This window comes from Reichenbachiella ulvae (assembly GCF_025833875.1).
Taxonomy (GTDB): Bacteria; Bacteroidota; Bacteroidia; order Cytophagales; family Cyclobacteriaceae; genus Reichenbachiella; species Reichenbachiella ulvae.
In genome coordinates this window covers 3,979,331-4,037,001 of the sequence record NZ_JAOYOD010000001.1, presented here as the reverse complement: position 1 = coordinate 4,037,001, position 57,671 = coordinate 3,979,331, and the positions used below count along the sequence as shown (strand labels likewise).

53 protein-coding genes (2 of these 53 running past the window's edge) are annotated in these 57,671 nt (G+C 44.1%); 24 read left to right on the top strand and 29 right to left on the bottom strand.

Annotation, left to right across the window (positions count from 1 at the left end):
* Together N7U62_RS16365 and N7U62_RS16360 are read right to left on the bottom strand one after the other, a co-directional pair.
* Positions 1-457, bottom strand: the beginning of a protein-coding gene (locus tag N7U62_RS16365; RefSeq protein WP_264139096.1) for an AsmA family protein. It extends 2,168 nt beyond the left edge of the window; the window shows 457 of its 2,625 coding nt (coding positions 1-457); the start codon lies at positions 455-457; the stop codon falls past the left edge of the window.
* 148 nt (positions 458-605) lie between these two features.
* The gene (locus N7U62_RS16360) at positions 606-1,043 is read right to left on the bottom strand and encodes a hypothetical protein (RefSeq protein ID WP_264139095.1); all 438 of its coding nucleotides are present in this window, start codon (positions 1,041-1,043) and stop codon (positions 606-608) included.
* Between the two features lie 159 nt (positions 1,044-1,202).
* On the opposite strand from N7U62_RS16360, the gene carB reads away from it, so the two are divergent.
* The 3 genes from carB (at position 1,203) to N7U62_RS16345 (ending at position 4,756) form a co-directional block, all read left to right on the top strand.
* A complete protein-coding gene (gene carB, locus N7U62_RS16355) occupies positions 1,203-4,016 on the top strand; it encodes a carbamoyl-phosphate synthase large subunit (RefSeq protein ID WP_264139094.1) in 2,814 nt (937 codons plus the stop codon).
* Between the two features lie 14 nt (positions 4,017-4,030).
* Entirely contained in the window at positions 4,031-4,291 is a 261-nt protein-coding gene (locus N7U62_RS16350) for a DUF4834 family protein (protein WP_264139093.1), read from the top strand.
* An 84-nt stretch (positions 4,292-4,375) separates the two neighbouring features.
* The gene (locus tag N7U62_RS16345) at positions 4,376-4,756 is read left to right on the top strand and encodes a hypothetical protein (RefSeq protein ID WP_264139092.1); all 381 of its coding nucleotides are present in this window, start codon (positions 4,376-4,378) and stop codon (positions 4,754-4,756) included.
* Positions 4,757-4,923: 167 nt separating this feature from the next.
* On the opposite strand, the gene msrB is transcribed toward N7U62_RS16345, so the two are convergent.
* On the bottom strand, positions 4,924-5,385 hold the full coding sequence (gene msrB / locus N7U62_RS16340) for a peptide-methionine (R)-S-oxide reductase MsrB (protein WP_264139091.1): 462 nt from the start codon (positions 5,383-5,385) through the stop codon (positions 4,924-4,926).
* A gap of 174 nt (positions 5,386-5,559) precedes the next feature.
* On the opposite strand from msrB, the gene N7U62_RS16335 reads away from it, so the two are divergent.
* On the top strand, positions 5,560-6,087 hold the full coding sequence (locus N7U62_RS16335) for a sigma-70 family RNA polymerase sigma factor (protein WP_264139090.1): 528 nt from the start codon (positions 5,560-5,562) through the stop codon (positions 6,085-6,087).
* A 478-nt stretch (positions 6,088-6,565) separates the two neighbouring features.
* Here N7U62_RS16335 and N7U62_RS16330 read toward each other — a convergent pair whose 3' ends face one another.
* The 10 genes from N7U62_RS16330 to N7U62_RS16285 all read right to left on the bottom strand — a co-directional run bounded on the left by N7U62_RS16330 (position 6,566) and on the right by N7U62_RS16285 (position 16,922).
* Entirely contained in the window at positions 6,566-7,654 is a 1,089-nt protein-coding gene (locus tag N7U62_RS16330) for a carcinine hydrolase/isopenicillin-N N-acyltransferase family protein (RefSeq protein ID WP_264139089.1), read from the bottom strand.
* A gap of 11 nt (positions 7,655-7,665) precedes the next feature.
* Entirely contained in the window at positions 7,666-9,084 is a 1,419-nt protein-coding gene (locus N7U62_RS16325; RefSeq protein ID WP_264139088.1) for a right-handed parallel beta-helix repeat-containing protein, read from the bottom strand.
* 81 nt (positions 9,085-9,165) lie between these two features.
* Positions 9,166-9,501, bottom strand: a complete 336-nt coding sequence (locus tag N7U62_RS16320) for a helix-turn-helix domain-containing protein (RefSeq protein WP_264139087.1) — start codon at positions 9,499-9,501, stop codon at positions 9,166-9,168.
* Positions 9,502-9,879: 378 nt separating this feature from the next.
* Positions 9,880-10,413: an NADPH-dependent FMN reductase gene (locus N7U62_RS16315; protein ID WP_264139086.1), complete on the bottom strand. Its 534-nt coding sequence runs from the start codon at positions 10,411-10,413 to the stop codon at positions 9,880-9,882.
* 37 nt (positions 10,414-10,450) lie between these two features.
* Positions 10,451-11,035: a precorrin-2 dehydrogenase/sirohydrochlorin ferrochelatase family protein gene (locus N7U62_RS16310; RefSeq protein ID WP_264139085.1), complete on the bottom strand. Its 585-nt coding sequence runs from the start codon at positions 11,033-11,035 to the stop codon at positions 10,451-10,453.
* A gap of 3 nt (positions 11,036-11,038) precedes the next feature.
* A complete protein-coding gene (gene cobA / locus N7U62_RS16305; RefSeq protein WP_264139084.1) occupies positions 11,039-11,806 on the bottom strand; it encodes a uroporphyrinogen-III C-methyltransferase in 768 nt (255 codons plus the stop codon).
* Positions 11,807-12,114: 308 nt separating this feature from the next.
* The gene (locus N7U62_RS16300) at positions 12,115-14,235 is read right to left on the bottom strand and encodes a ferredoxin-like domain-containing protein (protein ID WP_264139083.1); all 2,121 of its coding nucleotides are present in this window, start codon (positions 14,233-14,235) and stop codon (positions 12,115-12,117) included.
* Positions 14,236-14,658: 423 nt separating this feature from the next.
* A complete protein-coding gene (locus N7U62_RS16295) occupies positions 14,659-15,036 on the bottom strand; it encodes a GxxExxY protein (RefSeq protein ID WP_264139081.1) in 378 nt (125 codons plus the stop codon).
* A 75-nt stretch (positions 15,037-15,111) separates the two neighbouring features.
* Entirely contained in the window at positions 15,112-15,876 is a 765-nt protein-coding gene (locus N7U62_RS16290) for a LytR/AlgR family response regulator transcription factor (protein ID WP_264139080.1), read from the bottom strand.
* Positions 15,876-16,922, bottom strand: a complete 1,047-nt coding sequence (locus N7U62_RS16285; protein ID WP_264139079.1) for a sensor histidine kinase — start codon at positions 16,920-16,922, stop codon at positions 15,876-15,878. Before N7U62_RS16285 ends, N7U62_RS16290 begins: the two co-directional genes overlap by 1 nt.
* Before the next feature lie 276 nt (positions 16,923-17,198).
* Between N7U62_RS16285 and N7U62_RS16280 the strand changes: the two genes are divergently transcribed.
* Entirely contained in the window at positions 17,199-19,607 is a 2,409-nt protein-coding gene (locus N7U62_RS16280; protein ID WP_264139078.1) for a TonB-dependent receptor, read from the top strand.
* Between the two features lie 18 nt (positions 19,608-19,625).
* Entirely contained in the window at positions 19,626-20,357 is a 732-nt protein-coding gene (locus N7U62_RS16275) for an SDR family oxidoreductase (RefSeq protein WP_264139077.1), read from the top strand.
* On the opposite strand, the gene N7U62_RS16270 is transcribed toward N7U62_RS16275, so the two are convergent.
* Complete coding sequence (locus tag N7U62_RS16270; protein WP_264139076.1) at positions 20,350-21,000, bottom strand: DUF6962 family protein; 651 nt, start codon at positions 20,998-21,000, stop codon at positions 20,350-20,352. The genes N7U62_RS16275 and N7U62_RS16270 overlap by 8 nt on opposite strands.
* A gap of 154 nt (positions 21,001-21,154) precedes the next feature.
* Between N7U62_RS16270 and N7U62_RS16265 the strand changes: the two genes are divergently transcribed.
* From N7U62_RS16265 to ric, 11 genes are all read left to right on the top strand, one after another.
* Positions 21,155-21,493: a DUF6984 family protein gene (locus tag N7U62_RS16265; protein ID WP_264139075.1), complete on the top strand. Its 339-nt coding sequence runs from the start codon at positions 21,155-21,157 to the stop codon at positions 21,491-21,493.
* A gap of 7 nt (positions 21,494-21,500) precedes the next feature.
* On the top strand, positions 21,501-22,142 hold the full coding sequence (locus N7U62_RS16260) for an SOS response-associated peptidase (protein WP_264139074.1): 642 nt from the start codon (positions 21,501-21,503) through the stop codon (positions 22,140-22,142).
* Between the two features lie 78 nt (positions 22,143-22,220).
* Positions 22,221-32,828 carry a lamin tail domain-containing protein gene (locus N7U62_RS16255; RefSeq protein WP_264139073.1) on the top strand — a complete coding sequence of 3,536 codons (10,608 nt, stop codon included), beginning with the start codon at positions 22,221-22,223 and terminating at the stop codon, positions 32,826-32,828.
* Between the two features lie 3 nt (positions 32,829-32,831).
* On the top strand, positions 32,832-33,974 hold the full coding sequence (locus tag N7U62_RS16250; protein ID WP_264139071.1) for a hypothetical protein: 1,143 nt from the start codon (positions 32,832-32,834) through the stop codon (positions 33,972-33,974).
* Positions 33,971-34,408, top strand: coding sequence for a GNAT family N-acetyltransferase (locus tag N7U62_RS16245; protein ID WP_264139070.1), 438 nt, complete (start codon positions 33,971-33,973; stop codon positions 34,406-34,408). Before N7U62_RS16250 ends, N7U62_RS16245 begins: the two co-directional genes overlap by 4 nt.
* A 2-nt stretch (positions 34,409-34,410) precedes the next feature.
* Positions 34,411-34,740 carry a TfoX/Sxy family protein gene (locus tag N7U62_RS16240; RefSeq protein WP_264139069.1) on the top strand — a complete coding sequence of 110 codons (330 nt, stop codon included), beginning with the start codon at positions 34,411-34,413 and terminating at the stop codon, positions 34,738-34,740.
* A gap of 71 nt (positions 34,741-34,811) precedes the next feature.
* Positions 34,812-35,786 carry a Kelch repeat-containing protein gene (locus tag N7U62_RS16235; RefSeq protein ID WP_264139068.1) on the top strand — a complete coding sequence of 325 codons (975 nt, stop codon included), beginning with the start codon at positions 34,812-34,814 and terminating at the stop codon, positions 35,784-35,786.
* A gap of 102 nt (positions 35,787-35,888) precedes the next feature.
* On the top strand, positions 35,889-37,040 hold the full coding sequence (locus tag N7U62_RS16230; RefSeq protein WP_264139067.1) for a gluzincin family metallopeptidase: 1,152 nt from the start codon (positions 35,889-35,891) through the stop codon (positions 37,038-37,040).
* Positions 37,041-37,075: 35 nt separating this feature from the next.
* Entirely contained in the window at positions 37,076-38,080 is a 1,005-nt protein-coding gene (locus N7U62_RS16225) for a M1 family aminopeptidase (RefSeq protein WP_264139066.1), read from the top strand.
* Between the two features lie 114 nt (positions 38,081-38,194).
* On the top strand, positions 38,195-38,620 hold the full coding sequence (locus tag N7U62_RS16220; protein WP_264139065.1) for an RrF2 family transcriptional regulator: 426 nt from the start codon (positions 38,195-38,197) through the stop codon (positions 38,618-38,620).
* Between the two features lie 47 nt (positions 38,621-38,667).
* Positions 38,668-39,390 carry an iron-sulfur cluster repair di-iron protein gene (gene ric / locus N7U62_RS16215; RefSeq protein ID WP_264139064.1) on the top strand — a complete coding sequence of 241 codons (723 nt, stop codon included), beginning with the start codon at positions 38,668-38,670 and terminating at the stop codon, positions 39,388-39,390.
* Between the two features lie 86 nt (positions 39,391-39,476).
* Here ric and N7U62_RS16210 read toward each other — a convergent pair whose 3' ends face one another.
* The 3 genes from N7U62_RS16210 to N7U62_RS16200 are packed head-to-tail and all read right to left on the bottom strand — an operon-like array spanning position 39,477 to position 40,562.
* Positions 39,477-39,824, bottom strand: a complete 348-nt coding sequence (locus N7U62_RS16210; protein WP_264139063.1) for a HepT-like ribonuclease domain-containing protein — start codon at positions 39,822-39,824, stop codon at positions 39,477-39,479.
* Positions 39,817-40,164 carry a nucleotidyltransferase family protein gene (locus N7U62_RS16205; RefSeq protein WP_264139062.1) on the bottom strand — a complete coding sequence of 116 codons (348 nt, stop codon included), beginning with the start codon at positions 40,162-40,164 and terminating at the stop codon, positions 39,817-39,819. Before N7U62_RS16205 ends, N7U62_RS16210 begins: the two co-directional genes overlap by 8 nt.
* 26 nt (positions 40,165-40,190) lie before the next feature.
* Positions 40,191-40,562: a DUF1801 domain-containing protein gene (locus N7U62_RS16200; RefSeq protein ID WP_264139061.1), complete on the bottom strand. Its 372-nt coding sequence runs from the start codon at positions 40,560-40,562 to the stop codon at positions 40,191-40,193.
* Between the two features lie 66 nt (positions 40,563-40,628).
* On the opposite strand from N7U62_RS16200, the gene N7U62_RS16195 reads away from it, so the two are divergent.
* The 3 genes from N7U62_RS16195 (at position 40,629) to N7U62_RS16185 (ending at position 44,072) form a co-directional block, all read left to right on the top strand.
* A complete protein-coding gene (locus tag N7U62_RS16195) occupies positions 40,629-41,285 on the top strand; it encodes an NAD(P)H-dependent oxidoreductase (RefSeq protein WP_264139060.1) in 657 nt (218 codons plus the stop codon).
* Positions 41,286-41,459: 174 nt separating this feature from the next.
* Entirely contained in the window at positions 41,460-42,455 is a 996-nt protein-coding gene (locus N7U62_RS16190; protein ID WP_264139059.1) for an aspartate-semialdehyde dehydrogenase, read from the top strand.
* 435 nt (positions 42,456-42,890) lie between these two features.
* Positions 42,891-44,072, top strand: a complete 1,182-nt coding sequence (locus N7U62_RS16185; protein WP_264139058.1) for a class I SAM-dependent methyltransferase — start codon at positions 42,891-42,893, stop codon at positions 44,070-44,072.
* 1 nt (position 44,073) lies between these two features.
* On the opposite strand, the gene N7U62_RS16180 is transcribed toward N7U62_RS16185, so the two are convergent.
* On the bottom strand, positions 44,074-44,835 hold the full coding sequence (locus N7U62_RS16180; RefSeq protein ID WP_264139057.1) for a hypothetical protein: 762 nt from the start codon (positions 44,833-44,835) through the stop codon (positions 44,074-44,076).
* A 176-nt stretch (positions 44,836-45,011) separates the two neighbouring features.
* Here N7U62_RS16180 and N7U62_RS16175 point away from each other — a divergent pair, with 176 nt between their 5' ends.
* The 3 genes from N7U62_RS16175 to N7U62_RS16165 all read left to right on the top strand — a co-directional run bounded on the left by N7U62_RS16175 (position 45,012) and on the right by N7U62_RS16165 (position 47,418).
* Entirely contained in the window at positions 45,012-46,094 is a 1,083-nt protein-coding gene (locus N7U62_RS16175) for a sensor histidine kinase (protein ID WP_264139056.1), read from the top strand.
* Positions 46,091-46,795 (top strand): LytR/AlgR family response regulator transcription factor, encoded by a 705-nt coding sequence (locus N7U62_RS16170; RefSeq protein ID WP_264139055.1) that lies wholly within the window; start codon positions 46,091-46,093, stop codon positions 46,793-46,795. The genes N7U62_RS16175 and N7U62_RS16170 overlap by 4 nt, the downstream gene beginning before the upstream one ends.
* Positions 46,796-46,872: 77 nt before the next feature.
* Entirely contained in the window at positions 46,873-47,418 is a 546-nt protein-coding gene (locus N7U62_RS16165) for a YfiT family bacillithiol transferase (RefSeq protein ID WP_264139054.1), read from the top strand.
* A 285-nt stretch (positions 47,419-47,703) separates the two neighbouring features.
* Here N7U62_RS16165 and N7U62_RS16160 read toward each other — a convergent pair whose 3' ends face one another.
* From N7U62_RS16160 to N7U62_RS16110, 11 genes are all read right to left on the bottom strand, one after another.
* Complete coding sequence (locus N7U62_RS16160; protein ID WP_264139053.1) at positions 47,704-48,534, bottom strand: peptidylprolyl isomerase; 831 nt, start codon at positions 48,532-48,534, stop codon at positions 47,704-47,706.
* Positions 48,531-49,454 carry a hydroxymethylbilane synthase gene (gene hemC, locus N7U62_RS16155; protein ID WP_264139052.1) on the bottom strand — a complete coding sequence of 308 codons (924 nt, stop codon included), beginning with the start codon at positions 49,452-49,454 and terminating at the stop codon, positions 48,531-48,533. The genes N7U62_RS16160 and hemC overlap by 4 nt, the downstream gene beginning before the upstream one ends.
* Positions 49,455-49,462: 8 nt before the next feature.
* The gene (locus tag N7U62_RS16150) at positions 49,463-50,590 is read right to left on the bottom strand and encodes a DNA polymerase III subunit (protein WP_264139051.1); all 1,128 of its coding nucleotides are present in this window, start codon (positions 50,588-50,590) and stop codon (positions 49,463-49,465) included.
* Positions 50,587-51,762, bottom strand: a complete 1,176-nt coding sequence (locus N7U62_RS16145) for a GlmU family protein (RefSeq protein WP_264139050.1) — start codon at positions 51,760-51,762, stop codon at positions 50,587-50,589. Before N7U62_RS16145 ends, N7U62_RS16150 begins: the two co-directional genes overlap by 4 nt.
* Positions 51,763-51,833: 71 nt before the next feature.
* Positions 51,834-52,079, bottom strand: a complete 246-nt coding sequence (locus N7U62_RS16140) for a type B 50S ribosomal protein L31 (RefSeq protein WP_264139049.1) — start codon at positions 52,077-52,079, stop codon at positions 51,834-51,836.
* A gap of 224 nt (positions 52,080-52,303) precedes the next feature.
* A complete protein-coding gene (locus N7U62_RS16135) occupies positions 52,304-52,921 on the bottom strand; it encodes a MarC family protein (protein ID WP_264139048.1) in 618 nt (205 codons plus the stop codon).
* Between the two features lie 95 nt (positions 52,922-53,016).
* The gene (gene thpD, locus N7U62_RS16130) at positions 53,017-53,889 is read right to left on the bottom strand and encodes an ectoine hydroxylase (RefSeq protein ID WP_264139047.1); all 873 of its coding nucleotides are present in this window, start codon (positions 53,887-53,889) and stop codon (positions 53,017-53,019) included.
* Between the two features lie 171 nt (positions 53,890-54,060).
* Entirely contained in the window at positions 54,061-54,450 is a 390-nt protein-coding gene (locus N7U62_RS16125) for an ectoine synthase (protein WP_264139046.1), read from the bottom strand.
* On the bottom strand, positions 54,447-55,712 hold the full coding sequence (ectB, locus tag N7U62_RS16120) for a diaminobutyrate--2-oxoglutarate transaminase (protein WP_264139045.1): 1,266 nt from the start codon (positions 55,710-55,712) through the stop codon (positions 54,447-54,449). Before ectB ends, N7U62_RS16125 begins: the two co-directional genes overlap by 4 nt.
* A gap of 4 nt (positions 55,713-55,716) precedes the next feature.
* The gene (gene ectA, locus N7U62_RS16115; RefSeq protein ID WP_264139044.1) at positions 55,717-56,202 is read right to left on the bottom strand and encodes a diaminobutyrate acetyltransferase; all 486 of its coding nucleotides are present in this window, start codon (positions 56,200-56,202) and stop codon (positions 55,717-55,719) included.
* Positions 56,203-56,255: 53 nt separating this feature from the next.
* A complete protein-coding gene (locus N7U62_RS16110) occupies positions 56,256-56,777 on the bottom strand; it encodes a MarR family winged helix-turn-helix transcriptional regulator (protein WP_264139043.1) in 522 nt (173 codons plus the stop codon).
* Between the two features lie 503 nt (positions 56,778-57,280).
* Here N7U62_RS16110 and N7U62_RS16105 point away from each other — a divergent pair.
* Positions 57,281-57,671, top strand: partial view of a hypothetical protein gene (locus tag N7U62_RS16105; protein ID WP_264139042.1) — the start only. The gene runs 395 nt beyond the window's last position; the window shows 391 of its 786 coding nt (coding positions 1-391); the start codon lies at positions 57,281-57,283; its stop codon lies beyond the right edge, outside the window.

The following is a 57,671-nucleotide window of genomic DNA, read 5'->3' as shown; positions in this document are numbered from 1 at the left end:
CAATGTTAAAAGAAGCGGCTTCTCCACTTTCTTCGACTACTGCTGTATCCTCGCTGCTAGGTACTATGTCGTAGTTGGCTGTGCCATCAGGAAGCACCAGTACAGTGATCGAGGGTTGATCCAAAAGGATAGAGTTTATTTTGATTTGTTCTCCATTGATCACTGACATCAGGTCGATTTCGAACCCAAACGATCCCACATGCACCAAAGTGTCCTGATCGAAAGGAGCATTGCCCACGATTCCAAAATCATCTACCGACAGGCTGAAGTTAGGAAAGCTCTTGAGCAATGAAAGAGAGAACCCTCCTTCATCATAATAGACCTGTGCGTTGATGTTTTCGGCAATGGCCTGGTCTACCGCTTTTTTGATGTCGTCTTTGAAGACGATGGGCGTGGCGATTAAAACCAAAAATATGAGGCCGATGATCGACCCGAGAATGATGAGAAGCTTTTTCATGACTGGATTGTGTTTGGTATGGTTATTCTAATTTAAGGGTAAATATTGATATGCGGTAAAGGCTTGCCTAAAGCTTTGTGAAAATATAGCGCAAGCCTACCGAAATCTAGTGTAGTTGGTTTCTAAATGGAAGTATTATGGATCTGTTTTACTTGCTCAGGATCAAAAACACATCTTCTACGAGTTGCAATTTGACTCTGTCGCTAGTGGCCTGAAGGATTTTATAGGGCATCCCGAATTCGTCTCCTTTGTTTTTGACGTTTAGGGTGTCGCCGTACATTTCCCACTGCAGGGTATGCACCAGGGTGTCTTTCCCGAAAATACAGTTTTCATAACCATAGGCGCTGATGGTGATTTTTCCATCTTTCTTGATATCAAAAACGCCATTCATGGTGTAATTGGTGTCCGGAGAGACCTGTGCGCTTTCGTCTGGGGTTGTCACCCATTGCACATCCCATTTCCCTACTATATCCACCGTTTCGCCCTTCTCTTCTGTATTTGCTTTTTTGCTTTCGCAAGCGGATAATACTGCCAGGGCACCAAGGAAAAAGAATAGACTTTGGAAAGATCTTAAAAACGTTTTCATTTCGATTGATTAATTAACAGATTTTGAGTTCGTGCAATGTAATTCAGACTTTGTTTCAAAAAAAACATATCCCCCCTCTATATCCTTTTTATTACGCCCATTTGAGCCTAGATTTGCAGAATTTTATACACCCCTTAAAAGAAATAAAGTCGACGGAAAATGCCAAAGGACAATAGCATCAAATCAGTATTAATAATTGGAAGTGGACCTATCGTAATCGGTCAGGCCTGCGAGTTTGATTATTCAGGATCTCAAGCCGCCAGGTCGCTTAGGGAAGAAGGAATCGAGGTTACCTTGATCAATTCTAACCCGGCCACCATCATGACCGACAATGTGACCGCTGACAACATATACCTAAAGCCATTGACCAAAGCCTCCATCAGGGAGATTTTAGAGAAACACGATATCGATGCGGTACTACCTACTATGGGTGGACAGACTGCTCTCAACCTCGCGATGGACTGTGACAAAGCGGGAATTTGGGAAAAATACAATGTGAAGGTCATTGGTTCTAATTTCGATGCGATCGAAACCACTGAGGACCGTGAAAAATTCCGCATGAAGATGCAGGAAATTGGTGTGGGCGTTTGTAAGGGACGTACTGCTACTTCCTTTTTGGAAGGAAAAGAAATTGCACAGGAGATTGGCTTTCCATTGATTATCCGTTCTTCTTATACACTAGGTGGTGCCGGAGGTGGTTTCGTAGAAAAGCCAGAAGATTTTGATAGGGCTTTGAACGACGGTCTGCATGCTTCGCCAATTCACGAAGTATTGATCGAGCAAAGTATCCTGGGGTGGAAAGAATACGAGCTAGAGATCATGAGAGATCACATGGGTAACTTCATCGTGATCTGTTCGATTGAGAACTTTGATCCGATGGGTGTGCATACTGGAGACTCTATCACGGTAGCTCCTGCCATGACCCTACCAGATACTGTGTATCAGGAGATGAGAAATCAGGCGATTAAGATGATTAGCTCGATTGGTCAGTTTGCAGGTGGATGTAACGTTCAGTTTGCAGTCAATCCTGAGACGGACGACATCATCGGTATCGAGATCAACCCTCGTGTATCCAGATCTTCTGCTCTAGCATCTAAGGCTACAGGTTACCCAATCGCTAAGATTGCTGCCAAGTTGGCCATCGGATACAATCTGGACGAACTAAACAACCAAATCACTAAGAATACTTCAGCCTTCTTCGAGCCATCGATCGATTATGTGATCGTAAAGGTGCCAAGATGGAACTTCGACAAGTTCAAAGGATCCGACAGACACCTGGGTCTGCAAATGAAATCTGTGGGTGAGGCCATGGGTATCGGTAGAAACTTCCAGGAAGCGCTACAGAAGGCTTGTCAGTCTCTGGAGATCAAAAGAAATGGATTGGGAGCAGATGGTCGCGAGCTGAAGAGCCACGACGAACTGTTGGAAAGTCTGGAGCACCCAAGCTGGAACCGATTGTTCCATATCTACGATGCTTTCAAGCTGGGTATCCCATACAAGACTATCCGCAAGCTGACTAAGATCGATCCATGGTTCCTCTATCAAATCGAAGAACTGATCGCACTAGAAAAAGAAATAGAGAAGTTTTCGCTGGACGAGATTCCAAAGAAGCTCCTTTTGACTGCCAAGAAGAAAGGCTATGCCGACAGACAGTTGGGTCACTTGCTGGGATGTCTAGAGAGTGAGGTCTTTGCGAAAAGAGAGGAATTAGGCATCAAAAGAACCTACAAGTTGGTAGATACATGTGCGGCAGAGTTTGAAGCCAAGACGCCATACTACTACTCGACTTTCGAAGAGGAGAACGAATCCACTCCTTCTGATAAAAAGAAAATCATCGTACTAGGTTCAGGACCTAACCGTATCGGACAAGGTATAGAGTTTGATTACTCGTGTGTACACGGGATCCTGGCGGCTAAAGAGTGTGGTTATGAGACCATCATGATCAACTGTAACCCAGAGACGGTTTCTACCGACTTTGACATTGCAGACAAGCTTTACTTCGAGCCGGTATTCTGGGAGCACCTCTACGAAATCATCCAACTGGAGAAACCAGAAGGTGTGATCGTTCAGCTGGGTGGACAGACTGCCTTGAAACTAGCCGAGAAACTGAGCAAATACGGAATCAAGATCATAGGTACGAGCTATGAAGCACTGGATCTGGCAGAAGACAGAGGATCTTTCTCTGAACTGCTGAAAAAGAATGACATTCCTTACCCAGAGTTTGGTGTGATCGAAAATGCAGACGAAGCACTAGAGTTGGCTAAAACCATTGGATTCCCGATGTTGGTTAGACCTTCATACGTACTGGGTGGTCAGGGCATGAAGATCGTCATCAACGAGGAGGAACTGGAAGAGCACGTAGTAGAGATCTTCCGCACGATCCCTGGTAACAGAGTATTGCTGGATCACTTCCTGGAAAATGCGCAAGAAGCAGAAGCCGATGCGATCTGTGATGGCGAGGATGTTCATATCATCGGTATCATGCAGCATATCGAGCCTGCAGGTATCCACTCTGGAGATTCGTTCGCCGTGTTGCCTCCATACAACCTCGGTGACCTGGTGATCAGAAAGATCGAAGATTACACCAAGAAGATTGCCAAGGCATTGAACACCGTAGGATTGATCAACATTCAGTTCGCAGTGAAAAACGACGAGGTGTACATCATCGAGGCGAACCCGAGAGCGTCTCGTACGGTTCCTTTCATCTGTAAGGCCTATGACGAGCCCTATGTGAATTATGCGACTAAGGTGATGCTGGGCGAGAAGAAGGTGAAGGATTTTAATTTCAATCCTAAGAAAAAAGGATACGCGATCAAGGAGCCTGTGTTCTCTTTCAACAAGTTCCCGAATGTGAACAAGGAGTTGGGACCAGAAATGAAGTCTACAGGTGAAGCAATCTACTTCATTGACGACTTGATGGACGATTACTTCCTAAAACTCTACAGTGAGCGAAACCTTTATCTAAGTAGATAAGTAAATATTAACCTATGTTGAAGTTTATTCTTATTTTCTTTCTGTTCTTTTGGTTGGTTTTCAAACTGGGCGGATTTTTCGTTCGCCTGTTTCTGGGAAAGGTCGCTAATGAGGCAAGACAGCAGCAAGGCGGTCAGTATCAGTACCAGCAGCAGCAAAAACAGCAGCCGAGAGATGGCAATGTCAACATCGATTATGTGCCAAAGGAGAAAGGGAAGAAAAATGACAAGACAAACTTCAAAGGCGGCGACTATGTCGATTACGAAGAGGTTTAAAATAATAATTTGAAACGACGAGAAGCGGGGAATGATCCTCGCTTTTTGTTTTTGTGACTGAATCTATTTTTCCTATTCACCCCAATGCCCAGACCTGATATACAACTGCTGGCCCTGAGGCCCGCCATCAAGAAAGCCACTACCGAAAAGAGTGGAGTAGTAGAGACCTTTCAGAATGCGGTCATCCGACCCATCATCAAGCTGCAACACGATGTGATCATCGCTATGGTAGAAAATGAAAAGACATTCGAGCTGGCTGTCTCTGGCGCTAAAACCAAAGACGAATACCGCAGTCTGGCCAATATCTGGATGCAGAAGCGTCCCAAGATCAAGAACCAGTTGATAGGTGTGGTGATGGGTATGTTTTTGGAAGAGGAGATCGAAGATTACCATCTGCACTACCACGAGTATGACAAGCGCATCATCCAGATCATCCTGACTCGTGTGGCAGACACGCTGTATTAATTGAGCAAGAAGCTGCCTCAAAAGGTTCAATTAAAGAAATTTGTCACATTGAGCTTAGTCGAAATGTACCTTTGAAAGGTGTAAATAATGTTTCGCCTTGGCTCAACATAACAGAAAAATGACTTTTGAGACAGCCTCTTACACTAAATTCTTAGCCAAGCTGTTTTCTATTCCGCCACAAAATCCAACGAAACAGAATTGATACAATAACGCAACCCCGTAGGAGGTGGGCCGTCGTTGAAGACATGGCCCAGATGACCCCCGCATTTGGCACAAGTGATCTCCGTACGCACCATCCCGTGTGAATAATCCTTCGATTCGACTACACTGCTGTCCGTCGCATATTCGAAATAGCTCGGCCATCCGCAGTGCGAATCAAATTTGGCATTGGAGTAGAAGAGGATATTGCCACAGGCGGCACAGGTATACACGCCCTTTTCTTTGTGCTCGTTGTATTCTCCTGTCCAGGGTCGCTCAGTGCCTTTTTCGCGGAGGATGTAGTATTCCAGCTCTGTGAGCTCGGCTTTCCATTCTTCTTCGCTTTTGTCAATCGTCTGGACTTTGCTATTCTGACCCTGCGTGCTGCAGGCGGTGATCAATAGGATCGCCAATATATTGAGGTACTTCATGGTTTCTTCTTCTCGTTTGACCTGAATGGGATATCAGGATATTAAAACTAAGTATCGAACGACAATGGGTTGACAATAGTTCCTAAGCAATGTGCTCTCCTATCAGAAATGTCCTAAATTGTCTGTAGCGACTTGCGTCTTTTTTCGCTTTTCTCGTCTATTCAATAAAAGCCTATGCAAACAGAGCAAATATGGGAGGAATTCAGCAGCCGGCTTTTGGCCTTTATCCGGTCGAAGGTGTCGGACGATGAGCTGGCCAGGGATATGATGCAGGAGGTGTTCATCAAAATCCATAAGCACCGGGATCAGCTGACAGATAGCAGCAAGTTGAGCAGTTGGCTGTATCAAATCACCAGAAACAGCATCACCGACTACTATCGTAAGCAACAACCCCAGCAGGTGGCGCTCAGCGATCAGGCAGAGGAATTGATCGAGCCCAATCAGAACGAGCGTTTTTTCAATTGTCTGGAACCCTTTGTGGAACGGCTCGACCCCATCTATCGCGATGCATTGCAGCAGACCGCCTATGGCACAGCTTCACAAAAGGCCTATGCTCAGGCAAATGATCTAAGCTACTCAGCTGCCAAGTCGCGCATCCAGCGCGCCAGACAGCAACTCAAAAAGCTCTTTATGGACTGCTGTGCCTACCAGTCCGATGCCTACGGCAATATCGTCGGCGCGAGGGATTGTGGTTCTTGTTGAGACCTAACGAACCTGATGGGTTCTAAAGGCAGAAGCAACTGAAAAGCTAAAACAGTTGTGTCATTTCGACTCTGGAGAAATCTAAAGCGATTCACAGATCAAAAAACACAAGTAAAACAAATATGTCATTGGTACCAAAGGGAGACCTACCATCCGGACAGGCTGGGATCTAAAGCGATTCACAGATCAAGAAACTCAGGATTAACTCAACGTTATTCTATTCAGTCCATCCATACCCCTTGCGTCTTTTTTCAATCCCTCCGTCTATAGGGTTGAAAATAGATGTTTCACTTAAAATCACAGAACCATGTCAGACGAAAGCAAATGCTGCGAAGACAACTCTTGCAACTGTACCTGCAGCTGCAATTGTTAGGCCTGCTTAGGCAGGAGTTATGCTCTAGTAAAGAGAAGGTGAATATTCACCTAATCCTCCAGAGGTTCTGAACCTTTGGAGGGTTGATTGCAAAGAGGGATTCGGCTATAATCCTTCCCTGGGGAAGGTGCCGACAGGCGGAAGGGGTTTTTTGCTCCAGGACTTATTTTTTAAATAATATACCCCAGCTACTCCCAGGCCGGTGGCCAGTAGTATGCTTCCACTGAGTCCAATGATCCACCCTCCATATTCGAACGAAGCTTTTCCTGCTGTTTCATTGGAAAACAGCTCCTTGATGCGGATGAGGTAGGGCGCTTTGACCAGCTCTTCCTTAACATCTAAGATCACCACCTCGTCGTATTGATGCCAGTGATAGAGATAGATCTTACCCTCCTTCAAATCAAAAATATTGGAATAGAGCGTGGTGTTGAATATGCCCTCTTCGTGCACCTCGTCCAATATGGATCTGAACAGGTCTACGGTCAACTCCTCCTCGCTATCGACAGCCGCCAATCGCTGCTCTGCGATGCTGTATCTGTGACAGGGGTACTCCAGCGCATTGTCAGGGTTGACTTTGTTGTAGTTGGTGGAGATCAAGAAGTGCTCATCCTTTTCTTTTTGTGTGAAGGCCAGTTCTCCGGATTCATCTACGCTGATTACGACCGCATCCCCGCTTGCATCGGCAAAGTGCAATTGATATTTGACCGAGCCGTCGATGGGGTACCAGTTGTCTTTCTTATACTCTTTCGCTATTTCTATGGCTTCTTTGACTGTAGCAGCTTTTCTCAGGATCATCACCGGTAGCCACATCATGTGCTCTTCGTAGGGCGCCTGATAGTGCAGCGGTGCTTTCAATTCCGGATGCAGATTGATAGGGCTTTTAGGTAGCGCGTTGGCATCAAAGCAGAGGCCTTTTTCGTTGATCCCTCCCTGATGCGAATAATCCTTGAACCCGAGGTAAATGCTGCCATAGTCTCCCTTGGCGCCTTGATCAGTCCATAGATAGGTCTTTGGCTTGTAGTAGTCCTCGTTGTTGCCAAATAAAACCCGATCTCCGATTGCCGCGGAAAAGATCGTACAGGATCCCGGTACTGGATCGTAGGGTTGAGGGCTCAGCGAGTAAGTGATCCCAAGACCGACGGCCAGGCAGGCACTCAGCCCCATCCACAGATAGTATTTATTTTTCTTCGCCATAAAACTCATCTTTACCTCTTCTCATAGGCTCCTACATCATAGGCAGTGCCAACAGGACGTGATTGACCCAAAATATCTACATCGATTCCATACATGGATACATCCGCTCCTGCATCGAGTGCTCTTGAACCGTCCTGCAAGGAGTAATCTTCTTTGTCTGGGTTGCTAAAGTGGAGGGATTCCAGATTCTGCGTAAATATGTTGTTGGCGCTATCCATGGCTACACCTTTTCTGGATAGCTCGGCTCCTGTCACGGCAAAGATGTTGTTGTAGAAGCGCTTGACACCTCCATCGACTCCAAAGAAGGCCAAACCATTGCGACCCGAGTTGATAAAGGTATTGTTCATCACGTTGAAATAGCCATCCTCCCAACGCACAGCATTTGCGGCATAGAATCCATCTCCTTTCTTATCAGGGCCATTGCCAGCATTCACGATCAGATTGTTGTAGATATCGTTGTTGCCGATACCATAAAACTGGATGCCATGACCTGTCCCGTTGATGATGTAATTGCCATAAAACTCGCCGGTGGTTCCATCACCGATGAACAGCCCTTCGTTGTGGGCTCCTTCATCCAGCTGACCGTAGTTGCGAATCACATTGTTGAAGACCTTGCAGTCCTTGTCGCAGTTTTTGATTTGAATTCCATCAAAGCCCACATCCTCTATGCGATTGTCATGGATTCGGATATGCTGGATCGAATGCGAATAGGTAGTCTCGCTGCAGGCGCTTTCCACTCTGCCTTCATAGAAGCCATGTCCGATGTAGAGTCCTTCGCCTCCCGTATCGTGGATGTAGCAGTGGCTTACAGATACATTTTTCATGATCCAGGCGCTGCGGGTAGGATCGGTAAATACATCACAGGCCTGATAGGGGCTGGTTTTGATACCGATACCTGCGAACCCATTGTTTTCTCCTATTCCACGGGGTTCGTATCCTGCGATCTCCACCAGCGATATGTCAAAGTCCGTGGTAAACTGCTCGAGTGTCAGAAAGAAACCTTTGGAGGTAGAAATCTGGATGCCATAGTCGGAGGCTACATCGCCATCTCCCAGCAAACGAAAGTGCTCGCTATGGGTGAATTTGACTCCAAAAGCATAGTAGGACTCAATGATGGCTTTACCGTCACAATTCCGAATGATAATAGGATCCGCCTCGGTGCCCACGATGTTGGTAAAGGTGATGTTTTGATAGTTTTCTCCCGATCCGGAAAGACCGATCACCTGACCGGGCTGAATGCCCAGCTTTTCTCCATCGATCATGCCGACACCCGGCTCGATCACAAAGTCACAATCGCTACAAGCCACATCGCTCACAGGAGGTCGCTCGATTTCCGGTTCAGGCGTAGTACCGCCAACGTCACTGCTGCAGTGGCTCAGCAAGGAAAGAACAAGAAGAGCAGCGGGAACTATTAGGTGGATGCGTTTCATTTGGTTAGTTAGTTTAGTTTATAGTAAAGCTACGGGAATACCTTGGGCAAGTCCTAAGGATATTAAAGGTGACGTAATTTATCAATCCATCTCATCTAAGAACTGTCCCAGTTTTTCGAGTTTGTCCAAAGGCATTTGACGGAGTTTTTCCAGGCTTTTCAGGGCTTTGGGGTCCTTTCGAAGTTCGAGTAAGGGATGTTCTCTATCCAGGTCTTCTCCTTGCCAGTCTAGTATGTCATTCGGAGTACAGCGCAGTGTTTTGCAAAGGTTTTCCAGATGCTTGAGATGGATGTTTTTCACATTTCCGCTGGAGAGCCGCTGGGCGATTCCGTGGCTCATGCCTAGTTTTGTCAGGTAGCTGTAGGTACGTCGTATGCCCCGCAGTTGGGCTACATGGTCAATCTTTAGTTTTAACATGCCGGTGAGGTTAGTTCTATTGCATATTACTAAGTACAGATGTAAATGTCAAATGATCGGCCTGACAATTCAATTGCATAGATGTCTGTTTCAAATGCTCGATAGGACTATTGATTTGCACAGACTTCCGATTGATAGGTTCGAATGTTCAATTACTTTGAACATATGAACAATTGAATTGCTTGTAGGTACTTTTGATTGGCAAAGATGGTTTATTCTTTTGCTTGGATGTAAGATTATCATGTACGAATGAAAAACTTAATTCTACGGATGTAAAATTGAGATGTGTGGGTGGTTCTGGGGTGTCCAAATTAAGTTGTCATCTCGACGAAGGAGACCTGCCATCCGGACAGGCTGGGATCTAAAGCGATCCACAGATCACAAAACCATCTTCTTGAGTGACTCTACGAAGTGCTTAAGCTCGGATTCTGTTTGGCTGGCAATGATGCCATCTTGCTTATTTACTTTTCCTTTCACGCCTGGTATCAGGAGTGTGCTGTCCTCTGTGAATTGGGCTTGCAGGGTTTTCATCAGCAATTGTAACTCCGCATGTCCTTTGGCACCATGGGCAGAAGCGGTGATAAGGCCGACAGGCTTGTCCGTAAAGACCGTGGTGGATACGCACCACTCGATCAGGTTCTTCAGTCCGCTCGGAATGCTGAATACATATTCCGGCGAACAGATGACCACCGCATCGCTGGTTTGAATGGATTCTCGTAGTTGTAGGATTTGCTCAGGTACATCTTTTTCTGTCAGTTCAGTTTGGAAATGTGGTAATAGGCTTAGATCATCCATGATTTCCATTTCAAAATGGAATTCTCCCAGTTGGGCAACCCTTCGGAGGATACTGAGGTTAGCTGATTCTCGGCTGGCACTTCCGCATATTGCCAGTATATTTTTCTTAGTGGTCATTTAAATAGTAGGTAAGTAGTAAGGCGATTGAAAATTCTCACCCCTTCCAATCCTTGGTGATCTCGTCGAGCTTTTTGATTTTGTAGTCAAAGTCGCCTTTGAGTTTGTCGCGGACCTTGGCCATCTGGTCGAGGATGTCGTCGATTTTTTCGGGAATCACATCGGTCAGCATTTCACGCATGCGTTTGGACAATGTGGGGGATTTTCCGTTGGTGGAGATGGCGATTTTGAGGTCGCCTTTTTTGACTACTGAGCCCAGGTAGAAGTCGCAGAGGGCGGGTTTGTCCGCCACGTTGACCAATACGTTTTGGGCGCGACAGGCTGCCTGTATCTGGCTGCTGGCCTCTGGATCGTCTATCCCTATGATCACCAGGTTCATGCCCTCCAGGTCGCTGGGTTCGAAGGCTTTTTCGACCAGGGTGATATTCGGATAGTCCTTCACGATGTCCTGCACTGCCTCGCTAAACCAGGTGGCCACCATTTTGATTTGGGTTCTGGGACTGTTCTTGAGCACCGCACCGAGTTTTTCTTCGCCCACATAGCCACCGCCTACGATCAGCAGCTTCATTTCTTCTAGTTTGAAAAATACGGGAAATAGGGTGTTGCCTCGATCTTCGCTCATGGTTTATTCCGGTTTTGGATCCATTTGTTGGATGTTCTTTTTCAGTTTTTCTTCTCCCAGTGCCACGGTCTTTCCGATTACGATAATGGCCGGGGAGGTCAGTTGATGATCCAGCACCAGCTGGGACAGGTTGCTGACCTTGCCGATCACGATCTTTTCGTCCTCACGTGAGCCATTTTGTATCACAGCTGCCGGGGTATCTTCCTGACCATGTTTCTTGAATACGTCGAGAATCTTCCCGAGTTTTTTCATTCCCATCAGGATCACGACAGTGGCGGTAGATTGTGTGGCCAGTTCGATATCAGCCGCCAGACTACCGTCGCTTTTGACAGCAGTCATCACCCAAAAGCTCTCGTTTATGCCACGTCGCGTCAGGGGAATCTGATTCAGGGCCGGAACGGATATGGCACTGGTCACGCCGGGTACGATCTCCACATCTACGCCATGGGCCTCTGCAAACTGCAGTTCCTCATGCCCCCTGCCAAAGACATAAGGGTCACCCCCTTTGAGTCGGACGACATGGCCGTGTTTTTTGGCTTCTGATACGATGGTCTCGTTGATTTTATCTTGTTGGTAGACATGGCAGCCTGCTCTTTTGCCCACGAAGGTTTTGATGGCTTCTGGTTTGCAGTAGTCGAGTAGCTCTTCGTTGGCCAGTGCATCGTAGAGCACGACATCTGCCTCCTCCAGTGCCCTGATGCCCTTGAGTGTGATAAGCTCTGGATCTCCCGGTCCGGCTCCCACTAGTGTCAGTTTTGCTTTTTTGGTCATTGATTTGATTTCTTAAATCCCCCTGACCCCCTTTATGAAAGGGGGAATCACTTTTTAGCTGGTGCGTAACTTCTTTGGTCGGATGTTATTCCTATTTTGTTTCTATTCTAATTTTGCAACACAGAAATCTAAAATGAATAAGGCCCGGCCCCTTAACCCTTAAGCAGAATATTAATATACGAAAGAATAATCCCCTCCTGGGAGGGGCAGGGGTGGGTTTCCATCCCAAATAAAAAAGAAACGCCCTTCTGCAATTTCCTGAAAAAGGGTCACAGAAGGGCGTATTCCAACCTTAAATTTTACAATACTTATACAGTTTCAGTTTCTTGCTCCTGTACTTCTTTCACTTTGCCAAGGAACTGGTCTGCGTCCTCGATGAACTTCTCAGCCCACTCTTTGCTTGGCTCGTTTTGCTTGATTCTCAACACAAAATCGGTGAAAGATGATCCTACTACGCTTTCGAAATCACCCTCGAACTCCTCGTCGAAGCTCTTCATGATGCCTGCTTGCGTATTTACAGTCACGCCTTTGTCTACCAACAGGGCCTTAGCTCCGTTGATGAAAACACTGTAAGCGTGGTAGATAGAATCTGCATAGTTGCCTAGCTCATGTGCTTGTTTGGCCCACTGTGCTTTCTCCTCTGCTTCGAACATCAGCGTAGAGAACAAGTCGATGATCACGCCAGCACATTCACCCACTTCTGTTTCTACTTTGAATTGCTCGTCTTTACCCCAGTCGATGTAGTCCGAATCGGTTACATTTTCAGTATCCGCTAAGAATTTCAACAGTTGGTAAAAATAATCCTTGCCCTGTCTTTTGAAGTAAGTAGCATAGTACTCGCCTTCTTCCGCATTTTCGTCATAGTCGTTGAACAAAACTCTCAATACGTCAGGCGCTTTTTTGCTAGGCACTTTGATCACTTTCTCAGCGATGAAACCGTCACCATCTTTGTCCAATCCACCTCCGAGTAGCACCTGCACAGCTGGCAATACTTTTTTAGTGGCTTTGTTTCTCAAAGACGACCCGTGGAATCCAATAGAAGCAATCGCATGGTGACCACAAGAGTTAGGACATCCACTGATTTTGATTTTGATGTCATTGTTTTTGATCAGCTCTGGGTACTCGCGCTCGATCACTCCTTCGAGCTCTAATGCTACGCGCGTACTGTTAGAGATCCCGAGGTTACAAGTATCGGTACCCGCACAAGCGATGATGTCTGCCGTGCTGTCGAATCCTGGGTTCGCCAGATTCAGGTCATCCAGTTCAGTGAAGAGCGACTTCAAGCTGTCTTCTTTCACATATCTCAAGACATATCCCTGATTGACCGTCACACGAACGTCATCTGCAGCATACTTGCTGATGATGTCGGCAAACTTATGCGCCTTTTGTGAGCTGATGTCACCATTAGGAACCTTCACCTCTACATAGTAGTATCCTTCCTGCTTCTGTGGGTGAACGTTGGTTTCTTTCCACAATTCAAATTGCTCAGGATTGATCAAGGCCTTGTCAGAAAAACCAATGGTTGTTGGCAGAACAGGACCAGCAACTGCACTGGTATCGATTTTATAGCTTTTAGTGCTTAGGGCATTCCACTCTTCTTTTACCAGTCGCATTACTTCTTCCAGACCGATATCGGCTAGCAAGAATTTGAAACGCGCTTTTACTCTTCTTTTTCTTTCGCCATAGCGATCGAAAACTCTCAAAAGGGCTTCAGTGAATGGGATGATCTGATCTTCTTCGAGGAAGTCATATGCTTTGACTGCAGGAGCAGGTTGTGCACCCAGACCCCCTCCGATCATTACCTTGAATCCTCTGATTTCTTTTCCACCTTCAGTTTTCACTTTAGGAATGAACCCAATGTCGTGAATGAAAGAGATACCTGTGTCTTTGTCACTTGACGAGAAGGAGATCTTGAATTTACGTCCCATTTCCTGACACACAGGGTTTCTCAAGAAGTACTCAAACACTGCATGAGCGTATGGAGATACATCAAATGGTTCGTTAGGATCGATACCTGCTACAGGAGAGGCGGTCACGTTTCTTACCGTATTACCACAGGCTTCTCTTAGCGTGATGTCGTCTTGCTCTAGCTTAGCCCACAATTCTGGCGTGCGATCCAGACTCACATAGTGGATTTGGATATCCTGTCTAGTGGTAGCGTGTAGGTTGCCCCCACCGTATTCGGTAGAGATGTCAGCGATTCTTCTCAGCTGCTTTACGCTCATTTTACCATATGGTATCTTGATTCTGACCATTTGGTTGCCCGGCTGGCGCTGACCGTAAACTCCTCTGGCAAGTCGTAAGCTTCTAAACTTGTCAGGGTCAATGTCTCCATTGTTGAACTTCTCGATCCGAGCGGCCAGATCGATGATGTCCTTCTCTACTACTGGATTGTCCAGATTTTCTAATTCTGTTCTAAAACTTTGCATGGCGTGCTTCGTGTTTTAATCTAAAAAAAGCCTCTCCTGGCGTGGAGAGGCTTTTAATGTTTTATTTTGGTATTGAATAAATGGTCTTGTTCCAAACATTAATATATATCCCCACTGGTACTGCAGTCAGTACAGCAACAACACGGCTGACAACAACCGATCATTTTTGAAATATATAATGTGTTAATTTTCATTGTCTTAACTTTTGAGTACATGCATAACGCATATATCCTAAAAGGGGTTCAAAGATAGATTGCTTTTTATATAAATGTCTCCATTATTGGAACTATTAGTGGACAATTACCTGTTTTTTATCAAATTCTCAATGAAGTGTTAAAATATTAATGAAATTCAAAACTAATGAAACTTGGTTTTTCTCGCTGAGACGCAAAGTCGCCAAGCTGATAATAAATATTCACCGATTTATAGTTTGTTGACGATTCTTGTTATCCCATTCTTGATTAAGGCTTCATTAAAGTTGATCAATAGGCCCAGCTTTAAATCTGTTACTTTCAAGTAGGTCAATAGCTGCTTTTTATGCACAGGAGCTATGAGTTCCACCGACTTGATTTCAATAATCACTTTGTTCTCAATGATAAGATCTGCTCTAAACCCGACATCCATTTTGATGTCTTTCCAGAAAACGGGGATTCCTTTTTGCCTTTCCGTTTTTAATCCTTTTTCTCTCAGTTCGTAAGTCAGTATTTCTTCATAAACTGATTCGAATAATCCTGCCCCTAGTTGCGTGTGTATTTGATAGCAGGTATCTACAATTAAAGAGGCAATTTGGTTTTCGGTCATGGTAGGTTCTTAGGTTTAGGAAACCTAAAAATAAACAATTGTACGCAATGCGTCTTGGCGTCTTTGCGAGGGCATTTACCCCAACCACTGCTTGAAAGCACTGGCCCTTTCGCTACTGACGATGATGGGCTCTTCTAATTCGAGCTTGGGTTCGATGAGCAGTTTGCTCTTGCCGTATTTGTGGATCGAATCGATGCAGTGATAGCAAAGGATGAACTGGCGATTGACCCGGTAGAACTTTTCGGGATCGAGCTCTTTCATGATGTCTTCTAGCGTCAGGTCGATCACATAGCGCTTCCCAGATTGGCTGATCAAATACACCAAACCATTGAGTGCCTGAAAGGCGGCAATATTCTCCGTCTCTACCGACATCATTTTTTCACCCATTTTCACCAAAAAACGGGATTTGTATTTGGCACTGCCAATTTGAATGCATTTCATCAGCTCCTGGATATTGGGCTCAGATACAGGGGCCAGTGAGGAGCGAAGGTTCTGATATTTGTCCAGACTGCGGACCAATTCTTTCTGATTAATCGGCTTGAGGAGGTAGTCGATACTGTTGACACGAAAGGCCTTGAGCATGTATTCGTCAAAGGCTGTGGTAAAGATCACTGGGGATTGCACCTTTACTTTTTCGAAGATATCGAAACTGATCCCATCGCTCAATTGGATATCCATGAAGATCAGGTCAGGCCAGTTGCTGATGCCTTTCATCCAGTTGACGCTTTCTTCCACACCATCGATCACTTCTACGATTTCGATGGTTTCGTCTACTTCTTCCAGCATTTTCTGTAGGCGTCTAAATGCTGGCGCCTCGTCTTCTACTATCAGTACTTTCACTATACGGCAGATTTTAGATGTTCCACTTCAGATATCAATTCGATCAAAGGTACTTGTACGATGAAGTCTTTTTCTGTTTTGACCACATTGATGGCTCGCTGCCCGAGGAGTTGGTAGCGCTTTTTGATGTTTTCCAGCCCTGTCTTGGTGGATATCTCCAGCGAGTGTTTGGTCTGGAGGTTGTTTCTAATTTCGAGCAGGTTGTTTTCGTCCACTTTCACCTCCACCCTCAGCGGAGAACCTTTCGTGATGGCATTGTGTTTAATGGCATTTTCTAATAGCATCTGAAGTGTCAGAGGGGCAATGTAGAGATGTCTTTTGGTCTTGGGAATATTAAAGCTGACTTCAAAGTTTTCAGGAAAGCGCTTCTTCAGCAGGAAGACGTAGGATTGGCAAAATTCCATTTCCTCACAGAGTGGAACCAATTCTCGCTCCTTGTTGTGAAGGATGTAGCGATAAACATCCGAAAGCGTCTGGGTAAAATCGATCGCAGTATTTTGGTCTTCCGTGATCAAGGTGGTCAGTGTGTTTAGACTGTTGAAGAGAAAATGTGGGCTCATTTGATTTTGAAGCACACCGTATTGTGTGCGAATCTGCTGGCTCTTCAATTCTTCGTTTTGGATCAGTGAGTCCTTCCACTTCCCAAAGAAATAAGCTCCCTCGTAGATCGAGGTGACTATAATAGCCACGATAAAATTGACATGAGCGTACCGGAAAAAGTAAGCTGGATTCTTGAGGTCATCCAAAGAACAAAGCCCCAATACCATACCAATCAGATTGGATCCAAACACCAAAAGCAAGGAGGCTAATACAGATGTGACTATGAGCCTTCGGGGGGTTTTCTGAATAGAGGTGTACCTTTTTCTCATCCTCAGCATGATGAAAAGGACACCATTCCAAAGGATAGCGGTGAAGGTGAAAGAAATCAAAACCTGCTGCCAAATGGGCATTTGCGCATGCTCATGTTGCTTGATGAAGAAATTCACAATCAAGGCCACCACCAATATGCCAAACCAGCGCAGATATATTTCTTTGATTTTCAACATGTACAAGAATACGACGAATCCCTATCAAAAGTAAAGAATCCAAACTGAAGCCGGAAAAATCAAAAGTGAAGCAGTCGATATGGGAGATGAATTCACTGGAATTTTCGCATTCCAGCTCACCTCAATAATTCTGCGGTTCAGGTCAAAATTTTTTCGTTTCATCCATTTCTATTTATTAAGCCTTTTGATTCTTATCTTCTTTGAGCCAGACTTAGTTGAAACTCAGAACTTATTGCACCAAAACAAATGAGATTCACGAAACCAAATGCTAATCAAATGAAAAAGGTAGTTACGCTGCTGCTCGGTATCATCGCCGCAATGCTTAGCCTGCATGTACAGGCCCAAACCCAAACTGTAAAAGGGCAAATCATAGATGTACAATCCGAATACCCACTGATCGGGGCATCTATTCAGTTGATAGGCTCTGATCCATTGATCGGTACCATTACAGACATCGAAGGAAACTTTAAGCTGAATAATATCCCCATAGGCCGACAGAGCTTTGCTGTCACCTATGTGGGATATAAAAGCATCACACTGCCCAATGTGCTGGTAACGATGGGAAAGGAAGTCGTACTCCAGATCAAACTAGAAGAGTCAGTCGAAAAGCTCGATGAAGTAGTAGTCACTGCCGGAGCGGACAAGGACCTTCCCATCAATGAACTGGCTAAGGTGAGTGCGAGAACTTTCAGTCTGGAAGAAGTCACCCGCTTTTCGGGCGGTAGAAATGACGTGGCACGACTGGCTACCTCTTTTGCAGGGGTCAGTGCGCCGAATGATTCCAGAAATGATATCGTCGTACGGGGCAATTCACCGACAGGACTGCTTTGGAGGTTGAATGGCCTGCCCATAGCCACTACCAATCACTTTGCCACACTGGGCACAACTGGCGGTCCTGTCAATGCCCTCAACACCAACATGCTACGAACGTCAGATTTCCTTACGGGTGCATTCCCTGCTGAGTATGGCAATGCGAATGCAGCGGTTTTTGATGTCAATTTTAGAAATGGAAATGCGGACAATTATGAATTCACTGCGCAGATGAGTGTGTTTTCAGGAGTGGAAGCCATGGCCGAAGGACCGATCAGTCGTAAGAATGGTTCTTCCTTTCTGATTTCTTATCGCTATGGTTTGGCTCAGTTTGCTGCTACTGGTACTAGTGCCATACCCGTCTATCAAGATCTTTCTTTCAAATTAAATCTCGGAGATAGCCCTTTGGGGCGATTCGAGATTTTTGGAATGGGTGGCTTGAGCAGTATCGATTTTCATGGGGATGAGATCGACGAGGATGATCTGTTTGCCAATCCTAATGAGGACGCCTTTATTGATAATGATCTGGGTATGTTAGGTGTGACACATACGGGACGATTGAGCAAGACGGCTTATATCAAATCGGCCATTGGGGTGTCTACCTATAGCAATCAATACTTTCAGGACAATCTGATTCGCAATGCTGCAGGACAGCAGATCGATGCCTACCGATCTGTCAACAATGAAAACCGGGAAAGTAGGGTATCCCTTACTTCTCAGCTCAACAAGAAATTCAATGCACGTTGGTCATTGCGAGCAGGATTTTTGACTGAGTTGTATTTGCCTAACTTCTTTACCGAGAGTAGAGACAACCAGCCAGAGGTCCCAGACAATGATGGAGACGGTATTCCTGATTATTTCTTGCTCTATCGTGATTTTGAAGAAAGCTATTCAGTCAGTCAGGTCTTTGCGCAGGCTGAGTACAAAGTGAGCGATCGATTGAGTACTACTTTTGGTCTCCACAGCCAATATCACGACTATACCGAGTCCACAGTATTAGAACCGAGAGCGGCGATCAGCTATGAGTTGCTCAATCAGCAGCGCATCAGCTTTGCCTATGGACTGCATGCTCAGGCAATTCCTAGTCCAGTACTGTTTTTGGAGGAGGAGCAGGCAGATGGCAGCTATCGACGCACCAACGATCAACTGGATTTCATGAAGAGTCATCATTTTGTCCTTGGCTATGACCGGCAGCTCGGTACCGACTGGAGACTGAAAACGGAACTCTACTATCAGTACCTCTACGACGTACCTGTCGAGTCTACCCCTAGCAGTTATTCCGTGCTGAACGAAGGAGCGGATTTCGTATTCGAAAACAAAGGCTCGCTGGTCAATGAAGGCACAGGTAGCAACTATGGACTGGAATTGACTTTGGAGAAATTTTTCAGTCATGGTTATTATTTGCTCCTGACTACTTCGATCTATGATTCTGAGTACAAAGGCAGTGATGATGTTACTCGCAGCACCGCTTTCAACAATCACTTTGTCTTCAATACTTTATTTGGGAAGGAGTGGAAATTTGGGAGCCAGAGTCAGCATGCCTGGACCTTTGACACTAAGTTGACCACTGCTGGAGGCCAGCGCTACACGGCCATCGATCTGGATGCCACCAGACAAAACAATGGGGAAGAAGTGCGCTTTGACAATCAGGCATTCGAAGAGCAGCTGGGCAACTATTTTCGCTGGGATGTGAAATTTGGCGTCCGCCTCAACAGTGCTAAGCGTGATATTTCGCATCAGTTCTTCATCGATTTGCTGAATGTCACCAATCGCAAAAATGAATTTGTGAAGCGATACAATGAGGTGACGGATGATATCAATCTGGTAGAGCAAACAGGCTTCTTTCCAGACGTGATGTACAGGATCAATTTTTAGAATTCAGTAACTACAATCATGAAACTAAAGAGAAACAAAATATTGATTACTGGAGGTAGTAAGGGAATCGGCAAGGAGATGGCCTTGCGTTTCCTTGCCCTTGGCAATCAAGTGATCATCACCGGAAGAAACACTTATGCGCTACGCTCCTTACAGGAGGCTTACCCTCAACTCATCATCTATCAGTGTGATCTGAACAAAAGTGAGGAAATCAATGGTCTTCTGGATTTCGTAAAGGCCGACCATCCAGACCTGAACATACTGATCAACAATGCCGGAGTGCAGTTCAACTATGATCTATCCGAAAAGAACAAGGTGATGCACTGGGTGTATGAGGAGATGTCTACCAACCTGATCGCGCCGATCAATCTGGCAACTGGCTTGATTGAAGTATTGGAGAAGAATGAGAATTCGGCCATTGTCAATGTATCCTCTGCTTTGGCCTTTGTTCCCAAACAATCTGCTCCGATCTATTCGGCCAGCAAAGCGGGCCTGCATAACTTCACTCAGGTGTTGCGCTATCAGCTGGAGGGTCGAATCAAGGTTTTCGAACTGATACCTCCTTTGGTCGATACTGGCATGACGAATGGTCGGGGTAGCGGAAAAATATCTCCCAAAGAACTGGTTTCAGCTTTTGTTTACGCTTTTCAGCAGGACCAATTCGAGATCAACGTTGGAAAGGTAAAGGTGCTGCGATGGCTCCACCGGCTGTATCCGAGTGGAGCAGAGCGGATGATGCGTTTTAAGTAGTAGCCTGCAGCTTGAGCTCTGAATGCTTCACGCCTTTGTACATGAGTGCCAAAGTGCAGATCATAAAAACATGACTGATATCGTCTCTGTTGAACCAAAGGTGCAAGTCGATCTGGCCCAGTCTGAACGGTAGCGTCAAGATCATCAGGCCGATTCCATAAAGGAAAAGCAGGTAATGCCCCTGACCTCTTTTGACATGATGAATCGATGAAATGCCTAAGATGATCAGCAGTCCTGAGGCGGTTTGGATCATGACCCAGGTGAAATGCAAATCGATGGCCATGAGTACTAAAACCACGATTGCTTTGAAGCGAATGATTCTTTTCAGCAGACCTTCTTTGTCAGGGTGCTGGGTGGCCACTGCCATCTCGATGCTGGCGATGGCAAATACTGCAGCTAGCCATCCTGGAACTTTGCCCATCATGCCCAAATAGTTGTATAGCAAATGAGAGAAACCTCCGAAAAGGGTAGAAAGGGCGAAAAGCCAGTAAAAATTGATCCAATGTTTTTTGAATTCACTTACCTCTTCATCTTTCAATCGAAAAAACAAAGCAAATGAAAAGAGGCACATTACCATATTGAGCAAAAAACCCATCGGTTCCAACAGCTGCATTCCCCACAGCTCAAATGATATTTTGGTCATGAATTAAAGAATGTTAAAAAATGCAAAATATGTAATAATGACTAAGAATAAATAGCTTTGAGCCTGTTTTCTTGGTCTGGGTTTCAACTTTGATGGCTGAAGCTTAACGAAGCAGACCAAAGATTTATTTTTTGATCAAAGAAAAAGACGATTTATGGCTGCACTGCGAGCGATACGAGAGGAAGAAAAAAACATGGTGAGGGCGATGCTGCAGCATATTGGAGCCGATGAGGCGCAATATCCGATCAGTAGTCAGGTGAGTGAGTACGGCGATCCACATATGGGTAGTATCAATTTTGATAATGATCGCCCGGATCTGTATGACGGTGACTTGGTGCAGTGTGAGTACAGCGACGAAGATGGTGAAAATGTGGTGCTATCACTGACCAAAGATGCCGAAGGCAAGCTGCTGGATCTGGACTTTTGGAAGTCCAATTTTACTCCACTAGTAAAGTACCCTACTCCGGAGGTGGTGAGCTACAAACAAAAATAGTCGGCCCATGTGCTATCATACCAAACAGACGCAGGAAGAAAACAAGGTCAAGCGCCGCTTTGCCGCGACCATGATGTACCCCGAACAGGCGGGGCTGCTGACCTCTTCGCACTGGAATGGCTATGATTTTCCACGTACTCCGGTCATTACCAATGAGGCACCTTCTCAAATTCAGTTTTATCACTGGGGCCTGATACCCACCTGGGCCAATGACGAGAGCATCCGCCAGTCCACCCTCAATGCCAAAATTGAGACGCTGGACGATAAACCTTCTTTTCAGACACACGAGACGCACCGATGCCTGGTGCTGGCCGATGGGTTTTACGAATGGCAGTGGCTGGATGCCAAGGGAAAGAAAAAACAAAAATATGAGGTGGGGCTAAAGGAAGGCGGCTTGTTTGCCTTTGCGGGGCTGTGGTCTGCCTGGACCGATCCGGCCAGTGGGCAGGTGCTCCATAGCTACTCGATAGTGACTACCGAGGCGCAGCGGGTGATGCGCGAGATTCACAATTCCAAACTGCGCATGCCTGTGATCCTGCAACCCGAGCAGGAAAAGGCCTGGCTGGCAGGCGATGACAAAGACAAATACATAGATACAGAAGTAGAGCTGGTGGGTAAAACAGAGAACCTGCAGTTGGGGTTGTTTTAATCCCTCTCTAGAAGGTTTTTTTGGCTACTATCGTATCTTTTTCTATATTTAGGAAAGCAGCGCAAATGATGACCAGCCATGAAATATCTATGCCTAGCTCTGCTCCTTTCCATTTCTCTTCCTTCTTATTCACAATTTCAAGACGATTTTTCGGACGGTGATTTCACCCAAAATCCTGCATGGTCTGGTGATGAAGCCTATTTTGAAGTAGAATCGGGACAACTCAATTCTAATGGACCAGACGAGACTTCATCCCTATATCTATCCACTCCAATAGAAGTTTATGATTATACTCAATGGGAGTTTTTGGTGGACCTGCGATTGTCTCCTTCTGGCAGCAATCGGGCACGCGTCTATCTCATGTCAGATCAAGCCAGTCTAGAAGAGAGTTTGAATGGCTATTTTATCCAGATTGGACAGTCTGGGGACGATGAAATTGATTTTTATAGGCAAGATGGAGGTTCTACCTCTCTTTTGTTTTCCGGGAGTACCTTGTTCACTGGGGATGTATTGGTTCGAATTCGAGTGAAGAGGGATGTGGTGGGTGCCTGGCAAGTTTTTGCGGACCCAGCTGGTGGTTCGAATTTCAATTCGGAAGGAGAACCATTTTTGGATGATACCTATTCAGCGGGGGAATATTTGGGAGTGGTGGTAGAGCATACCAAGACACAGAAATACAATTACTATTTCGATGATTTCAGCGTAGAGGCTTATGACCCTCCTTTCGCATTGTCTCTGGTGAAGGTTGAGAGCAATAATACTCTGAGGCTTTCCTTTACATCTGAACTGGATCTAGCAAGCGCTGAAACTTCGTCTAATTATGATTTGTCCAATGGTTTCGGAATGCCCAGTTCAGCTGAGATTGATCCAGAGCATGCAAATCAGGTACTTTTGACGTTTGCTGATGACTTCACCCGCAATGATTACATGTTGGGATTAAACAACATACAAAATTCAAATCTGGACGAATCACTTACTGACATTCAATGGGATTTTGAAATTAATGGAGCTACTGCATTTCGCGAGATAGTGATCAACGAGATTTATGCGGATTACAATCCAACTTCTCTCGGTTTACCAGATGAGGAATATGTTGAGTTGTACAACCTTTCGGATTACCCAATCAAGCTCGGAGACTTTAGTTTGAATGAGGAGGCCCTGGATGATTTTGTACTGGCTTCCAAGTCCTATGTGATTGTCACCGATGATTCTAACATCTCGGAGTTTGAAGGTTTTGGGGATATGGTGACCCTTTCCAGTTTTCCTTCTTTGCTCAATGGAGGCATGGAATTGCTGCTGAAAGATAATTTGGGGAATTTGGTTGATTCCGTCACCTACTCGGATTCATGGTATGGAGAAGAAAGCAAAAGCGATGGTGGTTTTGCCCTAGAACAGATTAATCCTGAACGGGATTGTAACTATGCTGGAAACTGGTTGGCTTCATCTGATGAAAGGGGTGGAACTCCAGGAGAAGAAAACTCCGTCTACGATAGCAGTCCGGATATAGAATCGCCTGCTGTTTTGCTTCTAGAAGTAGTGGATGCCACTCACCTCCAATTGACTTTTGATGAGCCGATGGATGTTGGCTCTTTACAGTCAGCTACCTACAACCTGAGTCCTGGTTTGGAAGTTTCGGTTCAGGCTGCCTCTGGCATGAAAGTTCAATTGGAATTGGCAAACTCTTTAGTCAGTGATACTCATTATTCTTTGACAATTAATGGTGCAACTGATTGTGCTGGTAATGCTTTGACAGAGGAGATACCATCTTTTTATTATGATGTGAATGCTCCGGTTTTGGTGGGGTTGGTGGTTTTGTCAGATACGGAATTGCAATTGACCTTTGATGAGGGACTGTTGGAAACAGTTGCCGAAGAAGTGAATAACTATGCCATTGGGGAAAACATTGCAACCTCAGCTACACTCAATGCTGATGATTCTACTGAGTTACTATTGACTTTTGAGGAGGCATTTATCGATGATGTGGAGAGTATACTTTCCATTGGTAACCTGGAAGATTTGTATGGGAACACAATGAGTTCCGAAATTCAGCAGGCTTTTACTTATAATGAGCCATTTGCTGTTGATACCTTGATTCAGGAGTCTTCCTTGTCCTTACTTCTCCGTTTTAATCAAGATCTGGAAGCTAATTCAGCAACGCAAATAGGGAACTTTTCTCTAGATAATGGTTATGGTCAACCCATCGAAGCGACTCTTCAAAATGAAAATGAGGTCATTTTAACTTTCGGTGCAAGATTCAATACCAATGATTATCAGCTCACACTAAATGACATCCAGAATGCAGATTTGGATGAAGCTCTGGTAAATGCTGAAATCGAAATAACTATAGAATCTGCTACTGCTTATCGCGAGATAGTCATTAACGAGATCTATGCGGATTACAATCCAACTTCTGTAGGTTTACCAGATGAGGAATATGTCGAGTTGTACAATCTTTCGGATTACCCAATCAAACTCGAAGGCTTTAGATTGAATGAGGAGGCTCTGGATGATTTTGTACTGGCCTCCAAGTCCTATGTGATTGTCACCGATGATTCTAACTTCTCGGAGTTTGAAAGTTTTGGGGATGTGGTGACTATTTCCAGCTTTCCTTCTTTGCTCAATGGAGGCATGGAGCTTTTGCTGAAAGATAATTTGGGGAATTTGGTTGATTCCGTCACCTATTCGGATTCATGGTATGCAGAGGAAAGTAAAAGCGATGGAGGTTTTTCGCTAGAGCAGATCAATCCGGAACGCGAGTGCAATTATGCCGGCAATTGGTTGGCTTCATCAGATGAAAAGGGTGGGACGCCTGGACAGGAAAATTCCGTCTACGATAACAGTCCAGATATAGAATCGCCTGATGTTATGCTTTTTGAAGTAGTAGATTCCACTCACCTCCAATTGACTTTTGATGAGCCGATGGATCTTCTCTCGTTGCAGTCGGCTACTTACGATTTGAACCCAGATCTGGAAGTGTCTCTTCAAGCATCGACCAAGTTTAACGTTCAACTGGAATTGGCCAATCCATTGGTCAGTGGTACAACTTATGCCCTGTTGATAGATGCTGTGACCGATTGTGCTGGCAATGCGCTGGATACAGACGAGGGCTTGTCTTTTTACTACGATGTTACCGCTCCAGTTTTACAAGAACTGGCGATTCTATCAGATACGGAATTGCAATTGACTTTTGATGAAGGTCTGTTGGAATCAGCCGCTGAAGATGAGAGTAACTACACTATTGGTGAGAGTACTGCAACATCAGCAACGCTCAATGATGAGGATTCAACTCAAGTCCTATTGACTTTCGAAGAGGTCTTTATCGATGGAGTTGAAAATATACTTTCCATTCTGAACCTGGAAGATGTGTATGGAAATGCCTTGGCCTCTGAAATTCAACAAGCTTTTACCTATGAATCGCCTTTTGGTTTAGACTCTTTAATTCAAGAATCTACTTCTTCTCTACTGCTCCGCTTCAATCAAAGTCTTGATCCAACTTCTTCAACTCAATTGGCCAATTATGCTATAGATCATGGCTATGGTCAGCCCTTAGAAGCAACTCTACAAAATGGAAATGAGATCATATTAACTTTTAGCGATGCATTCAATAACAACCATTATCAGCTCACTCTAAATAATATCCAAAATGCAGATTTTGATGAAACTTTGATGAACCCTTCCATGGGGATTTCAATAGAAGTATCCACTTCTTTTCGCGAGATAGTTATTAATGAGATTTATGCAGATTACAATCCAACTTCTGTCGGTTTACCGGATGAGGAATATGTCGAATTGTACAATCTTTCGGATTACCCAATCAAACTAAGAGACTTCACTTTGAATGAAGAGACCCTAGATGAATTTGTTCTTGCCTCTAATGCCTATGTAATTGTCACAGATGATTCCAACCTTTCAGAATTTGAAATCTTCGGGGATGTAGTGACTATTTCCAGTTTTCCCTCTCTGCTGAATGGAGGCATGGAATTGCTGCTGAAAGACAACCTCGGAAACCTAGTAGATTCGATTACCTATTCGGATTCGTGGTATACAGAAGCAAGCAAGAGCGATGGAGGCTTTTCATTAGAGCAGATCAGCCCAGAACGTGCTTGTAATTATGCTAGTAATTGGATGGCATCTTCTGATGAAAAGGGTGGAACGCCGGGACAGGTAAATTCCGTCTACGATAACAGTCCCGATATAGAGTCGCCTGATGTTATGCTTCTTGAAGTAGTGGATGCCACTCACCTCCGATTGACTTTTGATGAGCCGATGGATGTTGCTTCTCTACAGTCAGCTACCTATAGCTTGAGTCCTTATTTAGAAGGTTCAATTCAATCAGTCACCAACATTCGAGCTCAATTGGAATTGGCAAACTCTTTAGTCAGTGGTACACATTATTCTTTGACAATCAATGGTGCGACAGACTGTGCCGGTAATGCTTTGACTGATGAGATTCCATCTTTTTATTATGATGTGAATGCTCCGGTTTTGGAGGATTTGGTTGTTTTATCTGATACCGAAGTACAATTGGTTTTTGATGAGGGTCTATTGGAAACAGCGGCTGAAGATGAGAATAACTATGCCATTGGGGAAAGTATTGCAACCTCAGCTACACTCAATGCCGATGATTCTACTCAGGTCCTATTGACTTTCGATGAGGTCTTTATCGATGGAGTGGAGAATATACTTTCCATCGGTAACCTGGAAGATTTGTATGGGAACACAATGAGTTCCGAAATTCAGCAAGCCTTTACCTATGAAGCACCTTTTGGAGTTGACACCTTGATTCAGGAGACTTCTTCGTCTTTAATTCTCCGTTTTAATCAAGATCTGGATGCTACTTCAGCAACACAAATAGAGAATTTTTCTCTAGACAGTGGCTATGGTCATCCTTCTGAAGCTATTATTCAAAATGGAAATGAAGTGGTCTTGGTCTTTGGTGATGCATTCAATAACAATGACTATCAGCTCACACTAAATGACATCCAGAATGCAGATTTGGATGAAGCTCTGGCAAATGCTGAAATCGAAATAACTATAGAATCTGCTACTGCTTTTCGCGATATAGTCATCAACGAGATCTATGCAGATTACAATCCAACTTCTGTCGGTTTACCAGATGAAGAGTATATCGAACTGTATAATCTTTCTGATTACCCAATCAAGCTGGGTGATTTCACTTTGAATGAGGAAGCCCTGGATGATTTTGTTCTCGCCTCCAAGTCCTATGTGATTGTCACCGATGATTCTAACTTCTCGGAGTTTGAAAGTTTTGGGGATGTGGTGACCCTTTCCAGTTTTCCCTCTTTGCTCAATGGAGGCATGCAGCTTTTGTTGAAAGATAATTTGGGGAGTCTGGTTGATTCTGTCACCTACTCGGATACATGGTATGGAGAAGAAAGCAAAAGCGATGGCGGTTTTTCGCTAGAACAGATCAATCCAGAACGCGAGTGCAATTATGCCGGAAACTGGCTGGCCTCATCTGATGAAAAGGGTGGGACGCCTGGACAGGAAAATTCCGTTTACGATAACAGTCCGGATATAGAATCGCCTGATGTTTTGCTTCTAGAAGTAGTGGATGCCACTCACCTCCAATTGGCTTTTGATGAGCCGATGGATGTTGGCTCTTTACAGTCAGCAATTTATACTTTGAGTCCTGATTTGGAAGTTGCTTTTCAGGCTGCCTCTGGCATGAAAGTTCAATTGGAATTGGCAAATTCTTTGGTCAGTGGTACACATTATTCTTTAACAATCAATGGTGCAACAGACTGTGCCGGTAATGCATTGACTGAGGAGATTCCATCTTTTTATTATGATGTGAATGCTCCGGTTTTGGAAGATTTGTTGGTTTTGTCAGACACAGAATTGCAATTGGCTTTTGATGAGGGTCTGTTGGAAACAGTTGCCGAAGATGAGAATAACTATGCCATTGGGGAAAGTATTGCAACCTCAGCTACACTCAATGTCGATGATTCTACTCAGGTCCTATTGACTTTTGAAGAAACTTTTAGCGATGGTGTGGAGAGCATACTTTCCATCGGTAATCTGGAAGATTTGCATGGGAATACAATGTCTTCAAATGTAGAGCAAGCCTTTACCTATGAAGCACCTTTTGCAGTTGATACCTTGATTCAGGAGTCATCCTCGTCCTTACTTCTCCGCTTCAATCAAAGTCTTGATCCAAGTTCTACAAGTCAATTGTCCAATTATTTTTTAAATCATGGCTATGGTCAACCCTCAGAAGCGACTCTTCAAAATGGAAATGAGGTCATTTTAACTTTCGGTGCAAGATTCAATAACAATGACTACCAACTCACCTTAAGCAATATCCAAAATGCGGATTTGGATGAATCCTTGGTTGAAATATCATTAGGCATTTCAATCGAAGTACCCACCTCATTTCGCGAGATAGTGATCAATGAAATCTATGCGGATTACAATCCAACTTCTGTCGGTTTACCAGATGAGGAATTTGTAGAGTTGTACAATCTTTCGGATTACCCAATCAAGCTGGGTGATTTCACTTTGAATGAGGAAGCCCTGGATGATTTTGTTCTCGCCTCTAGCGCGTATGTAATCGTTACTGATGACTCTAATTTCTCAGAGTTTGAAAGTTTTGGGGATGTTGTGACCATCACCAGTTTTCCTTCTTTGCTCAATGGAGGCATGCAGCTTTTGCTAAAGGACAATCTTGGGAATTTGGTTGATTCGGTTACCTATGCTGATTCCTGGTATGGGGAGGAAAGTAAAAGCGATGGAGGTTTTGCGCTAGAACAGATCAATCCAGATCGTGAGTGCAATTATTTTGGAAACTGGCTGGCCTCATCTGATGAAAGGGGTGGAACTCCGGGGCAAGTAAATTCAGTTTATGACAATTCGCCTGATCTACTTCCACCCAGCATATTATCAATGGAAGTGCTGGACTCGGTACATCTTAGTTTGGCATTTGATGAGCCGCTCAATATTGATTCTTTGAAAACCAGCTATTTTTCTTTGAGTCCCGAAAATGAAATATTATCAGTGACAGGGGATGTCTTTTTAGTCATACTGGAACTCAAAACTGCTTTGATTAGTGGAACTTCTTATAAATTGTCAGTAGAAGAGCTATCGGATTGTGCAGGCAACTCCATCCTAAACCAAACTTTGGATTTCCACTATGATGTAAAAGGTCCAGAGTTGAACAGCCATTTGCTCTTGTCCGATCGCCAGTTGCAATTAACTTTTGATGAGCCGATTGTTTTAGATAGCCTTCAAGATCAATCATTGATCATAAATCCTACTGCCACGATTGAACTAGAATTGGTCGATCCAAATACTATAATCCTTAGTTTCGATTCTGCTTTGATTTCTGGTCAGACCTATGAGCTGAGCTTTTCAGATTTCAGCGACACTTTGGGCAATGTGCAGAAGCAATTAACTACTCTTAGATGGCAATACATTAATCCAATAGATACGCTGCATGTACTTAGTGGTCATCATTTGGATTTGCATTTTTCGGTCGATTTGGACATTTCGATGGCTAGCAACCCTGAATTATACGAATGGGTAGAATCTGGTGCTAAACCCATATCTGTGCTAATGAATCCAGACGAAGCTCACAGGGTTCAATTGATCTTTCAGGAGGATTTTGATGATAACAAGGAGTTATCTCTACGGATTTCAGGACTATACGATCACCAGGGTAATTATTTGGCATGCCCTTTAGTTCCTTTTGAATTTGACACTTCTGCTCCCCGAGTTGAATCTGTAGTTGCCTTATCTGCCCATGAATTAGAAGTTGTATTTAGTGAAAAAGTCGATCGACAGTCTGCCGAGACTATCGAAAATTATGAGTCTGATGAAAGGTATCCATTGCAAGGATTGTTGCAGGAGGATCGAAGTTCCGTTCTGTTGGAGTTCGAAAAAGTGTTTGAGGAGGAGCTAGCATATAACTTACTCATCGATGATGTGGAGGATCTATTTGGCAATGCGATCGGTACCAGGAAGAAGGTACCTTTTGTGTTCGATCAAACAGCTCCACGATTGGATTCGGTTTTTACCCTATCATCTACTGATGTGGTGCTGATTTTTCATGAAGAGATGGACTCTATTTCCGTCTTAGATTCGACCCATTTTTTACTCACTGGCATTCATCCCAAAGAAGTGCTTCTGGACAGAGAATCTCAAAAGAGGATCATTCTTCATTTTGCAGAGGCAATTACGGGTGTCCAAACTTTAGAGTTGGAAAAGCTTCAGGACTTAAGTGGGAACGAGATTGATGCTTTGAAAATCGACGTAGATTTTGAGGATTTTCACCTCGTCAATTGGCAGATGAATACAGCTAATCAACTGGTTCTTGATTTTAATTTCCCCCTCGGTGAATCCTTTCTGGATCAGGAGAAATATAGTTTGCAGTCCAACGCCATCTCTTCATTGTCCCTGGAGGATAAAAGGTTAACCATTGAATTGGATGAGCCCATGGGCTCGACGCAGTATGACACCCTTTCTTTTTCTAATCAGATAAGTAGAAGTGAACGGCGATTGTCTACTAAAAAGTTGATTTTTCAATATCAACCCATGTTTGCAGGTGCAAAAACGGTCAATGACCAAACCATAGAATTGCAATTCGACACTTTTTTTGACCCATCATTTTTGAGTTCAGAGTCCTTTCATTTAGAGGATTTGGGAAGTCCACTGGCTGCAACGGTTTCAACTGAGAGTGCAAATTTGATTCGGTTGATTTTCAATGAGAGTTTGAAGGCCAATCATAGCTATCTTCTTTCCTGGAGACCTTTGATTAATGCATTTGGCAATCTCGTACCGGGTCATTCGATTACGCTTCTGATCGATCGGACTGCTCCCAAAATTCTAAACCTAGAAGTGATACATGATCAAATGATCGCACTACAGTTTAGTGAGCAAATGGAATCAGGATCTGTCGAATTTGAGAGCTATTATCAGATTTCGGGATTGGAAATCGATGACCTCAACTACCACCCTGAAGATTCAATTGTGGAAATTGATTTTGAATCTGCGATGATTCCGGACCAAGTCTATGAAATCAAGCTACAGTCTATGAGAGATCTCTCAGGAAATGCGATGACTGATACCACCTTGCAATTCCATTATGAAAAGCCTTATGCGCCAGCCTTTGGCGAATTAAGAATTACCGAAATCATGGCGGAACCTGAAGAAGGAGAGCAGGAGTATTTTGAACTCTACAATGCCAGTGATATCAATATTGAGCTGAAAGGTCTGGTTTGGCATGATGGAAACGGTGAGACTTATTTCGAATCGGGTGAAATAAAACCTCAAGGCTATCTGGCCATTAGCTCTGATTCGGATTTGCTTTCTTCCTGGCTCAATTTGAACAATGCGAGTGAAACGCTATCCCTTTGGTCGGAGGAAGGGCTGGTTTTCTCGGTGACCTATTCGGAGGACTGGTATGATCAAGAGGATCACAAGGGCTATTCTCTAGAAATGGTGGATGTAGAAAGTTTTTGCGGGGAGGACGGTAACTGGACCGCCTCTTTGTCCCTGAATGGAACTCCCGGACTGCCCAATTCTCGAAGTGCCAGTAATCCCGATCAAGCTGGCCCTATGATCGAACAAGTCGTGGTAGAAGATCAACATTTGCTTATTGAACTGAATGAAAAATTGAAGCCGAATTCTGAGATTGTTGATCATATCACTATTACCCCAGATGTTGATTTGGTGAGTGCAGAGCTTGATTTGCCCGAAGGGAAACGAATTGCTGCAGAAGTCATCAAGGCGCTGGAACCCAAAACGGCCTACGAACTTAAATTGTCAGGGATAGAAGATTGTGTAGGAAATGCATATCCAAATGATGAGACATGGACTTTTTATGTCCCAGAATCAGCCGATAGTTTGGATATCCTGATCAATGAGTTCCTATTCAATCCAAAACCCGGCGGAGTAGATTTTGTTGAGCTCTACAACCAGTCGGACAAGTACATAAATTTAAAAAATATGCTTTTGGTCGGGGGCAGTGGTGCAAAGAAAATCACTCAAGACCACCTTCTGTTTCATCCTGGCAGTTTCTTGGTTTTAACATCTGATGCCCAATTGCTGTCTGCTGCTCACCCTAAAGGTGATGCCAGCCGTTTTTTGGAATTGGCTTCTTTTCCTTCCTTTAATGACGATGAAGGGCAAGTTGTTTTGGCATTACCCGATGGCAGAATCATCGATTCCTTGTACTACGACGAAGATATGCATAATCCTCTCCTGGATGAGGTAGAGGGAGTCAGCTTGGAACGAGTTTCCTTAAAAGTTGAGACAATGGACCGGAACAACTGGCAATCGGCGGGGAGTCTGGCGCATTATGCTACGCCTGGCTTGCCCAATTCACAGAGCCGTGAGGATTCGGGTAGCACGGCACGACTCAGTGTAGAACCTAAGGTGTTCCTTCCTGATGGTACGGGTCAGGCTGATTTTACCACTATCAGTTACCGAATGGAGCAGCCAGGGGCTTTTGCTAATGTTAGGATCTATGACAGTCAGGGTCGACAGGTGCGTACACTAGCCGAGAATCAATTGCTATCGACAGAGGGTGCCTTGCACTGGGACGGCAGCACCGATGCAGGTCAGCGCGCTGCGATTGGATACTACATCATTTTTGTGGAGATTTACGATCACAAGGGCAATCAAAATAGCTTCAAACAAACCGTCGTTTTGGGAGGGCGACTCTAGCCTATGTATGTACAGCGCGCACAACTCAACTGGATCGATCAGGGCATATTTGCCCTCTTCGTGCTCAATCTCGGCCTCTTGCTCTATGCCAATTGGTATGGTTTAGGTCTGGATTTAGAATCCGAGGACTACTGGGCCGCTGCGACTCATCTGGGCGATTATTTTCAAAAGACCCCTATCGAGGGCAAGGTCATTAATCGACCTCCGGTTTTTCCTATATTGTTAGCGCCCCTATCCAGCATGGGTGTCTTTGGGGCCAAGGCATTGATCCTACTACTATTTACCCTGATCTCCTGCCTCTATTACCTTTTGATCAAGCGTTATATCTTTCAGCCTGCACTGCAGCTCTTTGCCTTTGCACTGTTTTCCTTCAGTATACCCATACACCTGGTGCACGCCTTCGTCTGGACCGAGTCGCTGGTCATGTTTTGGGTCCTGATACAGTTTTTTCTGATTTTGGAGGGCAAACGAAAACCCTGGATGTACTTCCTCTGGTTGCTGCTGGTAGGTATAGTGGCTGTGGAGACCAAAAATGGATACATGCTGATGGTGCCGGGTATCGCACTGGCCTGGCTCTACAAACAGCGCTCGTGGGTGGGGCTCATTCAATCTGGCCTATATGGCTTGTGTATGTATCTGAGCCACAGATTTGTCAGCAGTCAGTTTGTGGGCATGGATACCCATGAGGTACTGGCTAAGACTACAACTTTGAATCTTCAAGCCAATTACATCGATGTACTCACGGGCTGGTTTGTTCCGCTCCATATCCCTTTTGCGCTGCGCATTACTTTGTTTGTGGTCGTGGGATTGGGGTTGCTCTACCTTTTTGTTCGTCATCGTGTTTACCAAAATCAAGATTGGGTCATCGCCATGGGCGTGTTTTGGAGCTTCTTCTTGCTGCACTCTTACTTTTCGCACCCCGACTACCACGAGAGTGAGCGCTATCTCAGTACCGTCTATCCGATTTTTCTTTGGTCTTTGATCCGCTTTTTGGATATTGGGATGAAAACGGATGCATTCATTCGGGAACTGAAATGGAGAAACCTGAGTTTCGTATTACTCTTTGCCTGGTTGCTTTATTCCTTTGTCAGAGTGCTGTCCAACGATATCCTGTGGCATCAGAGTAGATCATTGTTCGAATCATGAGAATAGAAAAAAAGACTTTTGACGAGTTGAGTACGCGCGAGCTCTATGCGCTGCTGAAGTTGCGGGTAGACGTATTTGTGGTGGAGCAAAACTGTCCCTATCCAGAGCTGGGAGATACCGATGAGGTAGCGATGCACTTTCTGGGCTATGAAGGGGAGCAACTGGCGGCCTACCTGCGTACCTACGAAAGGACCCCGGGCGAATATGGCATAGGTCGCATCGTCACACAGATGAACCACCGAGGCAAAGGACTGGCAGCTGAGCTGATCCGTCTAGCCATGGGGTACATCAAATCCCTACCTGGGGCTAAGAGAATCGTGGTTCAGGCTCAATCTCATCTGGTAGACTACTACAGTGGATTTGGCTTTTCGGTCTGCTCTGAAGAGTACCTGGAAGACGACATCCCTCATACTGATTTGGATCTAAACTTATAAATATGGCCTACAATGAAGAAACCGCTGCTCGAATCCGGCAGCATCTGCAACCCTACGGAGACATCATTACAGAGAAAAAAATGTTCGGGGGATTGAGTTTTCTCTACAAAGGAAAAATGAGTGTCGGGATTGTCAAAGAGGATCTTTGTGTGCGTGTATTATCACCAGGAGATCAGGAGGAATTAAAAAAGCCTGCTGTACGTCCTATGGATTTTACAGGCAAGCCGATGAAAGAAATGATTTTTGTGTCCCCAGCCGGATTTCAGTCTGAAAGTGATCTGGCCTATTATATCAATTTGGGCATTGCCCATGCAGAAAGTAAAACCAAATAATTTAAAATACGCTTAACCTTTAAAGGAGTCAACCCAGACTATTCCTAGCTATATTTGAAATAAAACCAACAATGATCAGACCTGTTATTCTTTTTGTTATTGTGCTTTTGAGTTTTACCTCTTCAGCTCAAAAAAACGCCTATGTGGTATTTAAAAAGGCCAAGAAAATGCCCAAGCCGGTTTTTGGGGCTGCCTATTGTTCTGATGGCACCAAGGCCATAATTGCTGGAGGACGTGGTTATGCTGGGGTCAATTCCTCTGATATCTTGATGTATGATGCTGCTTTAGGCGATTGGCTTGACCTGTCTCCATCGAGTGATATGGATCCTGTTTTTTTCGGTACGGCGGTCTATCTGGATGATTATAAAAGTGCTTTGTTTTTGGGAGGAACGAAACAAGATAAAAAGTATATCTATCTGGAAGACAACCTGACCTACTACGATTTGAGCACCCTTCAAACCAGAAGTTTGGGACAAAATCCCATTGCCGCCAAGCTTCAGGGCGCGGCGTACTGGAAGGGCAAAGTATATATCTTCGGAGGATCTAAAAACTCTGATGGGAAGACCATACTTTATAACCCAGAGCTCTATGCATATAGTTTACAGACCGGTGTGATGGACCAATTGGCGGCATTGCCAGTGGCCAAAGAAGTAAGAGGTGAAATCATAGATGGGATGCTGTATATCGTAGGGGGCTATTACCAAAAAGCGAGTAACCGGGTGCATCGCTATGACCTGGCCGAAGACAAATGGGATAAGGTGGCCGAACTGGATAAACCGATATCCGCTTATGCTATGGTCAAATATCAGCATTATTTGATTTTGGTCGGAGACTACAAAGAGCTGGATCGAATGGTGGTTTTTGATACGAAAACACTCACTGCCAAGACTTTCAAAATGAACTTTAAAGGGCGACATGCAGCTGCTGCTGTTCTCAATAATGAATTGCACGTTTTTGGGGGATTCAATCCTGAAAAGGATGATCGGGTCGCTTCTGACCAGCACTGGAAGCTCGATTTGGATCAGTTCTTTAAATTCAATTATTGATCACTCAGACCTCTGCCATACGGTGGCGGCCACTCATAAAAAAATAGGGTTTTATTCTGATCATATGTTCTATTTTTAATCGAACAATATGATTTCAGTTTTATGAGAAAGATCTACATGATGATGCTGTCCATGCTTTGCACAGTGGCCTGGGCGCAAGACAAAGGATACCAGGGTAAGTTCGAACCCATCGATCGACTGATTGCTCCCCCGAGTGTTTATCGTACCGCCTCGGGTGCTCCGGGCAAAGAATACTGGCAGCAACGTGCCGACTACAAAATCAAAGCAGAGATCGATGAGTCTACTCATGTATTGACCGGATCGGAAACGATTACTTACTATAACAATTCTCCTGATGAGTTGAGCTACCTATGGCTGCAGTTGGATCAGAATGTCAATAGAGAAGAGAATGAGGATTTTGGTGAGTACTATAGCGTCAGAGATTCGATGACTTCTCAGCAAATGCAGTATTTGCTGCGTCCGATCGAGTTCCCAGCGGGATATACCATCAAATCCGTAAAAGATAGTGACGGCAAGACCTTGAAATCACTTGTGAATAATACCATGATGAAGGTAATGCTACCAGAACCGTTGGAGCCGGGAACATCGATTTCTTTTTCTATCGAATGGTCTTACCCTATCACGGATCGATCTAACTATTTGCTCTCTCGAGAAGGATATGAATATTTCCCAGGAGATAACAATGCTGTTTATTTGATTGCCCATTGGTTTCCTCGCATGGCTGTATACAACGATACGGAGGGGTGGCAAAACAAGCAGTTCCAGAAGTTGGGAGAGTTTGCTCTGGAGTTTGGTGACTATGAAGTGGAGATTACCGTACCGGCCGATCATTTGGTTGCCTCTACTGGTGAGTTGCAAAACGAAAAAGACGTATTAAGTAGTACTCAGCGTCAAAGATTGGCAGAGGCGAGAAAATCCTTTGACAAGCCGGTGATGATTGTGACTCCAGAAGAAGCGGAGGCCAACGAAGCGGAAAAAGCGAGTGGCAAAAAGACGTGGAAGTTCAATGCTGAAAATGTACGTGACTTTGCATTTGCTAGTTCAAGAAAATTCATTTGGGATGCACAGGCCGTAAAACTCCCAACCAATACTACGCTGGCCATGTCTTTTTATCCGAAGGAAGGATTGCCTGTATGGAGTGAGGAATCTACCAAAGCGGTCGTTCATGCGGTGGAGGTTTACTCCGAAATGACTTTGTCAACACTTCCAATATCGGGATGGAGTTCCCCATGATCAGCTTCAACGGAGGCCGACCCAAAAATGGGAAGATGAGTGAGGCAGCTATGATCGGTATGATCAGCGTGATCGTACATGAAGTAGGCCACAACTGGTTCCCGATGATTGTGAGTTCGGATGAGAGAAAATGGATGTGGATGGACGAAGGGTTGAATTCCTTTGTGGAGCAGGTGACCATGGCTGAACGTTATCCTCAATACCACAGTTTGGTGCCGCAGGATATCGTGCCCTATATGAAAGGGAATCAGGACGTGATGCGCCCCATCATGACTACTTCTGATGTGGAATCTTTGAGCCGATTAGGTGCCAATTACTACAACAAACCGGCTGTGGGTCTTCAGATGTTGAGGGAGACCATAGTTGGAAGAGAGTTATTCGATCAGGCTTTCAAAGAGTATTCGACTCGCTGGATGTACAAGCACCCGAATCCGGGAGATCTTTTCAGAACGCTCTCTGATGCGACTGGTACGAACATGGATTGGTTTATTCGCGGCTGGTTCTTCACTACAGACAATGTGGATATCAATCTGGACAAGGTGAAATGGTACCAATTGAAGGAAGAAGAAGTGAGCGTGGAAAACAAAGGCAAGAAAGTAAAGTCTAAAATCAGTGGCTCCTCTGATGAGAGTTCGGAATCCAATGACTTTTCGAATGGTCCTGAGCCTTTTGCTGTGAGAGCCACTCCTGATAGCCACTATGGTGGGTTCTTGAGCAGAATTGATGAAGCGAAAATGCGCGATCAGCTGTCAGGTAAGAATATCTATGAGTTGACTTTTACAAATGAAGGAGGCCTGGTCATGCCGGTCATTATTGAGTGGACATATACCGATGGCAGCAAGGAGGTCGAACGACTTCCTGCCGAAATCTGGCAGCTCAATGAGTACAAGGTGAAACGTACTTTCCTCAAGGACAAAGAAGTCTCCAGTATCAAAATCGATCCTAACAATGAATTGGCAGATGTGAACCTCTCCAACAATTCCTTTCCCCGAGCGGAGGAAAAATCGGAATTTGATGAGTTTAAAAAAGACAGTAAATAAAAACTGAAACGGCCTGCTGGTAATTAACAGCAGGCTTTTTTGTTTCTTAATTAAGGACAAATTAGTCTTTAATTAAAATTTTGATTTACTTTGCTATGCAATAACAGATAAAGGATGTTTTCAAAGGCTTGTGAATATGCGCTGAGGACGATGATTTACCTCAATTCAATGAAGGCTGACAACCAAAGGGTTGGCCTCAACGATATAGCTGCGGCCATTGATTCACCTGTTTCGTTTACCGCAAAGATTCTCCAGCAATTGGTCCGAGCACAGCTTTTGCTGTCAGTTCGTGGGCCACATGGGGGATTTGTAGTGGTAGATCGCAAGATCAGCTTGCACGAGATCGTAGTGGCCATCGACGGGCCTTCTTTGTTCAAAAATTGCGTGGTAGGATTATCAGAATGCTCTGAAACCAAACCATGCCCGCTACATCACAAATTTGTGGATATCAGGAAGAGCCTGACTGATGAGCTAAAGAATACCGTTTTGGACGAGCTGAATGAAGATGTTTTGCAGGGAATGAGTTATTTGAAGGTGTAAAAAAATTTAATTAAATAAAGGATAAAAAGGTCTTTAAATCTATAAATATGGAAAATCTGGCAAAAACAAAAGTAGGAAAGATCGTAGCGAGCAACTTTCGCACATCTACAGTGTTTACCGCACATCAGATAGACTTCTGTTGTGGTGGGGGTATTACTTTGGAAGAAGCTTGTAAGGATAAAAATCAGGATCTGCAGCAGGTGATAGAGGAACTGGAAGCTTCATTCGCTATTCGGGATCAGAAAGAATATGCGCAGCTGCCTCTGGATCAACTCATAGACGAAATCATCGACGTACATCATGCTTATGTAGAAAGGACAACCATTCCCTTGCTGACCTATCTCAATAAGCTCTGTCGAGTACATGGCGAAAGGCATCCAGAGCTGAACAGTATTTATGAATTATTTACTGAGACAGCTGGCGCACTGACACAGCACATGAAAAAGGAGGAGCTCATTTTGTTTCCATTTGTGAAAAAGATGTTGGCCGTTTCGAAGGAAGGGGGAGAATTACCAGAAGCCGTGTTTGGTCACATAGACAATCCGATCACGATGATGGAGCACGAACATGATACAGAAGGAAAAAGACTAAAAGAGATCGCTGAGATATCGAAAAATTACTCTTGCCCTCCTGATGGATGTCAGACCTACAAGGTGACTTATGCCATGCTGGAGGAATTCGAACAGGACTTGCACAAACACATTCATTTGGAAAACAACATCCTGTTTCCGGCTGCTAAAGAGCTTTATCAAAGACTAACAAAGAGCTAGTATTTATCTGAAGGGATGCTTTCGTGAAAAGGTATGGGAAAAACATCACCAAGCATCCAAAGCCAGTTCGAGAGAGCTGGCTTTTTTTAGTTTTCTTCAATTAATTGACTGATTTCCTTTTTAAGAATGGGTAAGTGATTGATTAAAATGGACCAAATATTTTCATCGGATACATTGTCATAGGCGTGAATAACTTGATTTCTTGAACTAATAATGGCTCTAGAAGCAGTTATTCGATTAGAGATATCGTAATTTCTTTTCAGAATTCGGTTCATCGCCTCACCTATTATTTCGAGATCTCTTTCCACCGCTCTTTTGAGCATTGTATTCCCTTTGTAGGCAAGAAAGTCTTTTGGATGATATTCGAAATATTGATCTATTTCTTCGATGGCTTGATGAATGTCATAGAGCCATTTCAAAATTCTTTCATCCATAAACAAGAGACTTGTTTTTATTAATGGATTGAATAAGAATAGGGTTTCGAAGACTTTGTTCTTCAACCAAATCTACCTCTCTGCCAAATAGATCTTTAAGTTCAGATTTGAGTTGAATGTAATTATCAAAGTAGTCGGAGAGATCAAAATCCTCGAACTTCACTAGAAGATCAATATCGCTATTGGAGTTTAGTTCATCTCTGGTAGCCGAACCAAAAATATGCAAAGACTGGACATGATGTCTTTTACAAATGCTATTAAGTGCTTCCAACTTACCTTGAAGAACCTTTTTCATATAGTAAATATACCTAAATCCATCAGAGATTAATAAAATTCCCATTCAGTGCCAATTCGTTTCATCTCTATCTACCCCAACCTCATCGGCTTATGTTCCACCATCTCATCCAGAAGATAGGCCTCCTGTAGAATGGCATTGAGTTGCTCTTCGTTGATTTCTTCTGCACTGTGGTAGGTGATTCCGGCCATGCGTTTGCGGTCTTTGAAATCCAGTGATCCATCTTCGTTCGACAATTCTCTGGCTCGCCAGAATACGATTTCTACACCGCCATTTTTCAATGGATTCAGGTGACAAAGCGGGCTTTTCATTTTGTAGTATGGTACGCTGTAGCTGATCTTACCTGTTACTTTTGGATGATTCGTGATCATGCGATGCAGGACTTGGAGTATGTCTGCCTGATGTGCGGGCTTTTCGTGGATGTAACTTAGGACTGCGTTCATTATGGTTCTGTGAATTGATGTAGTTCACGATATTTGCCTAAGTTAAGTTCCATTAATAAAACATCTATGACCAAAGAAGAAATACTCGCCGCATTCCAGTACCGCCATGCCTGCAAGGAATTTGATCCCAACAAGAAGATTTCAAAGGAAGATTTTGAATTCATCCTAGAGACGGCTCGTTTGTCTCCGAGTTCTTTTGGTCTGGAGCCCTGGCACTTTGTGGTGGTTCAGGATCCTGAGTTGAGAGAGGACTTGAAAGAAAATGCCTGGGGCGCACCAAAGAAATTGGATACGGCCAGCCATTATGTTTTGGGACTGACGATGAAAACGCCTCTGATGAAATGGGATTCCGACTACATTCAGGATTTTATGATCAATGTGCAGCACCATCCTGAAGAGGTGAGAAAAGGCAGAAGTAAGTTCATCGAGCAGTTTCAGAAGTCGGATTTTGATCTGAGCGACGACCGCAAGCTCTTCGACTGGGCCTCCAAGCAGAGCTATATCGCCATGGGCAATATGATGACGGCCGCAGCGATGATCGGTATCGATAGTTGCCCGATAGAAGGTTTCAAGCAAGAAACGACAGAAAATATCCTGAGAGAAAAGCTTGATATCGACACAGAAAAATTCGGAATCTCCTACATGATCGCCTTTGGCTATCGCGTGGTAGAACCGCGCGAAAAAACCCGAAGACCGATGAATGATGTGGTCACCTGGAAGTGATTCGAAATCTAATCTGTTATAATATTGATAGTGTCAAGGTAATGAGTTAAAATATTAACAGAACCGTTGGATTCTTGACGATTCTTAATGAACTGGGCAGATGAGCGTTGCTTCTTGCTTGATTTCCAGTAATTTTGCCAACCTAAATTAGACACGAACTAAAAGGAACATATAATGAAACTTGCAGTAGTAGGAGCAACAGGACTAGTAGGGAACGAAATACTAGAGGTGTTGAAAGAAAGAAATTTTCAATATGATGAATTGCTATTGGTAGCGTCTGCGCGATCAGTAGGTAAGGAGGTAGAGTATCAGGGCAAGACACACACGGTGATTGGTCTGGAGGATGCAGTGGCTGCTAAGCCAGACATCGCGATCTTCTCAGCAGGTGGAGGCACTTCTACAGAGTGGGCTCCTAAGTTTGCTGAAGTAGGCACTATCGTCATCGATAACTCTTCTGCATGGAGAATGGACCCAACCAAAAAATTGATCGTACCAGAGATCAATGGTGACGCGATCACTATCGATGATCGTATCATTGCCAACCCTAACTGTTCTACCATTCAGATGGTATTGGTTTTAGGACCTCTTCACAAAAAATACGGCATCAACCGTGTGATTGTATCTACCTACCAGTCCGTAACAGGATCAGGTAAAGGAGCAGTAGACCAAATGATGGCTGAGCGTGCAGGCGAAGAGCCAGAGATGGTTTATCCTCACAAGATCGACATGAACGTATTGCCTCACATCGATGTATTCCAGGACAATGGATACACCAAAGAGGAAATGAAAATGACCAACGAAACGGTCAAAATCCTAAGAGACGAGAAGGTAAAAGTATCGGCTACATGTGTGAGAATCCCAACTATGGGAGGTCACTCTGAGGCAGTCAATATCGAGTTTGACAATCCATATGATCTGGAGGAGGTAAAGACTATCTTATCTAAAGTGCCAGGCCTTGTGATTCAGGACGATGTAGCTAACAATGTGTATCCAATGCCATTGACCGCTCACAAGAAAGACGAGGTATTCGTAGGTCGTATCAGAAAAGATGAGTCTAAAGAGAATGCGTTGAACCTGTGGATCGTAGCGGACAACCTAAGAAAAGGTGCTGCGACTAACGCCGTTCAGATCGCACAGTATGTGACTGAAAACAATTTGGTATTGAATTAAGCACTATCCCTGAAATGTCAATTCAGGGGGTTAAGAGTTAATAGATAAAAAGTTATTAGGTTCATTAGACACTGACATTTCTAATAGCGCTGACAAAGTGGTTAGATATTGCAGATTCGCTTGACCAATTAACTAATAACTCATTTCCCTATTAACTCCTGCATTGAAAAATGCAGGCCAAGACATTCCTATTTTAGCTAAGGCTGGTTCGGATTTATATAAATTTGGGCCAGCCTTTTCTGTTATCCTGGTTTTTGCAAAAGCAAAACCAGAGTTAATGGTTAATTAGTTATTGAGTAAATAGGGGGTTGATTTTCGTTTCAAATTTGACGTAAACTCAATAGCCCATTTGGTTAGTCTGTTCGAATAGAAGACTCCAAGATATTTATTTGATACACAAACTAATAACTGCTGAATGGAAAAATTCAGGATTATATGATCAATAGTCTCAGTAAACCGGAAGTCAGGAAATTTATCCAGGAGCATCGCCTCGATGATCCTGCGCAGCTGGTACTGAAGGCCGGAAAAAACACTGAGTTGCCGATCCGGGAGATCGCTCATCAAATCAAATGCTGGCAAAAGGCGCGGCACAAACTGCCCACTCTGGTGGCCCATGCTGATCTGATCTATCCACCCGGCGTTTCGCTCGAGCAGAGTTCGTCAGAAGCCACGGCCCAGTACAAGGCACGCTTGATTTCAGGCCAAAGCCTGACAGACCTGACAGCCGGGTTTGGTATCGATGCCTATTATCTCTCCCAGCGTTTTGAGCAAGTGATCGCCATAGAGCAAAATCCTGATTTGATTCCAGTTGTCGAGCACAACCTGGAACTATTGCAGGCTGGAAACATCCGATACGTTCGAGGGAATGCAATGGACTATCTGAAGGAAGAAAAGGAACCCTCCGACTTTTACTTTTTGGATCCAGCTCGCCGCGATGGTGCCAATCAAAAGGTGCATCTGATCGAAGATTGTCAGCCTAATTTGCTAGAGATTCTTCCCCTACTGAAGCAGCGCAGTGCCAAAGTCCTGATTAAACTGGCACCTCTGCTGGATATCCAGCAGGCCCTGGATCGACTACCGAATGTTAAAGAAGTGCATGTCGTGTCTGTAGACAATGAATGCAAGGAACTGCTCTTCCAGATTGATTTTGAATTTGAGGGAGAGCCAAAGGTGGTAGCTAGTAATTGGGTACAAGAAAGCTGGGATCGCCTGGAATTTCAGTATTCTGACGAAAGGGAGATCGCCTCATTTAGCCAACCGATGAAGTATATCTATGAACCGAATGCCTCTATCATGAAGGCGGGTGCCTTTACTTCCGTGGGGAAACAATTTGGCCTGAGCAAGCTGCATCGCAATTCACATCTGTACACCAGCGAAAAAGTAGTAGCGGGCTTTCCCGGTAGAGTGTTCGAAATAGAAGCTGTAACGGTACTGAATAAGAAGAAGCTCAAACCCTTTCTCCCCAACAACAAAGCCAACATCACCGTGAGAAACTACCCCAATACCGTGCAGGAAATCCGTAAAAAAACCTCCATCAAGGACGGAGGTTCAGTTTATCTTTTTGCTACCACACTGATGGACGGCAGTGCCAGTGTGCTGGTTTGTAAAAAGTGTTGAATTATTCCACTATTTCTTCGAAAAGCTTCAATAGTGCTTCTTCACCCGCCAGTTTTTCTTTGATTGCGGATTGTAGGTAGCCTGGGATTTTTTCTCCGTCTTTCAGTTTGCCTTTTACATCAGTCAGCATTTCTATCAGTTCGTCTTTGTCCTCACGATCCATGCCTTCTACTGTTTCGATCAGTGCTTCGATTTGGCTAGCCTCTTGTACATTTGCTAATTTCTCCAGCTCTCTGCTTGATTTACTTTCGATGCAGGCGTTGTATTCATCCATGATTTTGTAGAGATCGTTGCGGCCATAATCACCATTTTCTACTTCGTTTTGGACCTCTTCGCATTCAACCAAAAATTCAGCAAGCTTCTTCTTAAAACCAATGTTGCTAACGATATGCTGTTGGCCGTCTTTGCTCACCAGTAGTTTGCCTGCGTATTGGCTGTTGTTGGTCGACTGGTCAATATATCGATAGAGGCTGAGGAAACTCCCTTCTTTTTCTACCTGTACAAATTGATAACGGCCATTGAATTTGATGGGGTAGTATTTTTGATTTTTGTCCTGGATCACTCTGATTTCAAATGCATCAAAGTATTTCTTTTCCTTTCCCATTTTGATTCTGACACGGTCTACCTGATACTGACCCCCGAGCTGGATCGATAATTTACCCTGCAGGGTGTCCAACTGGGTAGTTACCAGATAAGATTTCTTTTGTGCAGATATGTGAAATGAAAAACTAAGAGAAAGTATGATAATAGCAATGATGCGCATAGTCTGAAATTTTTGTCAAGCTTAAAAAAAATATTTTAAAAATGAGGTAATGTCCTTTGCTTTCTGACTGGCAGATCGAAATCAGACCCATTTAGGCTTGCTTCTCCATTCTGCAGTAATGGTTCTTTGTCCTCTTCAATTGGCTTTTGGTCGGAACGAAATCAAAATAATATGCTTTGGCACGTATATTTGTTAGGATGGGAAAACTCGAGTCGATTATTCGCTTTTTGTTTCAGCATAGATGGGCGAGCCACATATTCTTTTGGCTATCCTATGTGTGCTTTTATGCTGTACTGTGGGGCAGCTACGACGAGCAGTACCTGATGAGTTTCAATGTGCAGCTGATGTTTCTGCCGGTGAAGATTCTGGTGACTTATTATACGCTGTACATCCTACTCCCTAAATATATCCTGAGAGGTCGTTGGTTGCCGTTCATCTTTTTGTTCATCGCCTCTTCGTTTACGGGAGGGACGATCTACCGACTGATTGCCTACTACATCGAGTATCCGCTGTACTATCCAGAGTATATCGATGGCAATCCGCTCAATTTTTATAAAATCATCAAAGGAATACTGGGCATATACACGGTGGTTTTCCTGGCGCTGGTGATCAAGTTGCTCAAATATTGGTATCAAAGCCAGCAGGATCGTCAGATACTGGCACACGAAAAACTGGATGCAGAGCTGAAGTTTTTGAAGACCCAGATCCACCCTCATTTTCTCTTCAATACCTTGAACAACCTCTATGCCCTGACGCTAAAGAAGTCGGACTATGCTCCTGAGGTGGTACTAAAGCTATCAGACCTGATCAACTACATGCTCTATGAATGCAATGCCCCTAAAGTACTGCTGGACAATGAGCTGAATTTCATCAAAAACTACATAGAGATCGAGCAGATGCGCCATGGCGATGACCTGGACATCAAAGCCATGATAAATGGCGATAGCACCAATGTATACATCGCACCGATGATCTTGTTGCCATTCGTGGAGAATAGCTTCAAGCATGGTATCAATGAGGAGTTGAATAAGTCGTGGATTGATTTTGACCTGACGGTGACGGATCACGAAATGATACTGAAGCTGGCCAATAGCAAAAGCCAAACGCAGCAGTTGAGACAGGGAACACAGGGCATCGGTCTGAAGAATGTAAAACGCCGACTCGAGCTGCTCTACAAAAACGACTATCATCTCCATATCGATGACCAACCCGGGTCCTATACTGTCGTATTAAGAATAGCCTTAAAGAAAGTACAATGAAGATCAAATGCATAGCCGTAGATGATGAGCCACTGGCGCTCGAAATAATTGAATCTTATGTAGAAAAGATGGAATGTCTGGAGCTCGTCGGTCAATTTAGAAACGCGGTGAAGGCCTTTGACTTTCTGCAATCTGGTGCGGAAGTGGACCTGATTTTTCTGGATATCCAGATGCCACAGCTCACCGGGATCGAGTTTCTGAAGTCCCTGCATCACAAACCCAAAGTGATATTGACCACCGCCTACCGCGACTATGCGCTGGAGGGATTCGAACTGGAAGTACTGGACTATCTGCTGAAACCCATCTCTTTCGACCGCTTTATGAAGGGGGTGTCCAAGTACAAGGCTATTATGCCAGAGGAAGTACAACTGGCAACCGAGGAGGACACTTTCATCTTCTTCAAGTCAGACAAAAAGAACATCAAGATCCGCCTGAAAGATATACTCTACATCGAGAGCATCAAGGATTATGTGAAGATCCTAACCCCTGAGAAGGAAGTGGTGACCCATCAGAAAATCAGCGAGCTAGAGCTGAAGTTACCAGAAAGCGATTTTATACGCGTACACCGCTCTTTCATTGTCAATATTCCTAAGATCGAATGCTACTCTGCATCGGAGATCGAGATGCTGGATCATAGTGTGCCCATAGGCCGAAACTATAAAGTGGATGTTTTGGAGCGATTGGGTAAAATTGTATTATGATAGATGTTAGACATTAGATCCTAGACTTTTAGATTTGATTCTAGCAGTCTAAATTATACACCTAACATCAAATTGATATGAGCGAAAGCACAATGTACTCACTCAAATACCCGATAGGGGAATTCGAAAAACCGGCCCAAATCACAGCTGAACATATATCGCAATGGATAGAAGATATCGAGCGATTTCCGATCAGAATCAAGGAACTGACTCATGATCTGTCCACTGAGCAGCTCAAATGGCCCTATCGACCTAGGGGTTGGACCATCAAGCAAGTGGTGCATCACTGCGCGGACAGTCATATGAATAGCCTCATGCGTTTCAAATTGGCTTTGACGGAAGAATTACCGGCCATTCGACCCTACTTCGAAGATCGGTGGGCTGAGTTGGAGGATTCTCTGGACGATGATTTGAGTTATACTCAGATGCTGCTGGAAGGCCTACACTACCGCTGGGTCAAATTACTCAAGAGCCTGACTGCTGATGATTTGAAGCGAGAGTTCGTACACCCGGAGCATGGTCAGCAATTTTCTTTGGCCGAAAACATCGGTATCTACGCCTGGCACTGCAATCACCATACAGCCCATGTCAAGCAGGCATTGGAGTTAAAAGGGGAAAGTTAGAAAGTGAAAAGTTTGTCATCTAGGTCGTAGAGGTTTCGAACCTCGGCGACTCTTCGAAAGAGTCTAGTACCCTGATAATTTGGGTCTAAAAACCTGAAACATCCATGTTTCGACCCTCCCGACGTTCCCGAAATACTGAAACACCCATGTTTCGACCTTTCCGACATCCCGGAAACGCTGACGCACGCATGTTTCGACCTTTCCGACATCCGGGAAACGCTGACGCACGTATGTTTCGATCTTTCGGAGGTCTCCGAAAGGCTGGCGCACGCATGTTTCGGCCAATTACTTCTTCTCTGGATACTCGTACCCGTAGAGCTTGGTGATTTTTCTTTTGGGTAGTTTTTCCACTTCCATGGTCAGAAAGTAGTCTTCTACTGGTTTGTCGGCACGACCGGTTTTTACTGCGGCGATTTTGTCGATCACATCCAGACCTTCTACTACTTGACCAAACACGGTGTATTCAAAATCCAAATGTGGGGCTCCTCCCTTAGTGGTGTAAGCTTCTTTTTGCTTATCCGTCAGCTGGATCGGCTCAAACTCAGCAGCGATTTGCTCCATCACTACAGCGATGATAGAATCTACCGCGACCTGATTGCCTTCTTTCTGGAAGCTTTGAGCTGCCTTTAGGTATTCCTGGTTTTCAGGTCTCTGGATCACCTTGCCCATGTTCAATTGGTTCTCGTACGCCTCTATTTCTTCAGGCGTATATTTTTTGCCATCCACGATGTAGAATTGGCACCAGCTCGATGCTTTCTTAGGATTGACCCGGTCTCCCTGACGGGCGGCAGCCAGGGCGCCTTTTACGTGCAAGTATCCCTTGTCAAGCTCTGCAGGAATGCGTTCGCTTTTGTTTTCGCCAGTCTTCATGTCGATACCGCCTCCCTGGATCATAAAGTCTTTGATCACGCGATGAAAAATCGTACTGTCATAGTCGCCAGATTCGGCTAGTTCGATGAAGTTGGCTTTGTGTAAGGGCGTTTCGTCATATAGCAGGACCTTCATGTCGCCAAAGCTGGTGTGAATGGTGACGATGTAGTCTTTTCTGTCGTTGGCACAGGATACCATGACTAAAACAGCCAAAAAGGCCATAGCTAGTGAGATCTGTTTTTTCATTCTGCTTGTTCTTTTCTGATTTCTTCTAAAATTTCCTTTCCACCATTTTCCAGGATGTAATGAGCCAGTGTTTCGCCTGCCTTCAGTCCTCCATCCAGGGTGGTATTGCAGGTTTTGGCTACTTCTCTTTTTCCATCCAGGCTGATGATACCGCCAGTCAGGCTCAGGGTGTTGCCCTCTATGGTTGCTCGGCCGTAGACGGGTATGCTACAGCCTCCATTCATGACTTTGAGGAAGGCACGTTCGGCCAGTAGTATCGTTTCGGTGGTGTCGTCATTCACTGCCTTGCGGATCAGCTCTTTCTTTTCTTCGGAGATGCCCGTATACACTTCTATGGCTACCGACCCTTGTCCCACGGCTGGCACGAATTCTTCGAGATCAAACTCATGCACCACCATATGATCAAACTCCATGCGATGCACACCTGCATAGGCGAGCCAAAGCGCATCGCAAGCTCCATCTTTCATTTTCTGAATGCGCGTCTGTAGGTTGCCACGTACAGGTACGGTCTTTACATGAGGGAAATGCTTGTGCAGGCAGGCGATTCTGCGCGTTGAGGATGTCCCTAAGACCAGGTCTTTTTGATTGAGGTCGATGGACTTGTGACTGACCAGTACGTCGTGCTCTTTTTCCCTTTCAGAAAATGCGATCAGCTCGAACCCTTCTGGCAGAGTGGAGGGCATGTCTTTGGCGCTGTGAACGGCTATGTCGATTTCTCCGTTTTTCAGCTTTTCTTCGATTTCTTCAGTGAAGACCCCTTTGCTACCGATTTTTGAAATGGTGACATTCAGAATCTTGTCTCCTTTTGTTTCGATCTTTACGATTTCACTATCTACGCCCAGTTCTTTGAGCCTGTCCTGCACGAAGTAGGCTTGCCAAAGTGCCAGTTTGCTTCCTCTTGTCCCTATTCTGATTTTCATCGTCTATCTTATTTTGCTGTCATGATTCTACCTATCGTTAGCGATAGGTCCATGAACAATATTTTTACATTGGCATTTCTATCGAGATGATAGGATGCCTGATTGAGCTCTTTACTGATTCTTTCGAGCTTGTCTTGACTCAGCGCCTTCCCAAAATTAGTCACAAAGCCCTGTTCGTCGGGATTCAGTTTTTTGGTTTCTTCTGGCATGTAGGCCGTCAACAGCGCATGTCGGATCATGTTGATGGCATACTGCAGAAATAGCTTCTGAGCCGTTTTATTCATTTTGAAAAATTGATCGGTCGAGCTGGTGATGGCCGTATAGTCTTTGGTCCAGCATTGTCTCATCCAATCCCGAAACAGCGCATGCGAATCGTCCTCTGCACTGTCTATGTTTTCGATGGCTCGCTTGATGCTACCTTCTGCCAGCATGGCGATTTTACGAGCGTTTCCTTCTTCTAATCCTTTGCTCTCTACCAGATAGCGCGTGATTTCATCGTCGCTAAAACCGGGTACTTTGAATAGCTGACATCTGGATAGGATGGTGGTCAATAGTTTCTCATAATCGCAGGTCACCAGCAGGAAAAGCGTTTTTTCTGGTGGTTCCTCGAGGATTTTGAGGATACCGTTGGCCGCAGAGACGTGCATGTACTCTGGTAGCCAAATGATCAGGACTTTGTACTCTGCCTCGAATGCTTTGAGAGAGAGTGATTTGATGATATTTCGGCTTTCCTCTTTGGAGATGTTGGCATTTTTGTTTTCTGCTCCGTAGTGGGTGCTCCAGTTTTCGAGAGAGCCGTATTTGTTGTTTTCGAGGTAAGTGCGCCAGTCTCTAAGGTAGCTGGAGCTGACGGCATTTTTTCCTGTGATGTTTTTGGTTGGGCTTACGGGATAGACAAATTGCAAATCAGGATGCACCAACTTGTCGATCTTGCTACAGTTGCTGCATTCGCCACAAGAATCCGTTTCAGAGGGGTTCTTGCAGTTGATGTAGGCCGAATAGGCCAATGCCAGGGCAAGGTTGGCTGATCCATGCTGACCATAGAATAGCTGGGCATGCGCCACATGATTGTTTCTGATGGCTTGGATCAGCTGTTTTTTGGCACTGTCGAGTCCTGGTATGTCCGCAAATCTCATGAGGCCTTGCTATTCGTTTCGTAAATGTGTTTCAATAATTTTCGATCCTCGTCGGTAAAACTTCTGTTCTTACGATCCATCACGATCTCTACTGTCTCCATGGCTTTGTCAAAGTCATAGACCAACATGGATCGCACACCACCCCAGGTGAAAGAGGGGATGCGCTTCTTTGGAAAACCCGCTCCATATACATTGGCGCATACGCCTACGGTGGTCCCCGTATTAAACATGGTGTTGATGGCTGCTTTGGAATGATCTCCCATCACTAGTCCACAGAATTGCAGTCCTGTATCTAGGTAGTCCTGGCTCAGTTCGTCCCACATCTCCACATTGGAGTAGTTGTTTTTCAGGTTGGAGTTATTGGTATCAGCGCCGAGGTTGCACCATTCTCCGAGTACAGAGTTGCCCAGGAAGCCATCATGTGCCTTATTTGAGTTGCCGTAGAGGATGGAGTTAGAAATTTCACCTCCGATTTTACAACCTGGTCCGATGGTACTTCCTTCTCTGATCTTGGCGTTCATGTTGATGCGAGAGCCCTCACCGAGGTAAAAGGGTCCCCGGATGGTAGCACCTTCCTGGATCTCTGCGTCTTTGGCCAGATAGATCGGACCTTTCTCTGCATTGAGGATGGCTGCCTTGATTTTCACCCCTTCTTCCAAAAAGACATTTTCTGCTCCATAGACGATCGTGTGTGGGTCCTCTATTTTGGCGCTGGTCTTCCCCTCAGTCAGTAGATCAAAGTCCTTTTTGATTTCCTCCGAATTGTTGAGGAACATATCCCAGGCTCGGTTGATGTGGGTCAAGGGGTCTTCATAGCTCACTTTCTCCTCGGATATATCAGGCGTTTGACTATAGCTGAAGCCTCCTTTCGCTGCTATGAATAGGTCGTTTTGATAAAGCGACTGGTCCATTCTTAAGTTTTGAATGGCGTGTATCAGGCTTTCGTCGGGGCATAGGGCTGCATTGATGATCAGGTCATAGCTTTCCGCAATAGGAGGGAAAAGTGCTTTGAGGCTGTCGTCAGTCACGAAGGACAAACTTTGACCCAATCGCTTCTCCCATTTTTCACGAATGCTGAGAATGCCGATTTTGAGGTCGGATATAGGTCTGGTAAGCGTAAGAGGGAATAATCTGGACCGCTGATCCGGCAGGTCGACCAATGCTATGTTCATAGGGGTAAAAATAAAAAAGTCTCCAAGAACTAAATCTTGAAGACTCCATATTTTGAATCCAAATTAGTGGATTACTTCTTTTTGTATCTTTTGTTGAACTTCTCAACTCTACCAGCAGTATCCACAAATAGTTTCTTACCTGTGTAGAATGGGTGAGAAGCAGAACTTACTTCTATTTTGATCACTGGGTATTCGTTACCGTCTTCCCACTTGATCGTTTCGCTAGAGCCCATAGTAGACTTAGTCAAAAATTTGAAGTCGCTAGATGTATCGAAGAACACTACATCTCTGTACTCTGGGTGAATATCTTTTTTCATTTTATTATGGTTTTAATGGCGCCCATGGTTTTTGCCATGAACTAATTATTTTTTCGTTTCCAGTCCTTTTTAGAAAAGGATTGCAAAATTATGCACAGACTTGATGAAAACAAACCTTTAATAAAAATACTTTTCTCTATATCAAGGCTTTATTGGCCTGAATTACAGAAAATAAGGCCGACGAAGTAGAATTTCGTCGGCCTAGATGTGCAATAATGCAACAGTTAGAATTTTCCTACCCAGGTTTTGACCCCATTCATGATCATTTCGATCGAGAATGTTCCGATCAATAGAGCTGCCACACGACCGAGTATATCGATGTATTTCAGCACCAAAGATTCGTTTCGGGTTTTCGCTCGGGTGTAAATGTTTTTCAGAATAATCACTGTAGTGATGCAGATGACCAGCGAGATCAATATGATGATAACAGCTGGAATGTAATCCAGACGTTGTCCTACCACGATACTGGCACTGATCGTACCAGGTCCTACCATGATGGGCATGACGATCCCACCCTGTACGTATTCTGGTTCTCCTCTCAATTTTTTGATCGCTTTGTTTCCATCAAAGACATATTTGATACCTGTGATCAGGAAAATAATACCACCGAAGATCTGAAAAGAAGCAAAATCTGCCTTGAATACCGTGTCGAAAATTTCATTGCCTAGTATGGCAAATGTGATGTAACAAGCTCCGCTGATCAATCCTGCACGGATCAACATTTTGGCGAAGGTCTTGGCGTCTAATTCTTCAATCAAGTCTATAAGATAGACGATGAGTAAAAAGGGATTCAGCATGAAGAGCATCAGCCCTAACGAGTCGTAAAAAACGTCGTTGAACATTTATTGTATTGGGGTTTTGATGATAAAAAAAGGTTAAGATATGCCATTTCGGACTTACCATAACCCTTTTTAGAAAATGTTAATTTTTAGTTCAGTTACCGATGCGCAATAAAATCCGGTCGTGGACTTGTTCCACCAAAAGGGGCTTCCAGTCTATTGGATTTCGCATTGAAAACAAAGAAGATATTTCTTCTCGGCATGGGTGAAATATTACTGCTTGATCCATGCATGGTGTTGCAATCGAAAAGGATGACTGATCCCGGTGGACATTCCGCTACTTCGATTCCACATTCCTCGTAGAGGGCTTCCAGGCTTTCTTCATCCGGAACACCGTACTTCTGTCTGCGCAAGGAGTTTTTGTAGTGGTTCTCAGGCGTCTTTCCGATGCAGGACACATATTTTTTGTGCGAACCCGGCATCAGCATCAGCGAACCATTGTAACTTTTGTTTTCTGTCATGGTGATCAGGCAGCTTATGGCTCTCATTCGCGGCATACCATCCTCCACATGCCAGGTTTCAAAATCCGAGTGCCAATAGAATTCCTTTCCACTAAAGCCAGGCTTAGCATTGATCCGGGCCTGATGAATGTACACCTCCTCATCCAAAAGATATTCTACCTTTTTTCGGATTCTAGGATCTTCAGTGAGGGCTTGATATTTGCGGCTAAATGTATGGGCTGCAAAAATGGATCTTACGATTCTGCTTTCGGGCTCCTGAATGAATTCCTCTTTGACTCCCAGAATAGGATCATCAGCTAAGCGTTGAAATTCCTCGTTGTAATCTTCTATTTCCTCTGCTGAGAAAACATTCTTGATGATTAAAAATCCTTTTTTCTCGAAGCTCTCGATTTGCTGTTGGGTCAGGGCGGTTGTCGGCGCCCCCTTTTTTGCATAGACCACAGGATCATGTCGATCGATCCATCGGGCTGTCGAGTCCGTTCTTGATGGATACAAGTCTTCAATTACCATATGTGTATCGGTTTGATGTAAAATTCAGTTGATGTTATCTATTTGTTTAATTAATAATTTGATGAATGCTTTATAAAGCAGAATGAGAAGATTTTAACCGGCCTACCAGGCTAGTTAATTCCTTCTCATTCCTAAATATGTAATTCACCTTTTAGGTGATCAAAAAAAGAACTATTCGTCTTCTACCAGAGCATAACTACCATCTGCCTGGTGTTTTTCCTGACCTGTTACGGGTGGGTTAAACACACAAAGCATGGTCATTTCAGTATATCCTTCCAGAATGTGATGATCGTTTTCGTTGAGCGCGTACATGGTGCCTGGCTTGATTTCCCAGGACTCACCCGTCGCTAGAGAGGTGATTTTACCTTCTCCCTTGGCACAGTAGACTGATTCAAGGTGGTTTTTATAGTGCATCTCTAGTTTGGCTCCTTCTTCAATGATCGTCTCATGAAACGAAAATCCCATTCCATCTTTTTTCAGCAGGTATCTTCTGCTGATCCAACCGTCAGATTTCACTTCATTGCCTGCCGCCTGGACTTCTTCTAGCGTGCGTACTATCATGCTAATTCTGCTTGTTTTATTGTTTCAATTGCTTTTTCGAATATTTTGATTCCTTCATTGAGGTAATTCTCATGAATGTTCAATGGAGGGAGGAACTTGATGATATTACCATCAGATCCACATGTTTCGATGATCAGTCCATTGCTGAATGCTTCGGCTGTAATGCTGCTGGCGGTTTCTGCATCTGTACATTCTACAGCTGCGATCAATCCTTTTCCTCGTACATCTTTGATGATGTCTTTGTGATCCTCGCCGATTTGATTCAAAATTCTAAGAAGTTTGGCTGATTTGCCTTTGATCTCCTGTGTGAATTCATCGTCTTTCCAGTATTTGATGATGGCTTCTGCAGCCGTCACAAAGGCAAGGTTGTTACCTCTAAAAGTACCTGTGTGCTGACCTGGCTTCCAGTCATCGATTTCTGGTTTGATCAATAGCAACGACATAGGCAGTCCATATCCACTAAGTGATTTAGATAGGGTAACCATGTCTGGGTATATACCAGCATCTTCGAAACTGAAGAAATTACCCGTACGTCCACATCCTACCTGGATATCGTCTACGATCATCAAGATGTCGTGCTTTTCAGTAATTTTTCTCAATTTCTGAAGCCACTCTTTAGGTGCTACGTTCACACCGCCTTCACCCTGGATCGTTTCCAGAATGATCGCTGCTGGTATGTCGGTACCACTACCAGAGTCACTCAAGATTTTGTCCAGATAATCTGCTGAATCAAAATCGCCATCCAAGAAACCGAAATAAGGAATGAAAGTCGTAAACTGATTCAATTCATTCTCTAGTCCTTTTCTATAGTGAGCGTTGGCAGTCAATCTCAAGGCACCTTTACTGTGACCATGGTAGCCATTGGTAAAAGTGATGATGTTGGTACGACCGGTTACGATCTGTGCCAGTTTGATGGCTGCTTCTACTGTATTGGTACCTGTAGGTCCTGTGAATTGCATCTTGTATTTCAATTCACGTGGCTCCAGGATGTATTTATTAAAAATCTGGATGAAATGCTCTTTGGCCTCTGTTGATAAGTCCAATCCGTGCGTTACTCCATTTTTATCGATGTAGTCCATCAACTTCATTTTGAAGAATGGGTTGTTGTGCCCATAGTTCAATGCTCCGGCTCCCGCCAGAAAGTCGATGTATTGTTTGTGGTCCGTATCGTGGATCACTGCTCCGTTTGCGCTTGTGAATGTTACGGGGAAACTTCTACTATACCCTCTTACATTCGATTCGTGTTTTCTAACCTGTTCCATTATATTAATAGTTCAATTTTCCGATTTTATAAATGTATTCTGACTCGTGACTGTCGTTGAAATCCGATGCCTCGATGTAGTTCTCTTTTTTCATCTCTGCGCCATAACTTTTGGCCAGAGAGGTAAAGAGTGCAATGGAGCCTTGATTATCATCTGATATCGTGGCTTCAATGAATTCTACTTTTTCTGATTGCTGCTCGATCACAAAATTGATGAGCTTCTTAGCCATCCCTCTTTTCTGAATTCGTGGATCCGTGCATACTTGCCAGACAAATAAGGTCTGACTGTCGTCTTGCCTCGGGATGCAGGACACATATCCGAGGATATCGGTCTGGTCCGGCGAGGTGACAATGGCACAGTAATCTTTGAACAGATCTGAGAGCATGAAGTAGCAGTACTCAGAATTAAGGTCTAGATTTCCAGTACGTTTAATTAGCTTCCAAATTTCTTTCCCGTCAGTTAACTGCGGCTTTTGAATATTTAGATTCATATATAAGGTTTAAATTGAATGAGAACAGGCTCTAAAAACACTGTACTCATTTGTTAATGCTTGGGCTTGAATTCACCCTCTTTGTTTATTGTTATTTCTGGTTCTCCAACTATATTTTCTCCAGTTGCCAAGATTGGACTTGAGTCAACATCTTCTGCTTCTATGGCAGTGATGAGTAGGCTCAGCGAATCCAAAATTTGTTTTCTCTTGTCTTCCGAAAGATCAGACAAATTGTTTTCCAACTTCTTGTGCAAGAACATAGGAGAGTTATTCAATATCTCTTCACCCATGTTGGTCATCTCTATTTTGATGATCCTGCGATCCTTATCAGATCTCACACGCTCTACTAATAATCTAGACTCCAATTGATCAATGATATTGGTCAACATACTGGGAGACAGATTAAGCATCTTACCCAATTCTGAAATCGATCTTGGTCCATACTGACTCAGATAATTGAGACAAGTAAGCTGCGAAGAGTTGAGACCAATTTGCTCTTTCAATCGATTCGAGTAGATGTCTACGGCTCGTATGATTTTTCTAATACTCGCGATAATTTCTTGTTCTATTTTCACTGATTTTATAAAGTATTTGTTTCAGTCAGCAAAATAGTTCAGTGCTGAAACATTTGCAAAACTAAATAATCTACTTCAATTAAAAACCTTTTACTATTGAAATATTCAACGGCTAAGAAATGCTTTTGATGCACAATGCGGCGGTTTTTTGAAAAAATCGCCGAAATAGAAGAGATAGGTATGATTTGATGTGAGACCATTCTCCGCAATTTTTTTTTAATCTATCTTGATAGATTCTGATGATTGCTCATGATCGGAAGCAGCGATTTGGAATAGGATTATTTGAAGAAAAACTGCGTTTTGTTATATAATGCCCGGGATTATACTGATAAGGCAAAATAATATAAGGATTATGCCAGAATGTAAGAATAAAATTTCGTCATCTATATTTAAGCGGCTCCATTAACCAAACAATACTATGTTCTCTCAACCAAAATATTTAAGAGCCATTTTATTTTGTCACATTTTAAATGATATTCGAATTCATTTTTAACTAATGGACATTGAAGAACAAGATTTTTTGGTGGGTATTCGGTTTTATCGTTTTTGTGATCTTCAGAATAATATCGTCAGTGGGCTTGGATGAGGATACTTCCATAGAGTGTTTTGAAGAAAGCCTAAAAGATACGCGAACGGGAAACTATCTGCATACCAGAAATTGGATGAGCAACCATGATCAGCATTGCCTAACTTATGAAAGTAGTATGCTGACGAGTGAAGCTTCTAAAGCTGATCGTGAAAGGTTGAATCACCCTATGGAAAATATGAAATACAACCAGCACTGGGGCACGATCTACGCTCAGTTGGTTGAACAAAACAGAGAGCGGCTAGAATATTTTGTGGACTCTTTGCGGAATCATTTAGCACTGGGGGCAATGACACCATCTCAGCAAC

What these genes read in the sequence shown, in the direction of transcription:
- N7U62_RS16265 (WP_264139075.1), top strand. Translation starts at nt 21,155, where the DNA reads ATGGCTGCACTGCGAGCGATACGAGAGGAAGAAAAAAACATGGTGAGG.
- N7U62_RS16150 (WP_264139051.1), bottom strand. Translation starts at nt 50,590, where the DNA reads ATGAGATTTGCGGACATACCAGGACTCGACAGTGCCAAAAAACAGCTG.
- cobA (WP_264139084.1), bottom strand. Translation starts at nt 11,806, where the DNA reads ATGACCAAAAAAGCAAAACTGACACTAGTGGGAGCCGGACCGGGAGAT.
- N7U62_RS16180 (WP_264139057.1), bottom strand. Translation starts at nt 44,835, where the DNA reads ATGCGCATCATTGCTATTATCATACTTTCTCTTAGTTTTTCATTTCAC.
- N7U62_RS16350 (WP_264139093.1), top strand. Translation starts at nt 4,031, where the DNA reads ATGTTGAAGTTTATTCTTATTTTCTTTCTGTTCTTTTGGTTGGTTTTC.
- N7U62_RS16330 (WP_264139089.1), bottom strand. Translation starts at nt 7,654, where the DNA reads ATGGCGAAGAAAAATAAATACTATCTGTGGATGGGGCTGAGTGCCTGC.
- N7U62_RS16260 (WP_264139074.1), top strand. Translation starts at nt 21,501, where the DNA reads ATGTGCTATCATACCAAACAGACGCAGGAAGAAAACAAGGTCAAGCGC.
- N7U62_RS16345 (WP_264139092.1), top strand. Translation starts at nt 4,376, where the DNA reads ATGCCCAGACCTGATATACAACTGCTGGCCCTGAGGCCCGCCATCAAG.
- N7U62_RS16160 (WP_264139053.1), bottom strand. Translation starts at nt 48,534, where the DNA reads ATGAAAAAACAGATCTCACTAGCTATGGCCTTTTTGGCTGTTTTAGTC.
- ectB (WP_264139045.1), bottom strand. Translation starts at nt 55,712, where the DNA reads ATGGAACAGGTTAGAAAACACGAATCGAATGTAAGAGGGTATAGTAGA.
- N7U62_RS16205 (WP_264139062.1), bottom strand. Translation starts at nt 40,164, where the DNA reads ATGGGAATTTTATTAATCTCTGATGGATTTAGGTATATTTACTATATG.
- N7U62_RS16240 (WP_264139069.1), top strand. Translation starts at nt 34,411, where the DNA reads ATGGCCTACAATGAAGAAACCGCTGCTCGAATCCGGCAGCATCTGCAA.
- N7U62_RS16310 (WP_264139085.1), bottom strand. Translation starts at nt 11,035, where the DNA reads ATGAGCGAAGATCGAGGCAACACCCTATTTCCCGTATTTTTCAAACTA.
- N7U62_RS16255 (WP_264139073.1), top strand. Translation starts at nt 22,221, where the DNA reads ATGAAATATCTATGCCTAGCTCTGCTCCTTTCCATTTCTCTTCCTTCT.
- N7U62_RS16135 (WP_264139048.1), bottom strand. Translation starts at nt 52,921, where the DNA reads ATGTTCAACGACGTTTTTTACGACTCGTTAGGGCTGATGCTCTTCATG.
- N7U62_RS16145 (WP_264139050.1), bottom strand. Translation starts at nt 51,762, where the DNA reads ATGAACATAGCATTGGTCGACCTGCCGGATCAGCGGTCCAGATTATTC.
- N7U62_RS16185 (WP_264139058.1), top strand. Translation starts at nt 42,891, where the DNA reads ATGATCAATAGTCTCAGTAAACCGGAAGTCAGGAAATTTATCCAGGAG.
- N7U62_RS16360 (WP_264139095.1), bottom strand. Translation starts at nt 1,043, where the DNA reads ATGAAAACGTTTTTAAGATCTTTCCAAAGTCTATTCTTTTTCCTTGGT.
- ectA (WP_264139044.1), bottom strand. Translation starts at nt 56,202, where the DNA reads ATGAATCTAAATATTCAAAAGCCGCAGTTAACTGACGGGAAAGAAATT.
- N7U62_RS16235 (WP_264139068.1), top strand. Translation starts at nt 34,812, where the DNA reads ATGATCAGACCTGTTATTCTTTTTGTTATTGTGCTTTTGAGTTTTACC.
- N7U62_RS16245 (WP_264139070.1), top strand. Translation starts at nt 33,971, where the DNA reads ATGAGAATAGAAAAAAAGACTTTTGACGAGTTGAGTACGCGCGAGCTC.
- N7U62_RS16220 (WP_264139065.1), top strand. Translation starts at nt 38,195, where the DNA reads ATGTTTTCAAAGGCTTGTGAATATGCGCTGAGGACGATGATTTACCTC.
- N7U62_RS16210 (WP_264139063.1), bottom strand. Translation starts at nt 39,824, where the DNA reads ATGGATGAAAGAATTTTGAAATGGCTCTATGACATTCATCAAGCCATC.
- N7U62_RS16335 (WP_264139090.1), top strand. Translation starts at nt 5,560, where the DNA reads ATGCAAACAGAGCAAATATGGGAGGAATTCAGCAGCCGGCTTTTGGCC.
- ric (WP_264139064.1), top strand. Translation starts at nt 38,668, where the DNA reads ATGGAAAATCTGGCAAAAACAAAAGTAGGAAAGATCGTAGCGAGCAAC.
- N7U62_RS16165 (WP_264139054.1), top strand. Translation starts at nt 46,873, where the DNA reads ATGAGCGAAAGCACAATGTACTCACTCAAATACCCGATAGGGGAATTC.
- N7U62_RS16230 (WP_264139067.1), top strand. Translation starts at nt 35,889, where the DNA reads ATGAGAAAGATCTACATGATGATGCTGTCCATGCTTTGCACAGTGGCC.
- N7U62_RS16280 (WP_264139078.1), top strand. Translation starts at nt 17,199, where the DNA reads ATGAAAAAGGTAGTTACGCTGCTGCTCGGTATCATCGCCGCAATGCTT.
- hemC (WP_264139052.1), bottom strand. Translation starts at nt 49,454, where the DNA reads ATGAAAATCAGAATAGGGACAAGAGGAAGCAAACTGGCACTTTGGCAA.
- thpD (WP_264139047.1), bottom strand. Translation starts at nt 53,889, where the DNA reads ATGGTAATTGAAGACTTGTATCCATCAAGAACGGACTCGACAGCCCGA.
- N7U62_RS16325 (WP_264139088.1), bottom strand. Translation starts at nt 9,084, where the DNA reads ATGAAACGCATCCACCTAATAGTTCCCGCTGCTCTTCTTGTTCTTTCC.
- N7U62_RS16295 (WP_264139081.1), bottom strand. Translation starts at nt 15,036, where the DNA reads ATGACCGAAAACCAAATTGCCTCTTTAATTGTAGATACCTGCTATCAA.
- N7U62_RS16225 (WP_264139066.1), top strand. Translation starts at nt 37,076, where the DNA reads ATGAGTGAGGCAGCTATGATCGGTATGATCAGCGTGATCGTACATGAA.
- msrB (WP_264139091.1), bottom strand. Translation starts at nt 5,385, where the DNA reads ATGAAGTACCTCAATATATTGGCGATCCTATTGATCACCGCCTGCAGC.
- N7U62_RS16195 (WP_264139060.1), top strand. Translation starts at nt 40,629, where the DNA reads ATGACCAAAGAAGAAATACTCGCCGCATTCCAGTACCGCCATGCCTGC.
- N7U62_RS16140 (WP_264139049.1), bottom strand. Translation starts at nt 52,079, where the DNA reads ATGAAAAAAGATATTCACCCAGAGTACAGAGATGTAGTGTTCTTCGAT.
- N7U62_RS16315 (WP_264139086.1), bottom strand. Translation starts at nt 10,413, where the DNA reads ATGACCACTAAGAAAAATATACTGGCAATATGCGGAAGTGCCAGCCGA.
- N7U62_RS16170 (WP_264139055.1), top strand. Translation starts at nt 46,091, where the DNA reads ATGAAGATCAAATGCATAGCCGTAGATGATGAGCCACTGGCGCTCGAA.
- N7U62_RS16285 (WP_264139079.1), bottom strand. Translation starts at nt 16,922, where the DNA reads ATGTTGAAAATCAAAGAAATATATCTGCGCTGGTTTGGCATATTGGTG.
- carB (WP_264139094.1), top strand. Translation starts at nt 1,203, where the DNA reads ATGCCAAAGGACAATAGCATCAAATCAGTATTAATAATTGGAAGTGGA.
- N7U62_RS16200 (WP_264139061.1), bottom strand. Translation starts at nt 40,562, where the DNA reads ATGAACGCAGTCCTAAGTTACATCCACGAAAAGCCCGCACATCAGGCA.
- N7U62_RS16125 (WP_264139046.1), bottom strand. Translation starts at nt 54,450, where the DNA reads ATGATAGTACGCACGCTAGAAGAAGTCCAGGCGGCAGGCAATGAAGTG.
- N7U62_RS16190 (WP_264139059.1), top strand. Translation starts at nt 41,460, where the DNA reads ATGAAACTTGCAGTAGTAGGAGCAACAGGACTAGTAGGGAACGAAATA.
- N7U62_RS16300 (WP_264139083.1), bottom strand. Translation starts at nt 14,235, where the DNA reads ATGCAAAGTTTTAGAACAGAATTAGAAAATCTGGACAATCCAGTAGTA.
- N7U62_RS16270 (WP_264139076.1), bottom strand. Translation starts at nt 21,000, where the DNA reads ATGACCAAAATATCATTTGAGCTGTGGGGAATGCAGCTGTTGGAACCG.
- N7U62_RS16275 (WP_264139077.1), top strand. Translation starts at nt 19,626, where the DNA reads ATGAAACTAAAGAGAAACAAAATATTGATTACTGGAGGTAGTAAGGGA.
- N7U62_RS16320 (WP_264139087.1), bottom strand. Translation starts at nt 9,501, where the DNA reads ATGTTAAAACTAAAGATTGACCATGTAGCCCAACTGCGGGGCATACGA.
- N7U62_RS16250 (WP_264139071.1), top strand. Translation starts at nt 32,832, where the DNA reads ATGTATGTACAGCGCGCACAACTCAACTGGATCGATCAGGGCATATTT.